Below are 57113 nucleotides of genomic sequence, written 5' to 3'. Positions count from 1 at the left end.
AGCGATGAAAAGCGAAGTAACGGCACCGGGTCCGGCACCAAATGACTCTTGCGTGATTCTGTTGCGCCGCGTTTAACGATAGGGCGCGTCGGCTTCAAGGTTTGCGGCAATCGCGCGCTCCCACTTGTCACCATTTTCCAGCAGCTTGTATTTGTCGTAAATCAGTTCCTCGCGGGTCTCGGTCGCATATTCGAAATTCGGGCCCTCGACGATGGCATCGACCGGACAGGCTTCCTGGCAGAAACCGCAGTAAATGCACTTGGTCATGTCGATGTCATAGCGGGTGGTGCGGCGTGAGCCATCCTCGCGCGGCTCGGCCTCAATAGTGATCGCCTGGGCCGGGCAAACCGCCTCACACAACTTGCAGGCAATGCAGCGTTCCTCGCCATTGGGATAACGCCGCAGCGCATGCTCGCCCCGGAACCGCGGCGAGATCGGGTTCTTCTCATAGGGGTAATTCACCGTCTTCTTCGGCTTGAAGAAGTAGCGCAGCGTCTTGGCGTGCGCGATGATGAATTCATACAGGGTGAAAGACTTGATGAGCTGGGTAGCACTCATGAATCAATCTCCGAAACAGGCTCAAACTGGGTGTTGCAGACACCAACAGCATAATAGCGATAAGGCTCTTGACCCCATTCGGGATCGCGGTGGGTTACATGGGCAATGGACATGCCTTCACTACGCAGATTCAGTGTTACGGCATAGGTGACCGAGTCGACGCGACGCATAATCTGATATTCGCGGAACCATTGTGAGGCATGCAGGCTGTTCACCATGGCACGCCCGTTGAGAAACGCTTTGCTCTTGCTGTTCAGCGCCATGGCCAGGCTTTTATTGGCAGGATGCTGATCGGGAAAAGCGGGCACGACACCGGTCAGATCAATCTGCTGATCAATTTTGCCATCTTCAGACTTGCGTATAAGGACACAGGCAAACTGGGTCTCCCCGATAGCAGGCTGCGGTCGCTCATCGAGCATCTGAGCCGTCGCCTGGGGCGCAAGTAAAGCTATGGCCAGAAAGACACTCACAGCCCCACCCTCTGATACATCACCCAACCACTGACCAGCACTACGAACAGCAGCGACAGCGGCAGGAAGACCTTCCACCCCAGGCGCATCAGCTGATCATAGCGGTAACGCGGCACCGTCGCCCAGATCCATGAGAACAGGAAGAACATGACGAACATCTTGAGCAACAACCAGATGATGCCCGGCACCATGTAGAGCGGCTCCCAGTCGAACGGCGGCAGCCAGCCACCCCAGAACAGGATGGCGTTCAGGGCGCACATCAGCAGGATATTGGCATATTCGCCGAGCCAGAACAGCGCGAAGCTCATCGAGCTATATTCGGTCTGATAGCCGGCCACGAGCTCGGATTCCGCCTCGGTCAGGTCAAACGGCGCGCGCGCGGTTTCCGCCAGTGACGAGATGAAGAACACCACCCACATCGGGAACAGCAGCACGTTAAAGGCATAGGCGTTGACAACGCCAAGCCCATGGCCGCGTTGGGCCTCGATAATCTCGTTGAGGTTGAAAGTGCCGGCAAACAGCACGACGCAGACCAGCACGAAACCGATCGAGACCTCATAGGAAATCATCTGCGCAGCGGCGCGCATGGCCGAGAAGAACGGATATTTCGAGTTGGAGGACCAACCGGCAATCACCACGCCGTAAACGCCGAGCGAGCTGATTGCGAGGACATAGAGCAGGCCGACATTGATATTGGCCAGCACCGCCTGGGCGCTGAACGGGATCACCGCCCAGGCCATCAATGCCACGGTGAAGGTGATGATCGGCGCCAGCAGGAACAGGCCTTTATTGGCACCCGAGGGGATGATGGTTTCCTGCAGGAACACCTTGAGCGCATCGGCAAAGCTCTGCAGCAGGCCGAACGGGCCAACGACATTGGGGCCGCGGCGCAGTGATATGGCGGCGATTACCTTGCGGTCGACATAGATGATCATTGCCACCGCCAGCATCACCGGCAGCGCGATCAGCAATATGCCGCAAATGGTGGCGATCAGCCATGCCGTCTCGAAACCGAGACCGAAAGTGGACTGAAAAAACTCGGTCATGATGGATCACCGCTGAAGAGCGCCGAGCGCTGCAACCAGAATGTTTGAAACCAGAGGAAAAGAATGCCCATGCCAAGTGGCCAAGTCGCCGAAAACAAGGCACTAAATATTGCACGCTGCAAGACGGCATCTTCAATGTTTATAGGCCCAATATCTTCGACAGACGTTATGGCCCTTGTTTCCTGATACATGCCGTAACCAATATAGATTTCCAGTATGAATGTCAGAAGCGCGAGAAGGAACATGATCACATGCGACTTACGCAATAGCCAAGGCAATTGTGTCATTCTGCTGCCTCCAGCATATCATCGGCATGAAGCAGTTCGGCCGAGCAGCGCTGCATCGTCTGGCTGGCGCGGGCAATGGCGTTGGTGAGGTAGAAGTCACTGATCGGATAGCGCACTACGCCCTCCGGCTTGTCGTCCAGCTTTGGCGGCGCCCATGCGAAATCGATCACGCCCTCTTCGGCGAGCTCGGGAACAGCCACGACCATCGCGGCGCGGCATTCGGCAAAGCTGTCGAACGACAGCCTGTGGCCCAGCACATCGGAAAGCGCGCGCAGGATCGACCAGTCTTCGCGGGCATCACCCGGCGCAAATACTGCCTTGTCGGAGAACTGCACCCGGCCTTCCAGATTGACATAGGTGCCGTTCTTTTCGGGGTAGGCTGCTGCCGGCAGGATGACATCGGCGGCATGCGCACCCTTGTCACCATGATGGCCGATAAACACCTTGAAGCTATCCGCAAAAGCGGTGAAATCGACTTCATCGGCGCCGAGGAAGAAGGTCAGTTTCGGCTTGGCCGCGACAATGTCCGCCATGCCGCCCGGCTGGGCATAGCCGAGCATCAGCCCGCCCATACGCGCGGCGGAGAAATGCAGCACGTTAAAGCCGTTCCAGTCGTCACGGACCATGTTGAACTTGTCCGCCAGCTTGAGTGCCGCGCCATGTGCGCCGTCAATCGCCAACGCTGCACCGCCGACAATCACCGCCGGACGCTCCGCAGCCTTGAGCGCATCACTGAGCTTTTTCGGTAGGCGTTTCAGTATCTTGAGATCATCGCCGAGCCACTCGACCTTATAGGTAAGGTCAACCTCGGGGCCGATGGCAAAGACCTTGGCACCGCGCTTGATCGCCTTGCGGATGCGGGTATTGGCCAGCGGCGCTTCCCAGCGGATATTGGTGCCGATCAGCAGGATCGCATCGGCGGTTTCGATGCCGTTGAGGCCGGAATTGAAATTGACCGCCGCCATATTGGAAACATCATAGGCCATGCCGGTCTGACGGCCTTCGAGCAGGCTGGAGCCCATCGCCCCGACCAGCTCACGCGCGGCAAACATGGTTTCGCAATCGACCAGATCACCGGCAATGGCAGCCACCGAGGAACCGGCATCCTTCGCAACCTTGGCAATCGCCTTGAACGCTTCGTCCCAACTGGCCTCGACCAGCTTGCCGCGCTTGCGGATATAGGGCTTGTCGAGCCGGCGACGCATCAGGCCATCCACGGCATAGCGCGTCTTGTCGGTGGCCCATTCCTCATTCACATCGTCATTGACCCGCGGCAAAATCCGCAGAACCTCGCGGCCGCGGCTGTCGAAACGCACATTGGTGCCGACCGCGTCCATCACATCGATGCCGAGCGTTTTTTTCAGCTCCCAGGGCCGCGCCTCAAAGGCATAGGGCTTGCTGGTCAGCGCCCCGACCGGGCATAGATCGACCACATTGCCCGAAAGCTCTGACTGGACCGCATGTTCGAGATAGCTGGTGATCTGCATATTCTCGCCGCGGCCAATCGCGCCGATATCTTCAACGCCAGCCACTTCCTCGGCAAAGCGCACGCACCGGGTGCAGTGGATACAGCGGGTCATGATCGTCTTGACGATCGGGCCCATATATTTCTCGGTAACGGCGCGCTTATTCTCTTCATAGCGCGTCGAGCCGCGGCCATAGGCCATGGCCTGGTCCTGCAAATCGCACTCGCCGCCCTGATCGCAAATCGGACAATCGAGCGGATGGTTAATCAGCAGAAACTCCATCACGCCTTCGCGCGCTTTCTTGACCATCTCGCTGTCGGTGCGGATTTCCTGTCCCTCGGCGGCGGGCAGCGCACAGCTTGCCTGCGGCTTGGGCGGTCCGGGCTTCACCTCGACCAGACACATGCGGCAATTGCCGGCAATAGAAAGGCGCTCATGATAGCAGAAACGCGGAATCTCCTTGCCCGCAAGCTCACAAGCCTGAAGCACAGTCGCGCCCTGCGGGACTTCCAGTTCTACGCCATCTACGGTGAGTTTAGGCATGGTTACTCCGCAGCCTCCATCATTTCATCGGAACCGCCGCCCTGACGCTCGCGGATGCGGCGTTCCATTTCGGGGCGGAAGTGGCGGATCAGGCCCTGGATCGGCCAGGCCGCGGCATCACCTAGGGCGCAGATGGTGTGACCTTCGACCTGCTTGGTGACCTCAAACAGCGTATCGATATCGGCGATATCGGCGTCACCGGTACGCATTTTTTCCATCACGCGCCACATCCAGCCTGTGCCTTCGCGGCAGGGCGTGCACTGGCCGCAGCTTTCATGCTTGTAGAAATAGCTGATCCGGCTGATCGCCTGGATAATGTCGGTCGACTTGTCCATCACGATAACGGCTGCAGTACCGAGGCCCGAGCCGAGTTCCTTCAACCCGTCAAAATCCATCGGCGCGTCCATGATCTGCTCCGCCGGGACCAGAGGAACCGAGGAGCCGCCGGGAATCACCGCGAGCAGATTGTCCCAGCCGCCGCTAATGCCGCCGCAATGCTTCTCGATCAGGTCCTTGAACGGGATGCTCATCGCCTCTTCGACAACACAGGGCTTTTCGACATGGCCGGAAATCTGGAACAGCTTGGTGCCATGGTTATTCTCGCGACCGAAGCTGTTGAACCAGCTCGCACCACGCCGCAGGATCGTCGGCACCACCGCAATGCTCTCGACATTATTGACCGTGGTCGGGCAGCCATAAAGCCCTGCCCCTGCCGGAAAAGGCGGCTTCAGGCGCGGCTGGCCCTTTTTGCCCTCGAGACTCTCGATCATCGCGGTTTCTTCACCGCAAATATAGGCCCCTGCCCCGCGATGGACGAAGACGTCGAAATCATAGCCGGATTTGGCGGCATTTTTGCCGAGCAGCCCAGCGGCATAAGCCTCTTCCACCGCAGCGAACAACGTCTCCGCCTCGCGGATATATTCACCGCGAATATAGATATAGGCCGCGCGTGCGCGCATGGCGAAACCGGCCACCAGCGCGCCCTCGATCAGCTTGTGTGGATCATGGCGGATAATCTCGCGGTCTTTGCAGCTGCCCGGCTCGGATTCATCGGCATTGATTACAAGGAAGCTGGGGCGCGGATTGCCAAACTGGTCTTTGGGCGCTTCCTTGGGCATGAACGACCATTTGAGACCTGTGGGAAAGCCCGCACCGCCACGACCGCGCAGTCCGGATTCCTTGACCTCGGCGATAATCTTGTCCTGGCCCAGCGCTATCAGGTCTTTGGTCTTGTCCCAGTCACCACGCGCATGTGCCGCCTTCAGGCCCCAATCCTGAAAGCCATAGACATTGGTGAAGATACGGTCCTTGTCGGAGAGGAAATCAAAGGTCATGGGTCAGCTCTTCTTCGATTCCATTGCAAGATAGACGACGACTACGATGCCCGCGAGCACGGCCAGGCCGAGCACAGCGTAGAGAAATTGCAACACATAGCCGGCTATGACCAGCACACCGAGCACCGCGAGAATGGTAAAAAGAGTCCGCCCCTCCATCACCACTCTCCCCGATAGTCATGATTGGCATCAACCATTTCTTTCAAAGTGGTCGGCCCGCCTTCGGGCTCGCTCGATTTGCGACCCTCTATCTGGGTGCCGGTTTTCGGACTTTCGCCATTGGCCAGCGCTTCGAGGATGGCGGTGGCGCTGTCATAGTCCAGATCTTCATAATTATCGTCATTGATCTGGAACATTGGTGCAGAGGAACAATTGCCCATGCATTCCACCTCGGTCAGGGTGAACATACCATCGGGTGTCGTCTTGCCCTTGACCATACCCTTGTTCTTGCACGCCGCCATGACGTCATCCGATCCGCGCAACATGCACGGCGTGGTGCCGCACACCTGCACATGATAGCGACCGACCGGCGCGAGATTGTACATGGTGTAGAAGGTCGCGACCTCATAGGCGCGCATAAACGGCATATCGAGATAGTCGGCGACATATTCGATTACCGGGACAGGCAGCCAGCCCTGTGTTTCTGTTTCGGCGCCCACCTGACGCTGCGCCAGATCGAGCAGCGGCATCACCGCCGAACGCTGGCGCCCTTCAGGATAGCGCGCGATGACGGCTTTGGCCTGCTTGTCATTGGCGGGCGTAAAGGCAAAGCCGCCCCAGCGAGCGCGGACTTCGGCTTCATCGGGGGCATTAGCGACATCACTCATCGGCGGACTCTTTCACGGACTTGTCGTAATCTTTTTGCATCTTCTCGATCCGGGGATAGAGAAAGCCCCACCAGATCACATTATACGCACCGGCAAAATACACAGCCAGTTCATCGGTGATGAAGGGAATATCGGGCAGTACGATCCAGCGCGCGTAAATAGCTGCTGTAATGCAGGCCCAGATGATACCGAACGTCGAAAAATACGACTTATAGCGCGATGCGAAATCCGCCCACTGCGCAAAAAGCCGAACTTCTGTTTTCGCAGGCTTATCCAGAATATTGTCTGGCTTGCTCACCGATCACACTCCCCGAACACAACGTCAATGGCGCCGAGAATAGCGGTGGCGTCGGGCAGCATATGGCCCTTGCACATGAAATCCATCGCCTGCAGGTGCGAGAACGCCGTCGGGCGGATCTTGCAGCGATAGGGTTTGTTGCTGCCATCGGCGACCAGAAAGACGCCGAATTCACCCTTGGGGCTTTCGGTGGCGACATAGACTTCGCCGGCGGGCACATGGAAGCCCTCGGTATAGAGCTTGAAGTGATGGATCAGCGCTTCCATTGATTGCTTCATCTCGCCACGCTTGGGTGGCACGACCTTGCGGTCGGTCGAGGCAATTGGACCTTCGGGCATTTGCTGCAGGCATTGCCGCATGATGCGTGCCGACTGGCGCACTTCCTCGACGCGGACCATGAAGCGGTCATAGCAATCGCCATTGGTACCTACCGGCACGTCAAACTCCATCCGGTCGTAAACATCATAGGGCTGCGACTTGCGCAGATCCCAGGCGATGCCCGAACCGCGGATCATCGGGCCGGAAAAGCCCCATTTGATCGCATCATCCTTGCTGACCGTGGCAATATCGACATTGCGCTGCTTGAAGATCCGGTTGTCGCTGACCAGGCTCATCGCGTCTTCGAACAGCTTGGGAAATTCATCGAGCCAGTCGGCAATATCGGTGAGCAGTTTGAGCGGCACATCCTGATGGACACCGCCGGGGCGAAAATACGCGCTGTGCATGCGTGCGCCCGATGCCCGTTCGAAAAACTCGAGACACTGTTCGCGGATTTCAAAAATCCAGATATTCGGCGTCATCGCGCCGACATCCATCACATGCGCACCGATATTGAGCATATGGTTGCAGATACGGGTTAGCTCGGCGAACAATACGCGCAGATATTGCGCCCGCTCGGGCACTTCCAGATCGAGCAGCTTCTCGATCGCCAGCACATAGCTATATTCCTGCGCCAGCGGCGAGCAATAATCGAGCCGGTCAAAATAGGGTAAAGCCTGCAAATAGGTTTTATATTCGATCAGCTTTTCGGTGCCGCGATGCAGCAAACCGACATGCGGGTCGACACGCTCGATAATCTCGCCATCGAGCTCCATCACCATACGCAGCACGCCGTGCGCCGCCGGATGCTGCGGGCCGAAATTGATGGTGTAGTTCTGGATCTCCAGATCACCGGTCTCCGGATCACGAGCGTCTGTTTCGCCCAGCATTTCCTCGACATGGCCCGCCATTATTTCGCGTCCTTATTTTTTGTGTCACCGTCCTCGTCTTCCGCCTTTTCGTCGCCAGGAAGCACATAGTCCGCGCCTTCCCAGGGCGAGGTGAAATCGAAGCTGCGGAAATCCTGCGCCAGCTCGACCGGTTCATAAATGACGCGCTTCGCTTCTTCGGAATAGCGCATCTCGACATAGCCGGTGAGCGGGAAATCCTTGCGAAACGGATGTCCACGAAAGCCATAATCGGTGAGAATGCGGCGCAGATCCGGATTGCCGGAGAAAATCACGCCATACATGTCGAACACTTCACGCTCGAGCCAGCCGGCAACCGGCCAAATATGGGTAACGCTGGGCACCGGATGGTTTTCATCGGTACTGAGCTTGATCCGAATTCGGTGGTTGAGCGTCAGGCTGAGCAGATGATAGCAGACCTCGAACCGTTCGGCGCGGTCGGGATAGTCGACACCCGCGATTTCCATCAGCTGCTGATAATCATGGTCGTCACGCAGCGCCTGCAGCACATTGGCTATGGCATCGCGATCGACGATCAGCGACAATTCACCATTGGCCTCGACCACATGGAGCAGGCTGGAGCCGAGACTGGCCTTCAACGCATCGACAATACCGTCGCGCGGCGCGATATGGGGAGCGGAGTGTGCCATCGGATCAACGCTCCAGCGTGCCGATACGGCGGATCTTGCGCTGCAGCTGCATCACGCCGTAAAGCAAGGCTTCCGCAGTTGGCGGGCATCCGGGGACATAGATGTCCACCGGCACAATCCGGTCGCAACCCCGCACCACCGAATAGCTATAATGATAATAGCCGCCACCATTTGCGCACGACCCCATGGAAATCACATATTTCGGATCGGACATCTGATCATAAACGCGCCGCATTGCCGGTGCCATTTTGTTGCACAATGTGCCGGCGACGATCATTACATCCGACTGGCGCGGCGAAGCGCGCGGCGCGGCACCAAAGCGCTCCATGTCATAGCGCGGCATGTTGACGTGGATCATTTCCACCGCGCAGCAGGCGAGACCAAAGGTCATCCACCACAAGGACCCGGTGCGCGCCCATTGGAACAGCTCTTCGGTAGAAGTGACCAGAAAACCCTTGTCATTCACTTCGGCATTGAGGTCCTTGAAAAAAGCCTCATCCGGCGGTGTGTTTTCAGCGACTGGAGCCTTTGGGGAAATATCGTTCATCGCTTAAATCCTTACTCCCATTCCAGCGCGCCGATTTTCCAGGCATAGGCAAAGCCGACGATCAACTCGAACAAAAACACCATCATCGTCAGCCATCCGGCCCAGCCGATTTCCTCAAGTGAAACCGCCCAGGGAAAGAGGTAAGCCGCCTCAAGGTCGAAGATGATGAACAGGATGGCTACCAGATAGAAGCGCACATCGAACTGGCTGCGTGAGTCTTCAAAGGCGGGAAAACCGCACTCATATTCGGTTAGCTTGTCGACCGTGGGATTATGCACTCCGGTCAGGCGCGAAACCCCCATGGGCAGGAACACAAAGAGTAGCGACAGAGCCAACGCTATTCCGCCAAAAATCATGATCGGCAAATATTCAATCAGGTCGACCACATAACCACCTTAATCTTGCGACTTCAGCCAAGTTCGATTGGCCTAGTGCGAAACTGACGCGCTTCTAGGCGACAGTCGGGGCCATCGCAAGCCATAGACTCGGTTTTTTTGACCTGCTTTCAGCATAGCAAAACTCTATCGCTTTGGCGGTTTTACGCCAATTTCGGGGAGGGCATCAACTTATCGACGCTGGTGCAGCCATTTAGCCGCATTAAAGGCAGCTCAGGCGTTGCGCAAAGCGCCCGCGACGATCTTGTGCAAACGGCTGTGCAGCTGGTCATTGGCGGCGAGAATCTGGCCCCGGCTCATGGCATCGGGCGTACCGCGATAATCGGTGACAAAACCCCGTGCCTCGCGCACCAGCAAAATGCCTGCCGCGACATCCCAGCTGTTGAGCCCGCTTTCCCAGAAACCGTCATAACGACCAGCAGCCAGCCAGGCGAGATCGAGCGCGGCCGAGCCATAGCGGCGAATGCCTGCAACTTCGGGACCGATGGCGCCGAATATCCGCGACCATTCGGTAAAGTCGCCATGCCCCATAAACGGGATGCCGGTCGCAATCAGCGCTTCATCGAGACGCTTGCGCGCCGAAACCTGAAGCCGGCGATCGCCGAGCCAGGCGCCGCGGTTCTTTTCCGCCCAATAGCTTTCATCGGTCAGCGGCTGATAGACCAGTCCGGCAATGATATCGCCCCACCCCGAGCCATCGGGCTTCGGTTCCTGCGCCGCGATCGATATCGCGAAGTGCGGGATGCCGTGAAGAAAATTGCTGGTGCCGTCGAGCGGATCGATGATCCAGCGCGGACGCGTCGGGTCGCCTTCAATGGTGCCGCCCTCTTCGAGCACGAAACCCCAATCGGGCCGCGCCGAGAGCAGTTCGTCATAAATTGTCCGTTCGGCGCGCTGATCGGCCTTGGAAACGAAGTCCGCGGGCCCCTTTTTCGAGACCTGCAGATGCTCCACCTCACCGAAATCGCGTCGCAGCCGCGTCCCCGCCTTGCGCGCCGCGCGTTCCATGACGCGCATCAGACCCGATAATGCTGGCATCGTCTAACGTCCCTGCCCAGTCTGCCCCAAGCTACCCTCAGGCCTTGCCAACATAAGTGCGTTCATAGACATCGACGATGATGCGCGTGCCGCTCTCAATATGCGGCGGCACCATCACGCGCACGCCATTGTCGAGCATAGCGGGCTTGTAGCTGGAGGATGCCGTCTGGCCCTTGACCACGGCATCGGCCTCGACAATCTCGGCCTCGACCTGATCGGGCAGCTGCACCGAGATCGGCTTTTCCTCATAGAGTTCGAGCATCACATCCATGCCGTCCTGCAGAAATGCTGCGGCATCGCCAAGAAGATCAGTAGCCAGCATGATCTGCTCGTAATTTTCCTTGTCCATAAAGGTAAGCATGTCGCCATCGGCAAACAGGAATTGAAAATCCTTGGTGTCGAGCCGCACCTTTTCGACCGTATCGGCGGAACGGAAACGCACATTGGTCTTGCGCCCGTCGACCAGATTTTTCATCTCCACCTGCATATAGGCGCCGCCCTTGCCCGGCTGGGTATGCTGGATTTTGGCGACTTTCCACAACCCGTTCTCATATTCGAGGATATTGCCGGGACGAATATCGACACCACTGATTTTCATGACATTCCGCCTGTCTGCTTGCTGCTCTTTATGTGACCCGGGCGTCTATAGCGCTGCTGCAGCAATGGCAAGCATTGTCACCGGCGTGAACGGTGTTCGAAAGATTATTACGGCAATGCAAGAATGTGTCGTTTTCATGCAATCCGTCACAGCGCGCTTCTGATAAAAGATTTTACAAGACATCGAAGGATGGAATGATGAAACACAGATCAGAGACATCACGCAAGCGCATCAAAGCAGCCGGGCTGTTCGGCAAGATCACGCCACTACCTGCTGCCCTGCCCAATATGCAGCGGGATGAGGACAGTGTTCCGGAATGCGCCGCATTTGAAGACGATTTTGCCAGCTATCTCGCGCGGCTGCAGCAGGCCCGTGAAACAGGCAAGTCGCCATTGGCTGCCTGACGCTGCCGCCGTCAGTCTTCTGGTGTTGGCGGCGGATTGGCGGCAATCGTCTCGTCAAAGCGCATAACCGCCTGCCCTGGCCCTTCCACCGCGTTCCACACCGCACCACTCACCGCCAGAAAATCCGCCCCTGCGGCAACTATTGGGCCGGCATTATCCGGCGTTAGTCCACCTATCGCGACACAGGGCAACTCGACCATCAACGACCACCATTGGACCAGCTCGGCTGTCGCGCGATGCCGGGTTTCCTTCGTCTGACTGTCGAAAAAGGCTCCAAAAGCGACATAATCGGCGCCAGCCTCACCGGCATCGAGCGCAAGATCACGGCTGGCGTGGCAGGTAACGCCGATTTGTACCTCTTTGCCCAGTGCTGCCCGCGCCTCGGCAACGCTGCCATCGGACTGCCCCAGATGTACGCCATCGGCGCCCAGCCTTTTGGCCAGCGCTATGTCATCATTGACGATAAAGGCACAATCATGATCGGCGCATAGCTGTTGCAGCGGTTCGGCGAGCCGTGCTGCCTCATGCTGATCCAGCTCTTTCACCCGGAACTGGAACGCTGCCACCGGACCAGCTTTCAGTGCCTCTTCCAGACGCCGCGGGAAATCACCACCGACGTCGAGCGGCGAGATCAGATAAAGCTGGCATGGCGGAATGGCGGTCATGGGTTAATCTGTCTGTTCCACAATTGCGAGCAGGAAACCATCCCAGCCCTTTTCACCCACGGTCTGGATAGCGGTGGCCTCGACATCATTTCTGTTGCCGATCATCTCATAGAGCTGGCGCGTACCGGGAACCTTGGGATCGCTGCTTTCGGGATTCACCACCTCGCCCTCGCGTACGACATTGTCGAAGATCAGCATGCCGCCGGGCCTGACCAGCCGGCAGCACCAGTCGAGATAGAGTGGATAATTCTCCTTGTCGGCATCGATAAAGGCGAAATCGAAGGAAGCATCCTCTGCAGCCAAATGCGCCAGCGACGCCGCGGCATCGCCGACGCGGATATCGACCTTGTCGCCAAGACCGGCAGCAGCCGCATTGCGGCGCGCAACTTCAGCATAATCCGGATCAAGCTCCAGGCTGATTATACGGCCATCATCGGGCAGACCGCGCGTCAGCCAGATAGTGGAAAAGCCTCCCAAAGTGCCGATTTCGAGCACATTGCGTGCCGATACCGCCCTGACCATCAGCTCCAGCATCCGCCCCTGTGCTGCCGAGACATCGATGGCAGGAAGGCCCGATGCGCGATTGCTCTCCAGCGTCTGCCGCTGCGCCGGATCATCGCCGATCAGATGATCGGTGATATAGGCATCGACTTCGGACCAGTTAATATCACTCATGCCGCAACGCCAGATCAGGCCATGGACGCGCGATAAATCTCGTCAATCGCGCTGCCCAGCGCCTTGTCGAAGCCGCTATCATCCATGTCCTGCCGCAGATCCTGTAACAGTGCGCGCGAGAAGCTGGCGATCATGCCGGGGTTGCGCGCCAGCGCACTACAGGCTTCGTCACGTGAAAACCCGCCGGACAGTGCCACCACACGCATCACCCGCGGATGCGCAACAAGATCGCCATAGAGATTGGGCGTCGCCGGAATGGACAGCTTAAGCATCACCTGCTGGCTGTCCGGCATAGCATCGAGATGCCGCTTCACCGCATCGTGCAGGATCGCATCGCATTCGGTGCGTGTCTCACTCTTGATATTCACCTCGGGTTCGATGATCGGCATCAGGCCGTGCCCCGCAATCTGCGCCGCGACGGCAAATTGCTGGTCGACAATCGCATTGGTGCCGGTTTCCGAAGCTTCATGGATAACCGAGCGCATCTTGGTGCCGAATATACCCTTGGCGACGGCGCGCTCGCACAGCGCATCAAGTTCAGGCATTGGCTTCATCAGCTGCACACCGTCATCCTGGTCGGCCAGACCCTTGTCTACCTTGAGGAACGGTACCACGCCGCGCTGCCACAGCTTTTGCGGCACCGGCATAGCATCGGCCTCACCATCCATAGTGCGTTCAAACAATATCGCGCCAATGACCTTTTCCCCATTGAAGCATGGCGCCGTGACGATACGGCTGCGCATGGCATGGATCAGCGCGAACATTTCCTCGTCATTGCTATAGGCATCTTCGGAAACGCCATAACCGCGCAGCGCCTTGGGCGTAGATCCGCCACTCTGGTCGAGCGCCGCGATAAAGCCGGGGCTTTCGGCCATCTGTTTCGACATTTCGGGATTATGTGTCGTCTGGTTGGTCATGACTATGCGGTCCTTCGGGATTGAGTCGTGTGTTCGATAAGTGTGGTGACATCGGGCCAGCTGATACGGTAATGCGCCACCGGAATATTGTGTAAATCCTTATTCTCTTCTGCACTCACCGCCCCGCCCATGGCAAGATACAGCGCCTTGGCCCGGTCATTGCCGATAACCACATGCAGGTCGATAGCCGTGCGACCATTGTCGCGGGCGCGGATCGCGGTTTCCCCCATCAAGCATCGTCCGACCCCATGCGAGCGATAGGCTTCGACAACGTGCAGATTATCGAGATAAACCGGATCGCCGTCCCATGCCGCGACAAAACCGATAATCTTGTCATTATCCTCTGCGACCAGCACAATGTCCTGTTCACGGATAATCTTGTTATTCCAGTGTTGCTGCATGATTGACGGCAATTCCTCATCGAGAAATGCCGGAGGCATCTGCTCGCGATAGCTTTGCTGCCAGCTCAGGCTGTGAATCGCGGCAATGGCGGCGCGATCGCCGTCAGCGAACCGGCGGACGATCATGACGTCAAGGCGGCAATACCAGGCAATTCGCGCCCCTCCATCCATTCAAGAAACGCACCCCCGGCGGTCGAGACAAAGGTGAACTGGTCGGCCACGCCGGCATGATTGAGCGCCGCGACCGTGTCGCCGCCGCCAGCGATACTGACCAGCTGCTCTTCCTGGGTCAGCGCCGCCGCAGTCTTGGCCAGCGACACGGTGGCGGTATCAAAGGGTTCAGTCTCGAAAGCGCCCAGCGGGCCATTCCACACCAGCGTTCGGCAGGTTTTGAGCACATCGGCCAGCGCTTCTACCGCTGATGCCCCGATATCGAGTATCATCTCGTCAGCACCAACCTCATGCACATTGACCGTGCGATTGGGGGCGTGGGCGGCAAATTCCTTCGCTACCACCACATCATAGGGAAGGTGCACGGTGCAACCGGCGCTGTCTGCGGCCGCCATGATCGCCTGTACAGTATCGGCGAGGTCATGCTCGCACAACGAATTGCCGACATCGACACCCTGCGCCGCCAAAAAGGTATTGGCCATGCCGCCGCCGATAACCAGATTATCGACCTTGGCCACAAGATTGCGCAGCACGTCAAGCTTGGTCGACACCTTGGCACCACCGACAATCGCCGCTACCGGGTGCTCAGGATTGCCCAGTGCCTGATCCAGTGCTTTCAGCTCGGCCTCGAGCGCGCGCCCCGCAAAAGCCGGCAGCAGATGCGCCAGCCCCTCGGTGGTGACATGCGCCCTGTGCGCTGCGGAAAAGGCGTCATTGACGTAAAAATCGCCAAAGCTGGCCATTTGATGCGCCAGTTCGGCATCATTCTTCTCTTCACCCGGATAATAGCGGCTGTTTTCCAGTACGATGATATGCCCGCCCTCGACAATATCGATGGCATGACGCTCGGGCGAAGCGAGAAAGCCGACCGGCCGGCCAAGCACAGCGCTGAGTGGTTCAACCACAGGGCGCAGCGAAAAAGCCGGGTTGGCAACTCCCTTGGGACGGCCGAAATGCGACAGCAACAATACTTTGGCGCCCTTGTCGGCCAGTTCGCTGACCGTCGGTACCAGCGCACGCAGTCGGGTATCATCGGTGACCTTGCCGTCAGCCATCGGCACATTGAGGTCGACACGTACCAGTACCGGGTGACCAGCGACTGTCCCGATATCATCAAGCGTTCGGAATCTCCCCATATCGCCCTCCCCCGGCGCCATGACGGATGGTCAGAGAAGGCCGGCCATCACGCCTGCAGTATCGACCATGCGGTTGGAAAAGCCCCATTCATTGTCATACCAGCTGACGACGCGCACCAGCTTGCCCTCCATGACAGCGGTTTCCAGACTGTCAATGGTCGAGCTATGCGAATCGCCATTATAATCAATTGAAACAAGAGGCTCTTCACTATAGTTTAGAACGCCTTTTAGCTGGCCTTCGGCTGCCGCCTTGAGCGCACCATTAATCTCTTCGATGCTGGTGTCGCGTGACGGCATGAAGCTGAGATCGACGAGGCTGACATTGGGTGTCGGCACCCGCACCGAGGAACCGTCGAGCTTGCCGTTAAGCTCGGGCAGCACCAGACCGACGGCACGCGCCGCGCCGGTGGTGGTCGGAATCATCGACATTGCCGCAGCCCGGGCGCGGCGCATATCGCCATGGATCTGGTCGAGAATGCGCTGGTCATTGGTATAGCTGTGGATGGTGGTCATGAAGCCGCGTTCGATGCCGACGGTGTCGTGACACACCTTGGCCACCGGTGCCAGACAGTTGGTGGTGCAACTGGCATTGGAGACGACCACATCATCTGACGTCAAGACGTCGTGATTGACACCATAAACCACGGTTTTATCGACATTCTTGGCCGGCGCCGAGATGAGAACGCGCTTCGCTCCGGCGCTGATATGCGGCAGCGAGGCTTCTTTGGACTGGAAGAAACCGGTGCATTCGAGCACGATATCGACGCTCATTTCGCCATGCGGCAGCTTGCCCGGATCGCGCTCGGCGGTGACGCGAATGACTTTGCCATCCACGATCATATTGTCACCATCTGCACTCACCTCGCCAGCAAAACTGCCATGTACGCTGTCGCGCTTGAACAGCAGCGCATTGGCCTTGGCGTCGGCAAGGTCGTTGATCGACACCAGTTCGAGCCCGCTTTCGGGCCGCGCAAGAATGGCGCGGGCGACAAGCCGCCCGATACGCCCGAAACCGTTGATCGAAACCTTGACCGTCATTTTATGCTCCCTGATCCGATATCTGCCGCATGATCATCATGTTGGCGGCGTGATGGTTCTGATACCCGCGCTCAGTCGGGTAAATTCTCCGAAACTTTTGTGGCGATCGCCTCGGCGTCAAAGCCGAAATGCCTGAACAGGTCCGCGCCCGGCGCCGAGGCACCAAAGCGGTCGAGCCCGATGGAAAGACCATTGCGACCGATATAGCGTTCCCACCCCAGCGTGACCCCGGCTTCGACCGACACAATAAATGCATCCTGAGGCAGGATATCGTCACAATAGCTTTGCGGCTGCTCGTCAAAATGACGCCAGCTCGGCATCGACACCACGTCGCAGCCTATAGACTGTTTTTCCAGCTTTTCTGCGGCTTCCAGTGCCAGCGACACTTCCGAACCTGTAGCAACCAGCACCGCGCGACGCGCATGGCCCGCACTCTTGATACGATAGGCTCCCCTGGCGCAGCGATTGGTCTCCGCAGGCTCCATGCGGAATTGCGGCAGCCCCTGGCGGGTCAGCGCCAATATTGTCGGCCGGTCCTTGTTGCGCAGCGCAATCTCCCAACATTCCGCCGTTTCCACCGCATCGGCCGGACGCAGCACATCGACATTGGGCATCATCCGCAGGCTCATAATATGTTCGACCGGCTGGTGCGTCGGGCCGTCCTCGCCAAGGCCGATGCTGTCATGCGTCATGACATAGATGACACGCTGGCGCTGGATCGCCGACAACCGGATCGCAGAGCGGCAATAATCGGTAAATACCAGAAATGTACCGCCATAGGGAATGACGCCGCCATGCAGCGCCATACCGTTCATCGCCGCCGCCATACCGAATTCCCTGATGCCGTAATAAATATAGCGGCCTGCAGGGTTCTCGGCGGAAAAGATCGTCATATCGCCGGTCTTGGTGTTGTTGGAACCGGTGAGGTCGGCCGAGCCGCCTATGGTTTCCGGCACGCTGGCGTTGATAGCCGACAGCGCGAGTTCGGATGCCTTGCGCGTGGCGACCTTTTGCGGCTGTTTGAGCAAGCTGGCAATGTGGCTGTTCAGTCCTGTGCGCTCGGGCAGATCACCAGCCAAGCGTCGTTGAAATTCTTCCTTATTATCGCTGGATGCGAGTCGTTCCTGCCATGCTTTATGCGTTTCTTGATGGCGTGTTCCGGCGGTCCGCCAGCGCTCCAGTACTTCATCCGGCACGGTGAACGGCGAATGGACCCAGCGCAATTCGCGGCGGGCTGCAGAAACCTCGTCCTCGCCCAGCGGCGCACCATGGGTCGCCGCAGTGCCCTGCTTATTGGGGGAACCCTTGCCGATAATGGTGCGGCAGGCAATCAGTGACGGTCGCGCATCGGCAATGGCGGCGTCCATTGCGGTGCGGATGGACTCAGGGTCATGGCCGTCGCATTCAACCACGTGCCAGCCCGATTCCCGGTAGCGACCGGGAACATCTTCGCTGGTCGACAGGTCGGTTGCGCCATCAATGGTGATACGGTTGTCGTCCCACAATATATTGAGCCGACCCAGTCCCAAATGACCGGCCAAACCCACGGCCTCATGGTTAATGCCTTCCATCAGGCAGCCATCGCCGGCGATCACCCAGGTTTTGTGGTCGACCAGATCATCGCCAAATTCCGCATTCAAGTGTCGCTCGGCTATGGCCATGCCCACAGCCATGGCCAACCCCTGCCCCAGCGGACCGGTGGTAGACTCAACACCGGGTAACTCGAAATTCTCCGGGTGGCCAGCACACGGGCTGCCCAGCTGCCGGAAATTGCGGATATCGTCCATGGTCGGTCGCGCATAGCCCGTCAGATGCAGCAGCGCATAGATCAACATCGAGCCATGCCCAGCGGACAGCACGAAACGGTCACGATCAGCCCATTCGGGATCGGCCGGATCATATTTCAGATAATCCTGAAACAGCACTGTCGCCACATCGGCCATACCCATCGGCATGCCGGGATGGCCGCTTTTGGCGCGCTCGACAGCGTCCATGGCCAAAGCGCGAATGGCGTTGGCGCAATCCTCGAAACCGGTCCCGGAAGCTGCTGGTGAATCTGCGTCTGTCTTTGCGGTCATAAAGCGTATCGGCTTTCCTTGCATCGGTCCGGCCTGTCCGATCCGTGGTATTCCGCCCGGCGTCGATTCGTAACGGACGCCGCTCCTTTGCGACTCCTGATCGTGCCCGTCAAGACGGTGGCAGTGGCCATACCGCCTATATCTGCATTCACCGCACTGGAAGCGTTGGACTTTCCGCGTGTGAATGCTATTCCCATGGCATGAGTGGAGACCATCTTATACTTGCCATTGGACGGCTCGAACGCGCTGTCAGCCGTCTTGAACAACAGGCTCAGGCCCAGACTGCAGCCATGGACACGGATGACCTTGTTTCGCGCGCCGAGCATGATCGGCTGCGTCAAGCCGCCGAAGATGCGGTCAAGCGTATCGACCGCATCATCGGCACGGAGGGCAGCTAATGGCGGATCTGACGCTGGACATAGGGGGGCGCTCCTATCCTGTGACCTGCCGCGATGGTGAGCAGGAACACATCCAGTCGCTCGCGGCGATGATCGATGACCAGCTGCGCAAGGCATCAGCGGGTGGGCCAGCAATGACAGAGGTACGCGGGCTGCTCTTCGCTTCGTTGTTCCTCGCCGATGCATTGAAGGAAAAAGAGGCGCAATTGGCGCAGGCAACCAGCGAAAACCCCATGCAGGTCAGCGCTAAAGCCAGTGATGCGCCAACCCCGGCGGTTCCGGCAGGCGCGATCAGGGCACTCGAAAGCCTGGCCGAGAGAGTCGAGGCACTGGCCGAGGCCCTTGAGAAGCCGACAGCGAAAGCCTAGATAAGCCATGGCGGGACTGCAGCGCACGCGCTGACGAGAACATCCCTGAGGCGATACATCTTCCTAAGGGAGCCGTCCCTGTCTGGACTTTGGTCCAATGCATATGGCGCCCACCTGACGTTTTGGCGTCAGAGGATATTCCAGCAACCGACGCACGCGGTTCCGCCACCCATCCCCAGCGGCTTGCGCCGCAACGACAGGACCCATCCGGTTGACCGATATAGCCACTGATAAATCGGCGCTACGCAGCCTGCTGCGCCAGCGACGCAACGCCTTTGTGGCGCAAATGGCACCATTGGAAAAACGGCTTTGCTTCTCGGTTATCCCAAGGCCATTGCGCACGCTGTTCGACAAAGCCACCATTATCGGCAGCTATCACCCCACAAGTTCAGAAGTGACGACAGAGAATTATCACAAGTTATTCTGCGATATAGATAAAATTATTTCATTGCCATGGTTTTCCGACCGACAGACAAGCATGACTTTTCGACAATGGTCAACGTCCAATGCGCTTGAGCAAGGCCCTTTTGACGTCATGCAGCCAAGCCGTCATGCGCCAGAGCTAAGCCCTGACCTGCTGATCGTGCCAATGCTCGGCTTCGATGATCAGGGGCAGCGTCTGGGTCAGGGGGGCGGGCATTATGACCGCTATTTTGCCGCTAATCCCGAAGCGATGCGCATCGGGCTGGCCTGGTCTGTGCAGCAGCATGATTCAATACCGGTTGAAAAGCACGACATGCCACTCGATCTTGTGATCACGCAAGAGGGTGTCATCACCCCTGCCACATCCCGGCTGTCAGGCGATACAGTCACCGCGATATGAGAACGTTGATATGAAACCGACATTGCGCAAACCCATGGGCATCATCGCGATTCTGCTGATCATCGCGGTCTGGGCGGTGATCGTGATCAACATCGCCGATGGCATTGTCGGCTGGCCGGTATTGCTGCAAATGCTGTTCTATCTTGTCGCCGGGATCATCTGGGTGTTTCCGGTGCGGCCAATCCTGACCTGGATGGAAACCGGGCGCTTCAGCTAAACGCGTACACTATTGCCGCGAGCAGCATGCGGGTTTGTATCACATTATTTTATAACGATTATCGGCAAGAAAAAGCGCACACTTTATGATTAAGTGGCGCGAGTGACGGGACTTGAACCCGCGACCTCCGGCGTGACAGGCCGGCGCTCTAACCAACTGAGCTACACCCGCATATGTCCGTGACATCTGCACTGGAAGCGCGGCAGTTAAAGGAGGCGGTCCGGCCTGTCAACTCTCCTGCACGACTTTTCCCGATGGCGTGGCATTTTCCTTGCGGGCGACATTGCCGGGCGGTGCGCCGGGTGGACTTGGCGGTGACTGCCCCCGTGTCAAAGTACCGGATTCGAACAGGAAACCGGCAATATCGGGCTTGCCGGCAGCAGCGATGATGGTCTGGATGATAATCAGCAGTGGCACTGCCAGCAAGGCCCCCAAAGTGCCCCAGATCCAGCTCCAGAAGCTCAGAGAAATCAGAATCAGCAGCGGATTCATTGTCAGTCGCCGACCCAGAATCATCGGCGTCACCAGATTGGCCTCGACGGTGTGAAAGGTGATCTGGATAAGCGCCGGCAGGAGCGCAAAGGTCAGGTCGTTAAAGGTCATCAACCCGCCCAGCGCCAGCATGACTGCAGCCAGAACCGGCCCGAGATAGGGGATGAAATTGAGCAAAGCGACGATACCGCCCCACATTGCCGGCGATTCCATGCCGATGAGATAGAGTACGAAGCCAACCGATATCCCAAGCAATATGTTGATGAAGGTGATTGTCATCAGATAGGCTGAAGTGGCCGACACCACATTCTGGATCACCCGCGCCGTCGCCATCGCCCCGGTAAAGCTGCCTCGGCTGTTGATCGCACCGGTGCGCAATCGGGTCCATCCAGACAGGAAAAAGAAGATCACCAGCAATGCAAATACCATCTGGATGCCAACCGCCGGGGCTGAGCTGATGAAAACATCGATCAGTGAGGTCGGAGAATCGGTGGTCACCTTCTGCACCTCTGCCACCGCTTCGGTACGCACCAGGCGCAAGGTCTCGTCGAGATAACGCTGCGCATCGGAATAAAAGTCGATCAATGGTCGCAAATTGCTGGTTATCTGCGGGATACGCTCGGGCAGGTTGACGAACCAGGCAGTCGCCGGAACGATGATCAGCGCCAGCGCGCCATTGGCCATCACCAGAAAGGCGATGACGCACATAAACGCTGCCAGCGGCGACGGTACACGCCGCCGTTCCAGCCATTCGAGCAACGGCACCAGCGCGATAGACAGCACGATAGCGACGGTCAGCGGCAGGAAGAACTCTGCCCCCGCCATCAGCGCAAAGGGCGCGCCGAGCAATAGCGCGGTGCCGCCAATCATGGCAACCGAGGCGAGCAGCCGATTGCGCTCGTCCGATGATGGCGAAGAAGAGTTGTCGTCCATAGCCAATATCTAACCTAACTGGCGGGCATTGCCAATTTGCCAGTGTTTTACCGCCGGCCCTCAAATGTTAAGTATGTTTACATTTGTATCTTCTGAATATCTATATTTTTCAGTGCTATAGCGATTTCCCCCTTAAGCCAGATTGGTGCGGTGCAGTTAACCGTTTTTTGTAGTTTTTTTGTCATAAGGCCCACGAACGCATCCAGAATTGGGGCTTATGATGCATGTGAAGACCATTATTTGTGCGCCAAAAGCACGTCTTTTCGCGGCCATGCTGGCCAGCGGACTGGCGATCGCCACGGCGACGCCGGCGCTGGCCCAGGCCACCGCACCGCAGGCGGGAACGCTGGCCGGCACGCCGATCGAAAACACCGCAACCGCCAGCTATGACGGTCCGGGCGGTCGCATCGAGGAAGACTCGAACACCGTGACCATCATCGTCGACGAGATTCTCGACGTCGATGTTGAATCTGCCGATCCCGGCGACGTAGCGACCCAACCCGAGGCGGAGAACCAGGTTCTCAGCTACACTGTGACCAATAACGGCAACGGTAACGAGGCTTTCACCCTCACCGCCGACACCGCGCGTCCCGGTGATGATTTCGACACCACGCTGGTTCAGATCGTTCTCGATACCGATGGAAACGGCACCTATGACCCTGGCGTCGACGAAATTTACGCGCCAGGCACCAATGATCCGCTGCTGGCACCCGATGAAAACATCACCGTCTTCATCATCAGCAACATTCCCGCCGATCCAGTCGACGGCAACCGGGCCGAAGTCACACTGACCGCCGAGGCGGTTACCGGTACCGGCGCACCGGGTACATCTTTTGACGGCGCGGGCGATGGCGGCGGCGATGCCGTTGTCGGCACCACCGGCGCCGATGACGACGATGCCGGCTTCTTCATCATCCAGGCTGCAACTGTAGCATTGCAGAAATCGGCGGTGGTTGCCGATCCGTTCGGCGGCGCAACCGTCGTTCCCGGCTCGATCATCACCTATTCGCTGGTGGCAACGACGACAGGCAGCGGCACCGTCGCCAATCTGGTGGTTGCCGACCCGATTCCCGCCAGCACCAGCTATCAGCCGGAAAGCATCACCCTGGAAGGCGCTTCGCTGACCGACACCGATACCGATGGTGATGGTGGCGAATTCGATGGCACGGCGATCATCGTCAATCTCGGTGATGTTCCCGGTGACCAGACCCGGACAATCACATTTCAGGTGGAGGTCGAGTAATGCCAAATCCTGTCAAGAATCTGATAAAGAGCGCTTTTCTTGGCTTTGCTACACTGCTCGGCACGATTGCCGCGCCAGCGTCGGCAAACAGTGCGATTGAACTGGAAAGCCAAGTCTTTGTCGAGCGCATCATTGACCAGGGGGACAGCAAGGCCGTCAGGCTGGAAGAACCGGATCAGGTTCTGCCCGGCGACCAGCTGATCTTCATCCTGCGCTATCGCAATATCAGCGATGCGCCGGTCACCGATTTCGTCATCACCAACCCGCTGCCACAGGCGGTTGCTTTCCGCGAGACGCTGGATGGCACCGAACAGGTATCGGTCGATGGCGGCAACAGCTGGGGGCGTTTGCAAAACTTGCGAATAGCCACAGCGGACGGGGGGTACAGGCCCGCTACGGTGGACGATGTTACCCATGTCCGATGGAGTATTTTACGAGAAATAACAAAAGGTAGTGAAGGGAAGTTAACCTTCCGTGGCATAGTAAGATAGCCGCGGAATTTCGCTCCTTGGGGAAGGGGTGAAATAAAAACAGGAGACCAGAATGAACAGGAAATTGCGCTTTACTGCGGCCGTTTCCGCCATAGCTATGGCGGGGGGTATCAGTATGCCGGCCTTTGCACAGGATACGGCTGCCGGTACCGATATTACCAACAATGTGACTGTGTCCTATCAGGTCGGCGGTGTCGACCAGAGCGACGAGACAGCATCCGACACCTTTGTCGTCGACCGCAAAATCGATCTTACGGTTGCGGCATCGGACTCGGTCACCACCACGGTTGCGCCGGGCCAGGTCAATGATGACCTGACAAACAACCCGCCGCTGCTGACCTATGTCGTCACCAATGACTCCAACGCCACGCTCGACTTTCAGTTGGGCGCAGCCAACCGCGGCAACGGTGCCGCACCCAATGGCGGCACGGACAATACCGACGTCACCGACCTGCAGATCTTCGTCGATACCGACGGCAACAATATCTTCGATCCCGCAGTCGACACTGCAACATTCATCGAAGATCTGGCCCAGGATGCCAGCGTTACCGTATTCGTGGTTGCGGATATCGGTAGTGGTGAAGTGACCGGCAATGTGGCTTCGGTCACGCTGACGGCGACTGCGCGTGAAACTGCCGCCGGAACCGGCAGCATTGGCGCCGCACTGACCGAGGATCTTGGGTCCGCCGACGATCCGACTGCAGTCGACACAGTCTTTGCCGACAGTGCCGGCGATACCGATGGCAATCGTGACGCTGCGTTCAGCGCCGCCGATGACTTCACTGTCGCTGCCGCCGATATCACGGTTCGCAAGATCAGCACGGTCATTGAAGATCCGTTCAACGGCACCAGCAACCCGAAAGCCATTCCGGGTGCAACGGTGGAATATTGCATCGTTGTCGGCAACGCTGCGGGAGCAGGTGCTGCTCCGGCGACCGGCGTGACCATTGTCGACGAGGTTCCGGCCAACACCACCTTTGTAGCAGGCTCAATCCTGCTCAATGGCACGGTTGCAGGCACCTTCCCGGGCACCAATCCGGGCGATTTCACCTGTAATGGTGACGGATCGGCCGGTGGCAGCTTCGATGGTACCGATGTGACCGGCACCATCGCCAGCGTTGCAGCCGGTGATGAACGTACCCTCGTCTTCCGTGTCACCGTGGACTGAGGATTAAGGTAACAGGGATGGTCAGAGGAGCTTTTGCCTACTGACCATCCCCTCCTGTTCAGATGAAACTGCTAACCACCCTTGTTAAGCCCTTCGCTCTCGCGATTGCTGGCTTGGGCCTCGCTTTGCCATCAACGCAGGCAACGGCCCAGACCATCAGCAATGTCGCGTCGGTAGAATGGGATGGACCGAATGGCCGCATCAGGCAGCCTTCGAACAGGGTGGATTTCGACATCAGTGCACCACCGGGCAATGGCGGCCCGGTAACCATTACCGTTTTCCAGTTTGACGACCCGCCGGGTGGCGGAACACAGGCAAATCTGCCGCAGACCCAGTGCCGGACCGCCAATGGTAGCATCCCTATAGCGCTTCGCGGCCCATTTGCCGATATGGACACCAGCCCGGCATCGCTCGGCTCGCGCACCGGCATCACGCCGAATGAACCGATGGTCATCGCCATCAGTTCGCCGGATCACAATGTCGATCCCGATGCCGTGGATGTGTTCGATATTGCGCTGGTGACGCCCGAAGGCGACCGCGAGATCATCTCCGCAACGGAAACCGCCCCGGATAGCGGCGAATTCCTGTCGGTAATCAACACCATCGCTATTCCTCCCGCGCTGATCCGTGAAAATTGCGTGCTCTCGCTTGCACCCGGTACTCAGCTTGGCATCGAGATTTTCGACGATGGTATCGACACATTGCTTGGCACCGCCGATGTCGAGGTGCTGATCGATCCCTTCGGTATCGTCTTCGACAGTGCCGACGGCACTCCGGTCTCCGGTGCGCGCGTGACGCTGGTCGATGCCGATAGCGGGCAACCGGCGGAAGTCTTCGGCAATGACGGGGTTTCGGCCTTCCCCTCGACAATCATTACCGGATCGACCGTTACCGACAGCGGCGGCACCGTCTATGATTTCGGCCCGGGTTTCTATCGCTTCCCGCTGGCGAGGCCTGGCAATTACAGGGTCATTGTCGACCCACCTGATCCGTTCAGCTGGACCTCGGAGCGAACGCCTGAGCAGATTGCCCCGCTGCGGCGCCCGGACGGAGACCCTTTCACCATTGTGGAAGGGTCTTATGGCGGTATCATAACGCTGTCCGATCCCGACCCGGTGCGGATCGACATTCCGGTCGACCAGCCCGCGGTGCCGATCAGCCTGACCAAGACAGTGTCGGCGGCTTTGGCAGTGCCCGGCGATGTGCTGCAATATCGCATCACCGTCAGAAACAGCGATGCCCAGCGATCTACCGGTGTTGTTACCATCAGCGATGAGCTGCCCAATGCGCTGCGGCTGCGCGCCGATACCATCCGCTATAATGGCGAACGTGTGAGCGCCGATATCGCTGCTGATGGTCGCCGCTTCGCGGTCACCGTACCAGCGCTTGGCCCAAGGGAAAGCGGGCTGCTGACCTATCTGACCGAGGTCCGGCCCGATGCCCTGCCCGGCGATATCGTCAACCAGGCAACCGCCACCGACAATCTCGGCGCGGTCAGCGGCATTGCCGAGGCCTTTACCCGCATCGCGCGCGATACCATTGGCGACCGTTTCACCATTACCGGGCGTATTACCGATGGCGCCTGTACCATTGATCCACGCGGCGCCAACGGCATTGCGGGCGTCCGGGTGATGATGGAGGATGGCCGTTTCGCCATTACCGATCAGGATGGCCGCTATCATTTTGAAGGCGTATTGCCAGGACTCCATGTCGTGCAGGTCGATCCGTCGACCTTCCCGCTCGACATGGCGCCTGTCGATTGCGCCCGGAACACCCGCAGCGCGGGCAGCGCCATTTCGCGCTTTGTCGAAGGCCGGGGCGGCAGCCTGAAACGCGCCGACTTCCGTGCCCGCCAAACGGCGCCACGCGAGGCACCACAGGCTGTCACACCAGCAACCGCGCGCCCCAAAGTGCTTACCGATCAGCAGGCCGCTGGCACCGATCGTGACTGGTTTGCCGGTCAGGAAGCCGGCATTGGCTGGCTGTTCCCCGCGATTGACCACAATCCGCGCTCCAAGGGCCTGCGCGTTGCGATCAAGCATATGGCGGGCCAGACCGTCGAGCTCAGCATCAACGGCAAGGTGGTCGACCTGCTGTCGTTCGATGGCACACGCAAAAGCCCCGATGGCCGCTGGGGCGTGAGCCTGTGGCGCGGCATCGAACTGGATGACCGTACCAATGTGCTGCGCGCAAGGGTGCTCAATGCCGGTGGCAAGGTTGTCGAGGAACTGACCCGCGAAGTGCATTATTCCGCCAGCCCGCTCAATGTCGAGTTTCTCAAGGACCGGTCGGTACTGGTTGCCGACGGTATCACACGTCCGGTCATCGCTGTGCGGCTGACCGACCGCGACGGCAAGCCGGTACGTCATGGCGTAGTCGGCGATTTTGCGGTTCCAGCCCCCTATCAGCCTGCCATCGAGGTCGATGCACAACAAGCACAGCAGCTTTCGGGGCTCGAACGCGCACGCCCGGTATGGCGGGTCGAGGGCGATGACGGCATCGCCTATATCGAACTGGCACCGACCACAGCATCGGGTACGGTATCGGTCGATTTCAATTTTCAGGATGGTGAAGTCTCGCGGCCGCAGCGTATCGAGACCTGGCTTGATCCGGGCGAACGCCCATGGACCGTCGTCGGTTTTGCCGCAGGTACCGTCGGGTTCAATACGCTGGACAGCCGCCTCGAGGCATTGGCCGATGATGAGGACAGCATCAATCTCGACGGTCGGGTCGCGCTTTACGCCAAAGGCCGGATATTGGGTAAATGGTTGCTCACTCTTGCCTATGACAGCGACAAGGAACGCGATGAGACCGAGTTTGGCGGTGTTATCGATCCACGCAGCTATTACACCATCTATGCCGACCGGTCGGAACAGCGCTTCGACGCTGCTAGCCTGCGCCGGCTGTATATCCGGCTGGAGCGACCGCAATTCTATGCTCTGTTCGGCGATTATGAAACCGGTCTCGGAGAATCGCAGCTTTCCCGCTATCAGCGCTCGTTCAACGGGGTGAAGGCGGAATATCGCTCGGATCAGGTCTCGGCGACTGTTTTCGGTGCCGACACGCCATTCCGCTTCCGCCGCGAGGAAATTCAGGGCAATGGCCTGACCGGTCCCTATGCCCTGTCGGCACGTGATATCATCATCAATTCCGAACGCGTCACACTGCAGATCCGCGACCGTTTCCGTTCCGACCGCATCGTCGATGAGCGCCAGCTGACGCGGCATATCGATTACGATATTGACTATATCGCCGGTACACTGCGCTTCCGCGAGCCGATATTGAGCCGGATCAACCTCGATCCGCAGTTCATCATCGCCGAATATGAGGTTGATGGTGTTGGTCAGCGCGCGATGAATGCCGGTGGCCGGGTCAGCTGGCGCAGCAAGGACCAGAAACTGCAGGTCGCCGCCACCGCCATCCATGACGAAACGGCGGACAGTAATACCGATCTTGGCGGTGTTGACCTGCGCTATCGCCCGAACCTCAAGACCGAACTGCGCGCCGAATTTGCCGTGACCGACGGCACCAGCGATGTCGCCAGTGGCCGCCCCGATGCCGGTACCGCGACGGCCTGGCTGGTCGAAGCCGAGCATCACGGCAAGGATTTCGATATTCTCGCCTATGTCCGCCGCCAGTCGAACAATTTTGGCCTGGGTCAGCAAAATGCCGTCGAAAGCGGCACCCGCAAATTCGGACTGGACAGCCGTTATCGCTTCACCAAGGAAATCAGCCTGGCCGTTACCGCTTATCAGGAAGACTTTCTGGTTTCCGGCGCCCGTCGCCGTGCTGGCAGCGCCGAGCTGGAATATCGCGCCAACAGGACCTCTCTGCGCGCCGGTATCACCCATGCCGAGGATCGTTTTACCGATGGCCGCATCAACCGTTCGACCATCGCCACGCTGGGCGGGTCGCAGCGGCTGTTCGACAACAAGCTCGAGCTCGACGCGCAAACGTCCTTCGCCATTGGCGGTCAGGATGAAAGTGTCGACTTCCCGGCGCGGCACAGCTTTGGCGCGCGCTATGCCATCACCAAGGATGTCCGCATTCTCGGCAGCTATGAGATTACCGACGGTGCCACTTTCGACGCCCAGACCGCACGGGTCGGCTTCGAGATCACGCCCTGGGCAGGTGGCCGCATCCTCGCCACCGCCAATCAGCAGGATATTGCCGAATTCGGGCCGCGCAGCTTTGCCGCCTACGGTTTTGCCCAGTCATTGAAGCTGAGCGAGAAATGGACTGTCGATTTCTCGCTCGACGGCAACCAGACCTTCAATGGCGATATCGACCCCGCCAATGTCATCAACCCGCTGCAACCAGTGGCCAATGGCGGCTTCCTGGCAGCCAATGGCGCGCTGACCGAAGATTTCATCGCGGTGACAGCCGGAGCGACCTATCGCAACAAGGACTGGAGCTGGGCCAGCCGCGCCGAATATCGCGCCGGCGATCTGGGTGACCGTTATGGTGTCACCAGCGCGGTGCTCAAACAGACCGGCAATGGCAGCAATATTGGCGGCCTGTTCAGCTATTTCCGGGCCGAAGCCGATGGTGGCCCGCAAACCGATACTATCGAGGGTGAGCTGAGCTGGGCCCATCGGCCGGACAACAGCCGCTGGTCATTCCTCGAAAAGATCGAATTCCGCGAGGACAGCGTGCGCGATGCTGTTGCCGGACAGGCCGGACCGGTTGGCGGCGCACTGTTGATGGTCAATGGCGATGTTACCTCGCGCCGTGTGATCAACAGCCTGAGCATCAACTATACCCCGATCGACAATAATCGCGGCGCCTTTATCGAGCGCGGAGAATACGGCTTCTTCTGGGGCACGCGCTATGTCTTTGATCGCTTCGGACCGGATGATGTCGAAGGCTGGAGCAATGTCGTCGGTGCCGATTTCCGCTTTGACCTCAGCGACACCATCGATGCCGGTGCTGCCGGCACCGTGCGTATCGGCACCGATGCCGACAGCATCGCCTGGGCCGGCGGCCCGACGGTCGGCATCACGCCCTTTGAAAACGGTTATATTTCGGTTGGTTACAATTTTGTCGGCTTTGAGGATCGCGACTTTGAAGACAGTCGTTATACCCGGAGCGGTCCGTTCATTACCTTCCGCCTGAAATTTGACCAACAGAGTCTGGGTGGACTTTTGGGCCGCTAATCAATCGGCAAAGATAAACACCGGCGTTTCAATCCGGCGCTTCAGATCCTGAACGAAGCTGGCCGCATCATAGCCATCGACCACACGATGGTCGCAAGAGATGGAGAGATTCATCATCTTGCGGATGGTGATCTCGCTATCGATTACAACAGGACGTTCAACGATCTTGTTCGGCCCGATAATCGCGACTTCCGGGCGATTGATAACCGGCGTCGTGCTGATACCGCCCAACGGCCCCAGCGAGGTCAAGGTTAGCGTCCCTCCGGACAATTCATCACTACGCGCTTTACCGGTGCGCGCGGCTTCAGCGAGACGGGCAATTTCGCTCGCCATATCCCATATGGTCATGCTCTCGGCACCACGCAACACCGGCACCATCAGGCCGGCATCGGTCTGCGTTGCGATGCCAAGATGCACCGCGCCGGAACGGGTAACGACATTGGCCTCGTCATCATAACGCGCATTGAGCATCGGATAGTCGCGCAGGGTGCGGCAGATCGCTGTAATCAGCAGCGGCAGTGCGGTTAGCTTGGGCCTGTCGCCACGATTGCCGTTCATGTCGGCGCGCATCGCTTCCATCCCGGTCACGTCAATCTCTTCGACATAGGTGAAATGCGGGATATTGCGCTTCGATTCCGCCATGTTCTGGGCAATCCGCTTGCGCATACCGATGACTTTCAGTGCCTCATCGGGCTTACGACCACCATGCGCGGCGCCGCCGCCATAGCTCAGAAACGCATCGAGATCGGCATGACGGATACGGCCATCGGCCTGGGGTTTGACCCGTGCAAGATTGACACCCAGTTCACGCGCCCGCTTGCGCACTGCGGGCGATGCCTGAACCCTGGCCTCTTCCGGCACGGTTTCGACCTGTGCTGGGGCTGGGACTGGGGCTGGTGCAGGAGCCGGTGCGGCGGGTGCAGGTGCCGGGACTGACGCAGGTGCTGGTACATCCTCTGCCTCGGGTGCAACCGGCGGTGCTTCCGCCACGGCCTCTTCGGCCTTTTGCGCCGCATCATCCGGGAGATCGCCCTCGACCTCGATTTCCACCAGCATGCCGCCAATGGCGATCACATCACCAACCTCTCCGGCTACCGCGACCACCTTGCCGCTCACCGGGGACTCGATCTCGACCGTTGCCTTGTCGGTCATCATATCGGCGATCTGGTCGTCCTCGGACACCGTATCGCCAATCTTCACATGCCAGCCGACAATCTCGGCTTCGGCAATGCCCTCGCCGATATCGGGAAGGTTATAGATGAATTTCGCCATGATGGTCAGTCCTTCAGGATAGTCTCGATCGCTTCGCCAATACGGATCGGGCCCGGGAAATAAGCCCATTCTAGCGAATGCGGATAGGGCGTGTCGAAGCCGGTGACGCGTTCGATCGGGGCTTCGAGGTGGTAGAAGCAGCGCTCCTGCACCAGCGCCGACAGTTCCGCCCCAAAGCCGCTGGTGCGGGTGGCTTCATGGATGATCATGCAACGACCCGTCTTTTTGATCGATTGCTCGATGGCCTCGATATCCAGCGGCACCAGCGTGCGCAGGTCGATAATCTCGGCATCCACGCCCTGATGCTCGACAACGGCCCGAGCGACATGCACCATGGTGCCATAGGCCAGAATGGTGAAATCCTGACCCTCGCGCACGATCTTCGCCTTGCCGAGATCGATACGATAATAATCCTCAGGCACCAGCGAGTCCGGATGCTTCGACCAGGGCTGGACCGGGCGGTCGTAAAAGCCGTCAAACGGTCCGTTATAAATGCGCTTGGGCTCGAAAAAGATCACCGGATCATTGTCTTCGATCGCAGCAATCAACAGACCCTTGGCGTCATAAGGGCTGGATGGAATGACCGTTTTCAAACCCGCAACATGGGTGAACAGGCTTTCCGGTGACTGGCTGTGCGTCTGGCCACCAAAGATGCCGCCGCCAAAGGGAGAGCGCACCGTCATCGGCGAGATAAATTCACCCGCCGAGCGATAGCGCAGCCGCGCCGCCTCGGAGATCAGCTGGTCGATACCGGGATAGATATAATCGGCAAACTGGATTTCCGGCACCGGACGCAGGCCATAGGCGCCCATCCCCACGGCGGCACCGATAATGCCGCATTCACTGATCGGTGTGTCGAATACCCGGGTCAGGCCATGCTTTTCCTGCAAACCGGCGGTGCAGCGGAACACGCCGCCAAAATAGCCGATATCCTCGCCCATCAGGATCACATTAGGGTCACGCTCGAGCATGATATCGAGAGCGTTGTTGATCGCCTCAATCATGTTCATGCGCTTTTCCGCTGGCTGGGTGCTGTCGCCTGCCTGTTCGGGCTCTGCGGTTTTTGCTGCGCTGTCCTGTGCATCCATATCGCTTACTCCGGCCACTTTTTGGCCCGTTCGCGGTTGGCCTGTTCGCTCTGCTCTTTGAGGTGCCAGGGAAGATCCTCGAACACATCCTGGAACATCGTCTCGAACGGCTGGTGCAGACCATGGCCCAATATGCCGTTCTTCTCGGCTTCCTTGGTCGCGGCCTTCACCTCATTGGCGAGGCGTTCATCCATTGCCGCATGGCGCTGTTCATCCCACTCGCCAAGCCCGATGAGATGTTGTTTCAGCCGGTTAATCGGGTCACCGAGCGGCCATTCCTTGCTCTCGTCAGCGCTGCGATAAGCGGAAGGATCGTCCGAGGTGCTGTGGCCTTCAGCGCGATAGGTGAAATATTCGATCAGCGTCGGCCCCTGATTGGTACGCGCGCGCTCGGCAGCCCATTGCGTAGCGGCATAGACCGCCAGAGCATCATTGCCGTCGACGCGCAGTCCGGCAATGCCATAGCCGACAGCGCGCGCGGCAAAGGTCGTGCGTTCTGCCCCCGCAAAGCCGGAAAAGCTGGAAATCGCCCATTGGTTATTGACGACCTTGAGGATCACCGGCGCGTTATAGACCGAGGCGAAGGTGACCGCGCTGTGGAAATCACCCTCTGCTGTAGACCCCTCTCCGCACCAGGTCGCGGCGATACGGTTGTCGCTCTTGATCGCACTTGCCATTGCCCAACCCACGGCCTGCGGATATTGCGTCGCAAGATTGCCCGAAATAGTGAAAAAACTGTGCTCGCGCGAGCAGTACATGATCGGCAGCTGACGGCCCTTCAGCTTATCGCCCTTGTTCGAGTAGATCTGGTTGATCATCTCGACCAGCGAATAATCGCGCGCGATCAGCACGCCCTGCTGGCGGTAGCTGGGGAACACCATGTCATCAAAGGCCAGCGCAAAGGCGGCGCAAACAGACGTCGCCTCCTCACCGCGGCATTTCATGTAGAAGCTGGTCTTGCCCTGGCGCTGAGCCCGGAACAGCCGCTCGTCAAAGGCACGGACCAGCGCCATTTTCTCGAGCATCGCGATCAGTATATCGGGCTTCAGCTTCGGGTCCCATGGCCCGACCGCCTTGCCCTTATCATCAAGCACCCGCACCAGATCATAGACCATGTCGCGCATATCGGCGGGATCGGCGGCGGTGTCGGGTCGCGGCTGCTTGCCAGCTGCGGGAATGGCGAGGTTGCTGTAATCCACCGCATCACCGGGGCGAAATTTCGGCTCGGGAACATGCAGCGACAGAGGCGGCAGGTTCGGCTTTGCGCCCGCCGGTGCATTATGATCGTGGTCAGCCATGCCCTCTCCTGCAAAAAGATGCCCGGCGTCTGGCGCGCCTGGTGCAATGCCGTGGGAATATGATGTCGCGCAATATATTGCGCATTGCTGTCATAATATTAGGTTTCGCTTTTTAGGGCAATAGTTCTGCCCCAAAAACGCTACACCGCAACAGGTGCAGCAATATGTGCCTGTGGCGTGTAATCATGCACCACAAAATCCTCGATCCGGTAACCGAATATGTCCGATGCACGGCGGGCAATCTCAAGCCTGGGATAGCCCGATGGAGTGCGTGACAGTTGCTCGGTGACCAGCGATTCGTGATTCTCGTAGAGATGGACATCGCCGCCATTCCAGATCAACTCGCCCGGCGCCAGACCGCATTGCTGTGCCAACATATGGGTCAGCAGCGCGGCCGAGAAGATATTGAACGGAACCCCGAGCGCAACATCACAGGAGCGCTGATAGAGCAGGCATGTCAGCTGCCCCTCGGCGACAAAGAACTGATAGGTTTTGTGGCAAGGCGGTAGCGCCATCCGGTCGAGTTCGGCGACATTCCAGCCCTCAAAGATATGGCGGCGCGACCCCGGATTGTCGCGCAGGCTGGTGACAAGATCGGCAATCTGGTTGATGCCGTGCTGGCGGCGGCGATACAGCCCCTCACCTGCCTCGGGTGCCGGGTCATAAACCGGCCAGTCGACCCACTGCTTACCATAGACCGGACCCAGATCACCCCATTGTGTGGCAAAACCGGCATCGGCGATGATCCGCGCCTCGAAAGCATCGCGGTCGATATCCTCGCCGGTCGCCGCGCGATATTTGGCCAGCGGCCAGTCGGTCCAGATATGCACCTTCTGCTCGACCAGCGGTCGGATATTGGTGTCACCGGAGAGAAACCACAGCATCTCACGCGCCGCCGTCTTCCAGTAAACCCGCTTGGTCGTAAGCAACGGCACCGCGCCATCGGCGAGCGAAAAGCGCATATTGGCACCGAATAGCGCGCGCGTGCCGGTGCCGGTGCGATCCCCCCGGTGCACACCATCGCGCCAGATGGTCCGCATCAGCGCCAGATACTGGTCTTCATAATGCGCAACAGACGGCATTTCGGGCTCGGTGAGAATCGCTGACATGGCATTTGACTAAGCCAAAACCGCGCATCTTGCCAGAGTGGCAGACCGGTTATCCCGCTGGCCCGATGGCGACGCTACAGAGGCAAATTGCAGACTTGCATCGCCTCAGCGGCTTGCCTATAGGCGCATGCCTGCCTTCCATCGCCATGGCGATGTCATCGAACCGTCGGGGAGTAGCTCAGCCTGGTAGAGCACTGTCTTCGGGAGGCAGGGGCCGGAGGTTCGAATCCTCTCTCCCCGACCAAAACACATGAAATTCTTCCCAGGTGGTTTGCGCCGTAAACACATCGCGGATGGCGAAATTCCCCCTCTCTGACCTATTTTTTCAGTCAGCTCATGGGCAAAGTCCGCCAAATTTTTATAGGCTCCGCGATAGTCTGCTTCCATCACCCTTTTGGTATCTTCTATATTGCTGTTGAAATGCACGAGCAATTTGTCAGTTTGTCGCTCCCTCATCAGGGATCATCACCTGCATGGGCAGTGACGTATAACATACGGCTCAGTTGGCCGGATCATCAGTCGGAGCGATAAAAGTGGCTGGCCTGTAAAGCGATTATGAGCGCAGCATCTCTCGGTAAACTTTATCCCGATAATATGCAGGCCAAACCTTGTTGCTATATGCTCTTCTAAATCTGCATTTGATGATTCTAGCTTCGACCAATCTTCTGTACAATGGATGCCGAGAGTGACAAAAAAGCTACTGTGCGAAAAATACTGACCGCCAATGTCCCTTGAGAAGATACAGCAGTATCCTGCAACCATGGGCCTCCTACACCCACAAATATAAGTACCAAAACATCCAATCCAACAGAAATTGGGACATCAGAAGAATCATTGAAAAACCATTTGGTCCAATCGTTGCGTCCAACAGTTACCATAACAGAAGCCAATAAACCTATAGTTAGTATTGAAATCACTTGATTAAAGAGCCTGACGCCATAGCCATATAAATATCCAAATAATATCAGAGGAACTATTTTCTGATATCTACCTTGCTTAATTGACCACTTGTGCAACTGGATCATTTTACGGTATTTTGCCGTGTCAGCTTTAGATGTTTCGTTTTCACTATTATAGTAATTTTCCAGTATTGATCCAAGTGCAACATCATAAGTTGTCCTTGACTTTTTTTCAAAGAATTCAGCACTGTCACTGTCAAAACGAACCTGCGCGGGCTCAAGCCGCTTTAAACTTAGGCAAGCTGGAAATTCCGTTTCATCCACTTGCCGTTCATCTTTATGTCCGGAGAGATATTTGGGTGAGTAAAAAGCAAATCGCCCGCATTCCCTGACATCGTTAATTTCAAACTTTGATTGTAATGACCATGTTAGGCGTCGGAATCTTACGATCTGCGAAAAAGAACTCCGGGTAATTGCCAACTTTTTAATTTGACGAAGATGTTCAACAAAAACATTTTCTGCCGATACATTGTCAACTTTTATATTCGAGTAATTCGTTGTAGCGCTTCTCGGAGAAATTCGAATCGTCTGAATATTCGTATCCTGAATAGATATTGCAGAGCATGACCCTAATGCTATCTTGCTTAAACCCAGTAGATCGGTATCTTTAATATCAACTCTAGAATTTGTACCGCTGTTTATGTGCAAGCGACCGTGTATAACGGAACCGCCTGCCAAAGTGAGAACATCACTTGCTTCAGACTGATCCATAACAAATTCACGGATAGCACAACCCTCAATCACAAAAGAACGACAAGTGACTGACGTAAGCCGGACTGTTCCATCGATAACAGAGTCTTGCAAAGAGATTTTCGTTCCATCACTCGAGCCATCCAGGTGATGAATAATCAGATCTCCCTTAATATTGCAGTTTGTGAAAGAAAGCCCTTCAATGCCTTTAGCACTGTGAATTCTTATGCCTTCGGCAAAGTCACAATTCACAAACTGAATATGCTTTTTTGGTGCCCCTATCAGTTGTTTTATGGCCAGATATTTGAACTCACAGCTATTGACTGTTACAATTTTAGTATCCAAGCGCAGCACATTGATCTGCAACGCTGGAACAGATCGATTAGTCAATTCTTGGCCTGACCAAAGAATTTTGTCTATTTCGCCCGCGCGTTCAGGAAAGTCTGTCGATACTCCATTCATCTGGCTCACCTACTCTTTTAATGAGCTGTTTTCTAATTTAATGAGCTGTTTTCTAAGCCAATCGGATTTTTGCTTGCGATCCTTAGGAAACAGGGTTTTACGCGCATTTTCAATTCGACTCAGAGCCTCTTGCCGATCTGCCGCAGCCCAAAGCTCGGGAGCGATTAGGAGTACAGAACTTATGAATGCATTGAATCCCAAGTTAGCAGCACGACGCAAACAACGATCGGAAGCCCATATTTGATTTGATGCACAAATTCCCAGTTCGACAACTTCATCCGGCTCCAGGTGGCAAAGCTTATTGCAAGCCGGCAGCTGTGGAGCGAGCTGTTTCAGAACCGAACGTTCAGATTGACCGATAAAGGTAGAATGAACGTAAGCAATCTCATTGCCAGACAGCAGACTTGGCGATTTCAAATCTTGAATAACTGGCAGATATATAAATTTGCCATCAATACTATATTGGCATTTTTTGTCATGCCTGCAAACAAAAAACCGCGCTTCATTTGCTTTTTCAGCCAAATCTATTGCTATACTTAATTGCTGTGAAATATTTTTTTTTGCAAAACCAAAACTGTTACCAAAAATTATAAAGCAAGATAAGTCAAAATTTTGATAATGTCGGACAAGCCTTTCCAAGAACTCGCTATCTATCTCTGCCAAAGGCGAGCGAGCAACTGGCAAGGGAAGTATTGGGGTCAATTATTCACCAGATGTGCTATAATAGCTTCATTTAGAGCATGCGCGGCTTTTACTGGATCATTACCATTATTATCGAATATAATATCAAAATACGACAGATTATGGGCAGTCTCTTGCAATTCCTCCCGAGCTGCTTCAAATCGAGTCGCCTGCTCTTCTAAATCACCCGCATGGCGTTCAGCGAGTCTTTGATGAATTGTTTGGGGAGTACAAGCCAACAATATCGAGAGAGAATTATGAACCTTACCTTTGATATTTAATAGATTCTCCAATTTTCCTGTATGAACGATAGGCCATTGCCTGTTATCAAGAGCGGTATTTATAGTTTTACGAGAAAGACCATAGCGCCTGCCATAACGACTATGCCACTGCAGTAATTCTTCCTGCTCAATCATCAAGTCAAATTCTGCAGGTGATATTATGATGTGGTTACTACTGCCAGATGTCGAATCCTTGAACTTGTTAGCCATGACATAACAAGGGTCCAAATCATGCAAACACTGCGTCAATGTGTCCTTGCCGCTTGTTGGCGGCCCACTGAGTAAAATGACATGTGGTTCAAAAGTGCTCAACATCATTTATAATTTTCTCACATATGTTATGGATGCTCTGTTCAGGCCGATTATCGTAAATAAGGACGGGAGGCTTGGGAACTTCAATGCCTTGAGCAAACGCCTCATATTCCTCCCAGATTGCCATTTTGATTTGGTCTCTGACAGCATTGCGCTGCATCAATCGACGCTTTGTGATCGCAAGATCGCAATCCAGCCAAACCATCGTTAGTTTGAAATCATAATCATCTACTTGCTCTGCAATCTTCTTAATCCATAAAGAATTATTCATTTCCGATATAAAAGGAGCTGTCGCGATAGTAGGTATACCTAAGCTTACATTTTCCATGACTGTATTCATGAAGCATTGGTATTCTGCAGGCCGTGCCCTTTCCACGTAGATGACAGAATCTCTATCCCCGGGCCCGAAATCACTGCCAGCTTCTGCGACAAGGGCATCAACCAATTCACGTGTCAGAGTATCTTTGTCCAGATAAGCATATTTTACCCGCCGAGTTAGATATTTACCAACGGTAGACTTCCCAGATCCTGTGAGACCGCCGACCAGCACCAAATGTGACATTTTCCCTCCAGCGTCGTTATGGCCATAGATCACGGCGCGTCATTTTCAGCTCTGGTTTGCCCTCGGCGATGGCTTGTTGGCTACATTTGGTTACATAGCGCTTGCCAATCGCATAAGCCATTACCGCTTTGAATGCGACCATTTCAAAGGCAATGGTTGAGCCGCTGACAAGATGCGGAAACACCCATTGCCGTTCTCACGTCTCCATTTTGAGTAACGAGCTACTATCTCGCCGCTCTCGTCGCCGAGCTTTCTCCCTCCAAACGCTTCCATATCTGCGATCTGCAGCCAACGCGGCCGAGCAGGCAGCCCTTGATCTTGATTCGGTTGCGGTCGAGCACTTCGGCGCTGCCTGACACTTCGCGATCCTTGTCGGCGACATAGGCTCTGCCGCGCCAGATGCCTTTGCGGTCCTGTGTGAAATTGCGTAATATGACCATGCCGATCAGTGGCTCATCACTGCCCTTCTTTGCATCCTTCTGGGCTTTTTCGCTAGCCCAGACGACACGCCCGCAGCGAAATTCACCACAGGTATAGAGCTCGATATGGACGCTGCCCGAAGGGTTTTGCCATATGCCGAAGGTCTCGGCAGGCGCTTGGCCCGTCGCAACACCAACTGGCAGTGCCGCAATAACCAGCAAAACCAGACGGATGAAAGCAAGGCCCGGCCATCGCGCCCCGGCTCTGTGCCGGGCGGGCTTATTGTGCGCTGCCATCTTTGGCAAAAACAAGGCTTGCAGTTACCGGTACGGCTGGGCTGATCGACGGCAGGCCGGCAATTTCGCGCAGCTGATCAAGCCCTTCGCCGAGTGCGAACTGCGTGGCATCGACGATTACCGGCTTGACCGTTTCCACAAGAACCCGATCATCGGCGATCCGGGTTACCGCCAGATCGGCATCGAATTCACCGCCAACGCCATGCAGCTCGAGCGACAAGGGCGTGGTAAGGGTTTTCTGTTCGCCCAGTTTGAGCGTCTCCAACAGTTTCGGATCGATCTGCGCGCCGACTTTTGCATCGGGAAACTGTTCGACCTGGAACAGGATATCACGCATGCGCTCGTCGCGAATATCCACAGCGGTATCGACACTGCTGAGGTCGATTGTGACCTCAGCCTTGCCACTGGCATCAACCGCACCGCTTTCGGTGAGGAAACGGTGCGCTTCACCGACGCTGTCAGCCTTTATCGAGACAAAGGCAATCTGGGAATTATCGGGGACCAGACTCCACGCCCCGTCCAGCGGCGCAGGCGCTTCCTCCGGGGCGCTGCACGCCATCACTGCGGCCAGCAACAGCATGATAATCCAGTGTTTCTGCATATCGACTACCTTTTCGATTCCCTGTAGCACAATATAGCATGAAAGCGGCGCGATGCCACGACCGCTCAGCCCCTGCGCCAGATTGCAACTCTACATGCGGCAAGCTGGCGCTGGCCAAGAAGATAGTCCGCATCATCCGCTGGTCCGCCGATGCCGGTGCAGTCGATGGTGGCATCGGAATAGTTGAACGCACAGACCAGATCGCCATGGCGGCGCAGCCGGACTCCGCCCGGTAGTTCCTGTGTCGCCACACCGGCGGCGTTGAGGATAGTGGCCATCACTGTAGCCATCAGATCGGCACCGGGCCAGCAGGCGAGATAATGAACATGCCCCCGCGCAAACCATGCGCCTGTGCCATCACCAAAGCCCGCCAGCGGCTCGGTATCGCTGACAATCTGCTCGCGCCAGCATTTGGCGGTGAACCGGCTGTCACCAATATGCACCGGAATAGCGACCGATGCGGCGAGAGATTCGACCTGCTCGACCCGAAGCGGGATCAGTTCGGCCAGCGGCCCCGGCGGCAAGCTGGCGGGGATGGTCAGCGTTTCGGTCTTGCTGCCACAACGCGGTAACAGGCACAGCACACCATCAAAAGCCTTGAGCCGATCGGTCAGGTCATCGGCCATATAGGGCAGGCTCGGCACAAACAGCGCCTTATAGCCATTCAGCGCCGCTGCTGGCCCGACAATATCGACCGAAACGCCCCACCGCCGCAGCGCGGCGTAAAGCTCGAAGGCCTGTTGCGCATAGTCAAAATCCGCGCCCTGGGGCTGGGTTTCGATCATCCATTGCGCAGCATAGTCGAATAGGATCGCCACCTCGGCCTGTGTCGGCTGTACTGGCCCAATGCGCGCCAGATCCTCGGCAATGGTTTCCAGCTCGGTCCAGACCGGTGCGGGCCGGTCATCGGGCAACCGCAGCCCGGCATGCATCTGCTCCTGCGCGAACGGCACCTGGCGCCAGCGGAACCAGCTCAACAGAGATGCGCCATGGGCAAAGGCCTCCCAGCTCCATAGCCGCACCATGCCGGTGTCGGGCATAGCATTATGCTGGGCCCAGTTTACCGGCCCTGGCTGCTGTTCCATGATACCCCATGCCGGTGCGCAACCGCGATAAAGATCATGATGAAAGGCGGCAAAATCGGGATGGCCGCGGCAGCGGTAGCGCGCCTTGTCATCGTCACTATAGCCCGGGTTCTGCTGCAGAAAGCCGAGCGGATAGCTGTCCCAGGTTGCCATATCGAGATCGTCACCGACGGCATGATGATCGAAATCGGTAAAATGCCCCATGAAATTATGGCTCACCGGGATGTCAGGGGCATATTTGCGCAATATCACGCATTGTTCGGCGTTGAAGCTGCGCAACTGGTCGGAGGAGAAGCGCCGGAAATCGAGGACATGCGACGGATTGGGTTCGGTCACCGTAGCATTGGGCAGGTCGACCTCATCGAAGCTGCGATATTCCATGCTCCAGAAGACATTGCCCCAGGCGCTGTTAAGTGCCTCAACTGTGCCATAGCGGGTGGCCAGCCAGCCACGGAACGCTTTTGCGGCCATCGGCGAATAGCTCAGCACCGTGTCATGGCAGCCATATTCATTATCGGTCTGCCACATCACCAGTTCGTGATGCTGGCCATAGCGTTTGGCAAGTGCTTCGGTAATGCGTCGGGATTCGGCACGATAATTCTCTGAGGAGAAGCAATAATGCCGTCGCGAACCAAAGCATCGCGGACGTCCATGACGATCATGCGCCAATATATCGGGCACCGCATCGATCAGCCATTTGGGCGGTGTCGCCGTCGGGGTGCACAGCACGATCTGCATGGCATAGGCGTCGGCCAGTTCCATGATCCGGTCGAGCCAGCTCCAGTCATAACGCCCCGGTTCGGGCTCGATCCGGCTCCAGGCAAATTCACCAATGCGGATGCGCGATATGCCCATTTCGCGCATCCGCGCGAAATCAGTGGTCCACATCGTCTCGGGCCAGTGCTCGGGATAATAGCAGACACCAAGCGCCATGGAGACGGGCTTTTGTGTGACGGGCATCGGCAAACCTCAACTGCATGGTGATTACCGCTTGCCAGCCTGAACCTGATCGGCTTTGCATGCAAGCCATGTCGGACAAGGCACATATCATTGAAGGGCCCGGCGCCGCAGGACCGGTCTATCGCCGCGATCACCGCAAGGCCGATGGCCGCAGCCTCTATCTCTATGGCCATAAGCCACATGCTCTGCCGCCTATGGCGGAGACAGCGGCTACCATCGCACCGGGTGGTGAATTGCGACGGGATCCGCTTCGCGGCGACTGGGCTGTCTATGCCGGGCATCGGCAAAACCGCACCCATTTGCCCAATCCGGCAGACAATCCGCTTGCCCCGATGCGGCCCGATGGCGGCGAAACCGAAATCCCTTTTGCCGATTTCGAACTGGCGGTGTTCGACAATCGCTTCCCCAGCCTGCACCCCGATGCTGCGCAACCGGCAGCAGACCATTTAGACGCAGAAGAGCGGACTGCAGCCAGCGGCACATGCGAGGTGATTGTCTACAGCGCCGACGCCGATACCCGTCTTGCCGATCTGGTACAGGATCAACGCATCCTTCTGGTCGAAGCGTGGATCGACCGCTATCGCATGCTGCGAGCTGCAGGACTGGCCTATATCCTGCCATTCGAAAACCGTGGCACCGAGATCGGCGCAACTCTGCACCATCCGCATGGACAGATTTACGGCTTCCCGATTGTTCCCGAACCACAGGCCAACGCCGCCCGCGGTTTTGCCAAGGGCTATGACCTTGCGACAGCAATCGATAGCTGGGGCGAAGCGCATCATGTCGCCGCCAATGCCACCATGCAGGCAGTGGTGCCGCCTTTTGCCCGCTTCCCCTATGAATGCTGGATCGTGCCCAAGACCGCACATCACGGCCCATGGACCTTCTCAGCCGCAGAAGTGCGCGATTATGCCGCCATGCTGGGCCGGATGCAGGCTGCCTATGACGCACTGTTTGACCGTCCCATGCCCTATATGATGAGCCTGCACGCGGCACCGACCGGGCATGATGCCCCCTATCATTTCACCAGCCAGTTCTATCCGATGCTGCGCGATGCCAAACGGGTGAAATTTCTCGCTTCGGTTGAACAGGCAACGGGGGTGTTCACCGTCGATATCGCCCCTGAACAGGCGGCGGCAGCCCTGCGCACGGTGTTTGCATGACGACGGACACGGTCGCCGAGAGCTTTACCGCGCTTTTCGGCGAGGCCGCGAATGCAACCTGCTTTGCCCCGGGCCGGGTCAATCTGCTCGGTGAGCATATCGACAGCCATGGCGGTCATGTCCTGCCCATGGCGCTGCCTTTCGGCATTTCGCTGGCAGCAGCAGCGATTGACGGTGACCATGATCGCATCGCCTCGGCGCAGTTCGATGATATCGCCCAATATCGCTGTGGCGCACCCAAGACCGGTCACTGGAGCGATTATATTGCCGGTGCGCTGGAAACGGCGCGCAGCCAGGGCTGGCTCGCCGGTGCCGCTGCCATCTATTGCGACAGCGCCATCCCTGTCGGTGCCGGGCTTTCTTCTTCGGCCGCGACAATCATCGCGGTGCTCAAGGCATTCGCTCCCGACAACCTCGCGGCTACCGACCTTGCGACGCTGGCGCAATCGGTAGAGCATGATTTTATCGGAATGCCCTGCGGTATTATGGACCAGATGGCAATCGCAGTCCCCGCGCCGGGCGAAATATTGCTGCTTGACTGCCGTTCGCTAGAATATGAGCGGCTGCCGCTGCCGTCGGACTGGGACATCGCCGTCGTGCATTCGGGCCAGCACCGCGCGCTTGCCGATGGCCGCTATCGTCAGCGTATCGAGGAAGCAGGACGGGCAAGACAGCTTCTTGGCCTCACCTGGCTTACAGACCTCGCACGCGAGGACACCCTCCCCGCGCTGCAGGACCCGGTGTTATCACGCCGGGTGCGCCATATTGCCAGCGAGGAAGCACGGGTGATGCAAGCGGTCGAGGCGCTGCGCAATGGGAACGCCACGGCATTCGGCGCATTGATGCAAATAGGGCATCACTCCATGGTCAAAGACTTCGACGCATCAACCCCGGAAATCGATAGGCTGGTGGCTGATGCGGTTGAAGCCGGAGCCCATGGCGCCCGCATCACCGGTGCCGGCTTTGGCGGCTGTATCGTCGCGCTGCTGCCTCGCGGCGAAAAGGGCCAGTGGTGGAGGAAGGTCAGCACCATTCACGCAAAAGCGTCTTTGCTATTTTAGGCCGGAACAATAATGGGGTAAGAATAGCAAGGGGGAAATGTGAGCATGCACGATAACTGCGCAGCAGCAGGGAATGAGAGCCGATGATCGCCCAGCTCGCCCTTGGATCGCTGCTGATCTGTCTTACCATCGTCATCGAGGTGGTTTTTATCGGCATCGCCATCCGTTTTCTCGCGCATTACAAAAGCTGGCTGAATGATGGCAGCCGCTTGTCGCGCTTCATGCTGCGGCTGGTGGGAATCGTGTTCTGGCTGTTGCTGGCGCTGGTTATCGCTGTGTGGATATGGGCGATGGCCTTTCTGTGGCTCGACGTGTTCGATGATCTGGAAACCGCTCTATATTTTTCGATCGTCTCGTTCACCACGCTCGGCTTCGGCGACATCATCGTCGGCAAGGACTGGCGCCTGCTGTCAGGGTTTTCTGCAGCAAACGGGCTGATCATGTTCAGCCTCACCACGGCATTTCTGATCGAATCCATTTCCGATCTGCGCGACAGCAATGGCGGCAACAAAGGCAAAGATGACGATTGAGCGCAATCCCTGACCTGCGAGAGCCCGCCATCATGGGCAGCAGCCGATTCATAGAAGAGAAGACGATTAGGAGGAGAGCATGATGATACACAGAAAAACGGTCAGCCTGCTATGTGTAGCGGCGCTATTCGCCTGCAGCGAGCCGCAAACTGCCGAGGTTGAACAACCCGGGGCAAGCGCTGGCGAGAACGTGGAGGATATAGCCTCCGGACAGGACATAGCGGTAGAAGCCCAGAATCCAGCCCTGCAAAACTCTCCGATGATCGATGAAATGCCCGATGAAGAAGGCTTTACGGTCAATACAAGAAAAGAGATTTGCTACTGGAACGACAAGAAATATTCCGATGGCGCCACTGTCTGCGAAAACGGACGCAGCCATAAATGCTGGAACGGCCGCTGGGTCGGCGGCAATTTCTGCCGAAGCTAGAGTTTCACCCCCTGATCAAAGCGGCGCGAAATAGCGCTCAACCGTAGTGAAGCTCAGCAAGCGGCGGCCGCGGCAATTCATGGCGGGCCACGCGTGATGAAAATGCGAACTATTCCTTCGCTATAGCACTACAACAACGCTAGCCTTGAATGCGCGGCGGTTTATGGTTTTTCGAAGTGGCGCGCCAGCGCACTACGCCTGTGTGTTGATGGTGCGTATTCCAAGCGCGTGTCCCCTACGACGGCTTTGAGCCCCAGCTTGGCCCCTCGGTAAAGCGTCCTTGGTTCCACTGTTGGCTGATCGCCTTCTCCAATTCGCGATAGGACGATCCCGGCACCGAGCGCACGGCGCTTGCGGTATTCGGCAAGATTCAACATGGTCGACTCTCGGCAATGAGAACATCAAGCTGCACCCTGACGTTCATGGACCGACTTGGATCCGGAAGAACGAGGAGCTAACGGAGAAAGACTGTGACAAGGACCCTGCTGGACGAAGTGGCTTATGCGATGGAGGCGCCGGAGTGCCTGCTGCCGCATTTGCCATATCTGCTTCAGGACTTGCCGTCATTGAGTGGCGCGGAAAACGACGTTGTGGAGGTGCTGAGCCAAGTCGGCTTCCCAAGTGGCGGCACTGTTCTGGATCTCGGATGCGGACGAGGCGACATAGCGATCCGGGTGGCGCGGGATTTCGGGGCCGAGGTCACAGGCGTAGACGGTCATCCGCCGTTCATCGAGATTGCGCGGCAATCGGCGAAGCAAGCGAGGCTGCAACGGCGCTGTAGATTTGTCGCGGCCGATCTGCGCAAGTCGCTGGCCAAGCCTGCGCGCTTCGACGCCCTTCTGATGATCGCGGTCGGGCCGGTGCTTGGCGATTGTGTCAAGACCATGAGCATGCTTCGCGCCGTCGTGCGCGATGGTGGCTGGATCGTCATCGACGATGCATATCTGGAAGACGGCATGCCTGCGTCGGCGGACTATGAAGACTATCTCGAACGGGAAGCGATGGAGGCCGGGCTGACACATTTCGGCGATGCAATCGTCGCGCGGCGGGTACGAAGCCCTCGCGGAAGGTTGTTTAATGCGCTTGCGCTCGAGACCATTCCCAAGCGCGCCACGGCGCTCGTAGAACTGTATCCGGAGCTCAAAGAGGCGATCGACCAATATGTCGCCAGACAGATTGAGGAAGTTGCACTGATGGACGGCCCGGTGGTCCCGACACTGTGGGCGATCCAGAAGACTGCCGCTTGAGATCAAGAAGCGTGGGATTTTCTTGGCGGCATCTCGGAACGACAATTGAATGTAGTTCAACTGTCGACTTTGTCCGCGGACCGGTCATCAATCCGGCGCAGCGGAGCATCGCACAATCGGCGGCGAATGGCGGAGAGACAGGGATTCGAACCCTGGGTAGGCTTGCGCCCACAACGGTTTTCGAGACCGCCCCGTTCGACCACTCCGGCACCTCTCCGCAACGGCCATGCCGCAAAAAATGGTCGCGCGGGCATAGCGAAGCGGCGCATTAGCCGAAGAAACCTGGCTTGCCAAGAGGCGATGCTTGCAGTGCAATGCAAAAACCCTAAATTAGGGATATGACCGAAGAACGTGACATCCCGCTGAGCCGCGATGAAATTATCGCGATGCCGGCCATTCGCTCTGCCAAATTCTCCATTGGCGATGTTGTGCGCCACCGCATGTTCGATTTTCGCGGGCTTATTTATGATGTTGACCCGGTCTTCGCCAATAGCGAGGAATGGTATGCCGCCATTCCCGAAGATATCCGCCCGTCAAAGGACCAGCCCTTCTATCACCTGCTCGCCGAGAATCAGGAAGGCAGTTATATTGCCTATGTCAGCCAGCAAAATCTCGTTGCTGATCAGGACGACGAGCCGGTGCGCCATCCCGACATTGCCGGGCTGTTCTCGCGTTCGCCCGATGGCCGTTACCAGCTGCGCAGCCGCCACTAGGCGCTGGCACATAAGCCCGACTAGCTTTTGATTTTCCAACCTGCGCGCAGCAGGGCATAGCATGTCGTGCCGAGCACGACATTGACGCCGATCAGCAGGAGCACGCCAGTTGTCAGCGATGCATCACTGGCGCCGATAAAGCCGTAGCGAAAACCGGAAATGACATAGAAGAACGGATTGAGCTGGCTGATCGCGCGAAAGGCCGGAGCCAGATTGTCAATCACATAGAATGTGCCTGAGAGCAGCGACAGTGGCGCGACAACGAAATTGGTGATCGCCGCCGAATGGTCGAACTTCTCGGCCCAGATAGAGGTCATCACCCCCATAAAGGATAGCATCAGCGCGCCCATCAACGCGAAGAAGACCAGCGCCCATAGGTACTGAACCTGGACCGTGACGCCGGGCCATATGAACATCGCCAGCCACACGGCAAAACCGACCAGCACCGCGCGAGTCATCGCGCCGCCGACCAGTGCCGCCAAGACCTCGGCAACCGAAAGCGGCGGCATCAGATAATCGATAATAGTGCCCTGCAGCTTGCCACCGAGCAGCGAGAAGCTGGCATTGGCAAAGGCGTTTTGCATCATCGCCATGACGATAAGGCCGGGAGCAATGAAGCTGGCAAAAGGCACACCCAGCACCATGCGCCCTTCGCGCCCCAGCGCCACGGTAAAGATGATGAGAAACAGCAAGGTGGTGATCGACGGCGCCCAGATTGTCTGCAACTGCACCTTGAAGAAGCGCCTCACCTCCTTCATATATAAGGCTGACAATCCCTGCCAGTTAACCGAATGAATGCGCGCCTCACCGGGCGGCAGGATACGGATTTCGCTGGCACCGTGCGTCGGGGCAGATTGCCCGGGCGATAACGGGGTGGAAGAATCTTGTTGATGCGCCATAGCTGCATCGCCTATCGGCGACGCGGCAGTGGCGCAAGAGCTAAGAAAGCAAAGATATTTATGGCATGGACCGATGAACGCATCGATAAGCTCAAGGAGTTGTGGGAAAAGGGGAATACCGCGAGCCAGATCGCTGAAGAGCTGGGCGGTGTCAGCCGCAACGCGGTTATCGGCAAGGCCCATCGGCTCGGACTGAAATCGCGTCCCTCGCCGGTAAAATCGGGCAAGAAAAAGACCAAGGCAAAGACCAAGACGGCGGACAAGGCGCCGCCGCGCAAGACGAAAACGGTCAAGACCGGCACGGCCAAGCCAGCCAAAGCCGCGATCAAACCAGCCCAGCCGGCAGCAGCCCGTCCCGCAGCCAATGCGTCGACTACCCCGTCACAGCCTTTGCCGTCACACGGTGCCGGCACAACGCCGAAAATCGTTTCGGTTGGCCCGGGTGGTTTCCTTCGTCAGGGTCCGGGCGACCAGCAGGCACCAATCCCGCCGGCACCGCCACGGCGTCTGGTCCCGGCCAAACCGAGCCCGGAAATTGCCGACAAGACCAGTCTGCTCGACCTAAATGACAAGATTTGCCGCTGGCCAATTGGTCATCCCGGTGAACCGGATTTCCACTTCTGCGGCGCCAAGGTCAACCCTGGCTTCCCCTATTGTGTCGAGCATTGCGGTCGTGCCTATCAGGCACAGTTGCCGCGCGGCACCCGCCGCCCGCCGCCGCCGCTGCCTTTTGGCGGACCGCGCGTACGCTGACAGCCAATCGTCCCGATGCGGGCGTAACTTTCGCATAGCTTGCCCCGAATGACCGAAAGAGTGTCTCCGGTCATGAAAGGTCCTGCCGTGCGTTCTTCTCCCGTTTCCTCCACCCTGAGCCATCACCGCTGGATCGCGTCGCTGTTGTTGTTTTTTGGCATGGTCATTGCCGCTGCCGCGCCTGCATCGGCGCAACTGGGGCCGCCAAGCAAGGATTTATGGGCGCGCTGGACGAAATCTGCCAAGACCAAGACCGTCAATGTCGATCACAGCGCCTATGCCAGCTTCCTCAAGCGCAACCTGGTGCGCGGCAGCGATGGCATCATCCGGGTGCGCTACAGCAGGGTATCGTCCGCCGATAAGACGCTGCTCAATCGCTACATCCGGCAGATGGAAGGGGTGAATGTCGACAAGCTCACCAGACCGCAGCAAATGGCCTATTGGATCAACCTCTACAATGCCAAGACGGTCGATCTGGTGATCGAGGCCTATCCGGTCAAATCGATCCGCAATGTCCGCAGCGTGCTGACACTTGGCCCCTGGGACGACAAGGTTCTCAAGGTACGCGGCACTGCGATCTCGCTCAACGATATTGAACACCGCATATTGCGGCCGATCTGGAAGGATGTGCGAATCCATTATGCGGTCAACTGCGCCTCGCTCGGCTGCCCCAATCTCGCGACCCGTCCCTATACTGCGGCGCGGCTTAACCTGATGCTCGAAGCGGCAGCGCGCGACTTCATCAACTCACCGCGCGCCTTCAGCATCCGCGGCGGGAAGCTGCACGCCTCATCGATTTTCAACTGGTACCAGTCCGACTGGGGCAGCAATGCCAACGCCGTGCTGCGCCATGCCCGGCGCTATGGCAATGCGGTAACCAGGGCCAAGCTGAAAGGCCGCACCACAATTGATGATTATGATTATGACTGGTCGCTGAATCTGGCACGCTAAGCGCCCGCACACTGAAAGGGCTATTCGGCCGGGTCGACAATGGTATTGGCGATCCGGTCACAGCGCCGCCGGACGATATGCTCGCGCCATGCCGCCACGCCGATGGTCCTCAGGATATAATAGCCCGCCAGAACCACGCCGCGCACCGTGCCTGAAATCTTCGAATGACCAATACGGCGGCGATAATCCACCGGCACTTCGCCAACCCGAAAACCGCATTGCAGGGCCCGGAGTTGCATCTCGACGGTCCAGCCAAAAGTCTCCTCGCGCATCCGCAATTGCCTCAGCGCATCATTGCCAATGGCCCGGAATGGACCGAGATCGCTATAGCCATGACCCCAGAAAAGGCGGATCAGGCTGCAGGCAAGGCGGTTACCGAAATATTGCTGCAGCGTCAGGGCCCCTGCCTCGCATTCCCCCAATGTGCGCGAGCCAATCACCATGTCGCGTTCATCATCGGCAATCGGTGCCACCAGACGTGCCATCTGCTCCGGAACATCGCTGCGGTCGCCATCCATGAAGATGATGATATCGGGTGCCAGCGCCTGCGCCGCAGCGATACCGGCAAGGCAGGCACGACCATATCCCGGTTCGGGAACGCTGATCACCAAAGCCCCAGCCCCGGCGGCCACCTCGGCCGTGGCATCAGAAGAACCATTATCAACGACGATGACCTGATCGACCCACAGCGGCACTTCGGGCAGCAGCTGGCGCAGCGCCGGCGCTTCATCGCGCGCCGGGATAATGACAACACAACGATGCTCGGCGTTACGGGTGTGCCATGTCATGGACAGGCTCCTCGACAATATGGGGTGAGACAAAATGCAGGATCAGCAAAACCAGTGCCGGTGCGGCGGACAGCAGAGCCGGGATCATCGCCCAGCGCTGATCGATCACCCCTGCCTGAACCAGAAAATCGCTATAATAGAAACCGGCAAAGGCGGGCAGCGCAATGAGCAGCCAGGTTGGCCGCAGCACCGCAAAGGGCAAGAGCCATACAGCGTACCAAGGATAGCCTGTTGGCGACAGCAGGCATAACAGCAGAACCAGCAATGCTGCGCGCATGACCGGATCTTTGGGGATAGGAACGCGCCACGGCCCTGGCCGGCCGGACTGGCCATCGCCTGCACCATTCCAGAACAGAAAGGCCATGCATGCCAGAACTGCAATGACCAGCAATCGTGCCAAGGTTGCAGCCGCATCACCGGCCCATATCAGCGCGCTCTGCAACAGGGGGAAGACCAGCGCATTGCGCTGCCAGTCGGCACCATAGCGCACCAGCCCCGCTTCTCGATCGAGCGCGAGTAATTGCGGCGCGGTCAGCGTCAGAGCGATCGCACCACCGATCAGTGCCAGCAGCCAGAAGCGCTGTGAACGCCGGAACAGCGCGGCCACCAGCATCGCCGGCCAGAATTTGATCGCTGCCGCCATACCCACAGCCGCAGCGGCCAGCCTCTCCTTGCGACCGACAATCAACCACAGGATGAGTGCCAATGCCGGTATGAGCAGTGCATCCATATGCGCGCTATTGGCAAATTCTTTCAGTACCAGCGGGTTCCACCAGTAGAGGCTGAGCGCAAATGGCCCCTGTCCCAGCCCGCGCAGCGCCAGCCACAGGAAAAGGAATCCGAGTATTTCAGCACCGAGAAACACCAGTTTCAGCGCTGTCAGTGAAAAGGGTGCCAGCCTGTATGCCAGCGCGAAAACCGCCTGCACCGGCGGTGGATAGATGGTGGCGATATGCGGGTTATTGACCCGCAATAATGTTTCCCTGCCGTTATCGGCCAGCTTCGCATAACCCGGCGGCGGCGGATCAGGCCGCACTCCGAGCGCCTGCGACAAGCGCTCGACATCGGGCGCGGTGGCAAAGCGTGCCGGCGGATGGGCATAGGGGTTGAGCCCCTCGGCGCTGACCGCGCCGTCCCACAAATAGCGATAATGATCGTCTTCCAGTATCGGCGGCCCGGGCAACAGGATCAATCGTCCTGCGACGCCCACCGCAAAGACCAACAATAGGAGATGCCTGCTCTTCCAACCGGCATGGCCAGTGGCAAAACCAGATTTCGCCCAGAAGAACCAGACCGTAAAAACCAGGCAAGACGATACCAGCACTATTGTGAAAAACGCAATCGGCCGGTCACGCAGCACAATGTCCCAGGCAAATTGCGGCGCCAAAAAGGCGATCAGCCCGGCAAAACCGAGACTGATCGCAGCGCCAACGGACAGGCTGAGAAGTGGCTGACGCGGCATCTGCGGCTGTCGGCAGAGCTGCGATCAGGAGCCGCCGCCGAAACGGTCACCGCCGCCAATCGCTCCGTTGCCACCAAAACCGCCGCCTTCAAAGCCACCCCCGCGGCGACCCGCAGCGCCAGAGGCCAGGCTGCGCTCGCGCAACGCGTTCAACTTCCAGTCGAACCGGCTCTGCACGCTGGCCATATCGGCCCATTTGCTCGCCAGCTTGGGTTGCGCCAGCGCGCGAATATGTGCGACCATTGCTGTTTCGCCACCAAAATGATCCTGATGCCAGACCAGAAACTCGGACAGCGTCACCTTGCCCTTCTTTGCCTTCACCACGTCCTTGCGGTTGATATAATCGCGGCCCGCCTGTTCCAGCTGCTGGTGCACCTCAGCCCCGGTAAAAGCGCTGGTCGGGAAGTCGGGGCTGCCTGCTGCCGGTACGATCAGGCCGAACACCAGGTTCGGTTCATCCTTCCAATGGGTCAGCAGAATATTGTCGACATCTTTGATCGAGAGATCCTGGCCTGAAATGGTGATCAGCTGCGTGTTGAGAAAGCCGCTATTGCTGGCCAGCAGCGATTTGGGATTGGCCGAGGGATAGGCCGAGCTGGTGGCGTGGATGACCATCAGCGTGCGTAGATTGAGCCAATAGGCAAGCTGTTCATCGCGGTTCAGTTTGCTCACCGGCAGTTTTTCAAAGCCAGCGACAAGGCTCTCTATCACCCGCTGACCCTGACCCTTGATGACACCATAGCGCACCACATGGCGGTCGCGGTCTGCGACAACGAACGCCTCCAATATGGTGTCGACGCTGTCATAGGCGATACTGCTTTTGCTGGCCGCGTCATATTCGGCAAATTGCTCGATCGGGGCTGGTCCGAATTGTGCCACTGCCTGATGCGAAACCGTCACTATCGCCGCTGCTGCAATGGCCGTTAATGCCCACTTTCCGCTTTTCCGCATACCCTGCCTCCTGATGATAAGGTTGTTATCTTCCGGCAATTCGGCGCTACGTCGCGAAATGTTACAATTGCTGCGCAAATTGTGGAGACCGGGTCGCACATCGCTTGCATCCGGTGGACCACGGACGGTATGCAATGGGCATGAGCGATGATCTTTTCGGCGGTTCGACCGCACCACGCGACGGCCAGAAATCCGACAGCTATGATGCTTCTGCCATCGAGGTGCTCGAGGGTCTTGAGCCTGTGCGCAAGCGGCCTGGCATGTATGTCGGGGGCATTGATGAGCGCGCGCTGCACCATCTCGCCGCCGAAGTGATCGACAACAGCATGGACGAGGCAGTGGCTGGCCATGCGACGCGGATCGAGATCACCCTTGATGAGGGGAACAGCCTGACCATCGCCGACAATGGCCGTGGTATCCCGGTCGATCCGCATCCCAAATTTCCCGACAAATCGGCGCTGGAGGTCATTCTGACCACGCTGCATTCGGGCGGCAAGTTCAGCAACAAGGCTTACGCCACCAGCGGCGGTCTGCACGGTGTCGGTGTCTCGGTGGTCAATGCCCTGTCGTCGCAAATGCGGGTCGAGGTGGCGCGCGACAAGATGCTGCATGTACAGGATTATGCGCGCGGCAAGCCGCTCACAGCCCTGACCAGGGCAGGTGCTGCGCCCAATCGCCGTGGCACCACGATCAATTTTGTGCCCGATAGCGAGATTTTCGGTGAAAAGGCGAAGTTCAAACCGGCCAGGCTTTTCAAACTGGCCCGCTCAAAGGCCTATCTCTTCGCTGGAGTAGAGATACGCTGGCGCTGCGCCGCTGACCTCGCCAGTGAGGATGTCCCCGAAGAAGCGACATTCCGTTTCCCCGGTGGCCTGGCCGATCATCTGCGCGAGCAGCTTGGCACCCGCGAATGCGCAACAACCGAGTTCTTCCATGGCCGCCAGGATTTTCCCGATAGCGAAGGGCGGGTCGAATGGGCGGTTGGGTGGCCGCTATGGAGCGAGGGCAGCCATAGCTGGTATTGCAACACCATCCCTACGCCGGATGGCGGAACCCATGAAAATGGCCTGCGCGCGGCTTTGCTCAAGGGCATGCGCAGTTTTGGCGAGCTGGTCGGGGTCAAAAAGGCCAGCGGCCTTGTTGCCGATGACATGATGTCAGGTGCAGAGTTGATGCTCTCGGTGTTCATCCGCGACCCGCAATTCCAGAGCCAGACCAAGGACCGGCTGACTTCGGCTAATGCCGCCAGGCTGGTCGAAAATGCCGTGCGCGACCATTTTGATCATTTCCTCTCGGACAATATGGATCGCGGCAAAGCATTGCTCGGACTGGTGATGGAACGGATGGAAGAGCGTCTCAAGCGCAAGGCCGAACGTGACATCAAGCGCAAAACCGCAACCTCGGCGCGCAAGCTGCGCCTGCCGGGCAAGCTCATCGACTGTACCGGCAAGGGCGATGAACCGACCGAATTGTTCATCGTCGAGGGAGACAGCGCCAGCGGATCGGGCAAGCAGGCACGTAATCGCGATACCCAGGCAATCCTGCCGATCCGTGGAAAAATCCTCAATGTCGCTTCGGCAACACGGGCGAAGATCCTCGCCAATCAGGAAATTGCCGATCTGGTGCAGGCGCTGGGATGCGGCACCGGCAAGGACTGCAACGCCGTCGATCTGCGCTATGACCGCATCATCATCATGACCGATGCGGATGTCGATGGCGCGCATATCGCCACGCTGTTGATGACGTTCTTCTTCCAGGAAATGACCGATGTGGTGAAGAACGGCCATGTGTTCCTGGCCCAGCCACCGCTCTTCCGCCTCTCCGCCGGCGGCACCAGCGCCTATGCCAAGGATGAGGCCCAGCGTGAGGAAATGGAAGCAACACTGTTCAAGGGCAAAAAGGTCGAAGTCAGCCGCTTCAAGGGACTGGGCGAGATGAACCCGTCCCAGCTGCGCGAAACCACCATGGACCCGGCAACACGCACCTTGCTCGAAATCAAGCTGCCGCGTGACTATCAGGATCTGGGGCCAACCCGCGAGCTTATTGATCAGCTGATGGGACGCAATCCGGAGCACCGTTTCCGCTTCATTCAGGATCATGCTGCTCAGGTGGACCGTGAAGCGATCGACGCCTGATCGCTTCCGGGCAGCGTTCTGTGCGCTCTTCGCCGCCATATTCTGCCTATCGACGCTGACCGCCCCGGCTACGGCGCAAAGCGCCGGTCAGGACGCGGCACTGTCCAGCGCGCTGCAACGGCGCGCTACCGATGTCCTGCGGCTGCTCAATGGTGAGCAAATAGAGGCACAGGTATTTAACGCCAACTTTCTCAACGCGGTACCGCCCGACGAATTTCGCGCCTTTACCCGCCAGATTATCAGCCAGCATGGCCGACCGCAGCAGATATTGTCCTTCACTCCGGTCGGCAGCACAGGTGCGGTGATGAAAATCGCCTTTACCCGCTCCATCGCCACAGCGCGGTTGGAGATCGAGCCTGGCTATCCCTATCGCATCACCGGCTTGCGTATCACCGATTTTGAGAGCAGCGGCGAGACCATTGCCGCCGTGGTGGCGGCGATTGATGCTCTGCCCGGGCAGCAGGGACTGATTGTTCAGCGCCTCGATGATGACAGCGCCGTCCCCCTGGCCGCGATCGACCCTGATGGCCTCTACGCCATTGCCTCGACGATGAAGCTCTACATTCTTGCCGAACTCGACCGTTCCATCCGCGCCGGAGAACGCCGCTGGAGCGATGTCGTGACACTCGGCCCCAAATCGCACCCTTCGGGCATCAGCCAGGATTGGCCCGATGCCAGCCCGGTAACGCTGCATACCTTGGCAACATTGATGATATCGGTCAGCGACAACAGCGCTACCGATACGCTGATCCGGGTTATCGGCCAGGACAGGCTGGCCGCGATGGTTCGCCGCAGCGGCCATCACAACCCCGATGCGTTGCGGCCATTTCTGATGACGCGCGAGATGACCGCGTTGAAAAGCCCGGCCAATAATGATCTGCGGCGGCAATATCTGCGCGCCGACCGTGACCGGCGCTCACGGATATTGCGGCGCAATGGCGATGCATTGGCGCTCGAACGGATCGACTTTGCCGCGGTCACCGCACGACCGCGCCATATCGACAGTATCGAATGGTTTGCCAGTGCTGCGGATATTGCACGTCTGCTCGACTATTTGCGGCGCGAGGCGAGCACCGAGACAAAGACCATCATGGCGCTGAACCCCGGCATCGGCACAGACAGCGCCGCGAACTGGCGCTATCTCGGCTATAAGGGCGGCTCGGAGACTGGGGTGATGTCGATGAATTTCCTGCTGCGCGCACGTTCCGGCGCCGATTATGCCGTTGCGGCGCACTGGAATGATCGCGACGACCCTGTTCGCGAAGGCGATTTCGTCGCGCTGATGACCCGGCTGCTCAATCTCCTGGCGGAACGCTAGCACGCTCCTGCCATTCACTTTCTAGCAAGCCCATCATCACCGAATCGCGGATGCCGATATGCGTTTGCCAATGGGCACGCAAAACACCTTCCTGCTTAAAGCCCAAAGCTTCGAGCAAACGCAACGACGGTCTGTTATCCGGATCAATATCCGCTGCAATCTTGCGGTAACCCTGTGATGCGAAGCCATAGTCGATTACTGTGGCCACAGCTTCCCGTGCATAGCCCTTGCCCCTGCAATCAGGCCGCAGAATGTAGCCAATCTCGCCAATGCCGTCGCGCTTTTCCCATAGCGAAACCCATCCTATGGCTGGCGCATCCGGACCTTTGGCGCGCTCGGCAATACCCAGAGCCGGATATTCCCCATCAGGCATATTTCCGGCAATATAGCTACGTGTCTGAGCCAGCGTGTCATGCGGGCCTGTCGACCAATAGCGCATGACAGCAGCATCACTCAGCGCGACATGCAGACTTTCGGCATCGTCGGGTCGCAGGAAACGCAGGATCAGCCGGTCGAGCACTATCTGCTTCGGCAGCTTTGGCACCTTCATTATGCAGTCAGCGCCTCAACCAGCGCCCGCAC

The 57113-nt window shown here is 57.9% G+C and carries 59 protein-coding genes, 3 tRNA genes, 1 other RNA gene and 1 pseudogene (1 of these 64 cut by a window edge); 21 read left to right on the top strand and 43 right to left on the bottom strand.

From position 1 onward, the window contains the following. Positions 1–72 precede the first annotated feature (72 nt). The 15 genes and pseudogenes from nuoI to efp all read right to left on the bottom strand — a co-directional run bounded on the left by nuoI (position 73) and on the right by efp (position 11283). Positions 73–558 (bottom strand): NADH-quinone oxidoreductase subunit NuoI, encoded by a 486-nt coding sequence (gene nuoI, locus AAFX04_05765; protein MEO1044926.1) that lies wholly within the window; start codon positions 556–558, stop codon positions 73–75. Further along, positions 555–1028: a hypothetical protein gene (locus tag AAFX04_05760; GenBank protein MEO1044925.1), complete on the bottom strand. Its 474-nt coding sequence runs from the start codon at positions 1026–1028 to the stop codon at positions 555–557. The genes nuoI and AAFX04_05760 overlap by 4 nt, the downstream gene beginning before the upstream one ends. Beyond that, positions 1025–2074 carry an NADH-quinone oxidoreductase subunit NuoH gene (gene nuoH, locus AAFX04_05755; GenBank protein MEO1044924.1) on the bottom strand — a complete coding sequence of 350 codons (1050 nt, stop codon included), beginning with the start codon at positions 2072–2074 and terminating at the stop codon, positions 1025–1027. Before nuoH ends, AAFX04_05760 begins: the two co-directional genes overlap by 4 nt. Then, a complete protein-coding gene (locus AAFX04_05750) occupies positions 2071–2361 on the bottom strand; it encodes a hypothetical protein (GenBank protein ID MEO1044923.1) in 291 nt (96 codons plus the stop codon). The genes nuoH and AAFX04_05750 overlap by 4 nt, the downstream gene beginning before the upstream one ends. Continuing rightward, positions 2358–4370, bottom strand: coding sequence for an NADH-quinone oxidoreductase subunit NuoG (gene nuoG, locus AAFX04_05745; GenBank protein MEO1044922.1), 2013 nt, complete (start codon positions 4368–4370; stop codon positions 2358–2360). The genes AAFX04_05750 and nuoG overlap by 4 nt, the downstream gene beginning before the upstream one ends. Positions 4371–4372: 2 nt before the next feature. Beyond that, positions 4373–5704, bottom strand: a complete 1332-nt coding sequence (nuoF, locus tag AAFX04_05740; protein ID MEO1044921.1) for an NADH-quinone oxidoreductase subunit NuoF — start codon at positions 5702–5704, stop codon at positions 4373–4375. Positions 5705–5707: 3 nt separating this feature from the next. Continuing rightward, entirely contained in the window at positions 5708–5863 is a 156-nt protein-coding gene (locus AAFX04_05735) for a hypothetical protein (GenBank protein ID MEO1044920.1), read from the bottom strand. Beyond that, positions 5863–6531, bottom strand: coding sequence for an NAD(P)H-dependent oxidoreductase subunit E (locus tag AAFX04_05730; GenBank protein ID MEO1044919.1), 669 nt, complete (start codon positions 6529–6531; stop codon positions 5863–5865). The genes AAFX04_05735 and AAFX04_05730 overlap by 1 nt, the downstream gene beginning before the upstream one ends. After that, the gene (locus AAFX04_05725; GenBank protein MEO1044918.1) at positions 6524–6829 is read right to left on the bottom strand and encodes a hypothetical protein; all 306 of its coding nucleotides are present in this window, start codon (positions 6827–6829) and stop codon (positions 6524–6526) included. The genes AAFX04_05730 and AAFX04_05725 overlap by 8 nt, the downstream gene beginning before the upstream one ends. After that, on the bottom strand, positions 6826–8058 hold the full coding sequence (locus tag AAFX04_05720) for an NADH-quinone oxidoreductase subunit D (protein ID MEO1044917.1): 1233 nt from the start codon (positions 8056–8058) through the stop codon (positions 6826–6828). Before AAFX04_05720 ends, AAFX04_05725 begins: the two co-directional genes overlap by 4 nt. A gap of 41 nt (positions 8059–8099) precedes the next feature. Then, positions 8100–8705: pseudogene (locus AAFX04_05715) on the bottom strand (NADH-quinone oxidoreductase subunit C). A 4-nt stretch (positions 8706–8709) separates the two neighbouring features. After that, positions 8710–9252, bottom strand: a complete 543-nt coding sequence (locus tag AAFX04_05710; GenBank protein ID MEO1044916.1) for an NADH-quinone oxidoreductase subunit B family protein — start codon at positions 9250–9252, stop codon at positions 8710–8712. 11 nt (positions 9253–9263) lie between these two features. After that, the gene (gene ndhC, locus AAFX04_05705) at positions 9264–9638 is read right to left on the bottom strand and encodes an NADH-quinone oxidoreductase subunit A (GenBank protein ID MEO1044915.1); all 375 of its coding nucleotides are present in this window, start codon (positions 9636–9638) and stop codon (positions 9264–9266) included. Between the two features lie 222 nt (positions 9639–9860). Continuing rightward, the gene (locus tag AAFX04_05700) at positions 9861–10685 is read right to left on the bottom strand and encodes an inositol monophosphatase family protein (protein MEO1044914.1); all 825 of its coding nucleotides are present in this window, start codon (positions 10683–10685) and stop codon (positions 9861–9863) included. A 37-nt stretch (positions 10686–10722) separates the two neighbouring features. Beyond that, positions 10723–11283, bottom strand: coding sequence for an elongation factor P (gene efp, locus AAFX04_05695; protein ID MEO1044913.1), 561 nt, complete (start codon positions 11281–11283; stop codon positions 10723–10725). A 194-nt stretch (positions 11284–11477) separates the two neighbouring features. On the opposite strand from efp, the gene AAFX04_05690 reads away from it, so the two are divergent. After that, positions 11478–11687, top strand: coding sequence for a hypothetical protein (locus AAFX04_05690; protein ID MEO1044912.1), 210 nt, complete (start codon positions 11478–11480; stop codon positions 11685–11687). A gap of 11 nt (positions 11688–11698) precedes the next feature. Here the strand turns inward: AAFX04_05690 and thiE are convergent, their stop codons facing one another. The 7 genes from thiE to tkt form a co-directional block, all read right to left on the bottom strand. Beyond that, entirely contained in the window at positions 11699–12352 is a 654-nt protein-coding gene (gene thiE / locus AAFX04_05685) for a thiamine phosphate synthase (protein ID MEO1044911.1), read from the bottom strand. A 3-nt stretch (positions 12353–12355) separates the two neighbouring features. Beyond that, positions 12356–13027, bottom strand: coding sequence for an O-methyltransferase (locus tag AAFX04_05680; protein MEO1044910.1), 672 nt, complete (start codon positions 13025–13027; stop codon positions 12356–12358). Between the two features lie 14 nt (positions 13028–13041). Next, positions 13042–13944 (bottom strand): fructose bisphosphate aldolase, encoded by a 903-nt coding sequence (locus AAFX04_05675; GenBank protein MEO1044909.1) that lies wholly within the window; start codon positions 13942–13944, stop codon positions 13042–13044. Between the two features lie 2 nt (positions 13945–13946). Beyond that, positions 13947–14471 (bottom strand): GNAT family N-acetyltransferase, encoded by a 525-nt coding sequence (locus AAFX04_05670; protein ID MEO1044908.1) that lies wholly within the window; start codon positions 14469–14471, stop codon positions 13947–13949. Beyond that, complete coding sequence (locus tag AAFX04_05665; protein MEO1044907.1) at positions 14468–15652, bottom strand: phosphoglycerate kinase; 1185 nt, start codon at positions 15650–15652, stop codon at positions 14468–14470. Before AAFX04_05665 ends, AAFX04_05670 begins: the two co-directional genes overlap by 4 nt. Before the next feature lie 30 nt (positions 15653–15682). Beyond that, the gene (gene gap / locus AAFX04_05660; GenBank protein MEO1044906.1) at positions 15683–16690 is read right to left on the bottom strand and encodes a type I glyceraldehyde-3-phosphate dehydrogenase; all 1008 of its coding nucleotides are present in this window, start codon (positions 16688–16690) and stop codon (positions 15683–15685) included. Positions 16691–16761: 71 nt separating this feature from the next. Continuing rightward, positions 16762–18768: a transketolase gene (gene tkt / locus AAFX04_05655; protein ID MEO1044905.1), complete on the bottom strand. Its 2007-nt coding sequence runs from the start codon at positions 18766–18768 to the stop codon at positions 16762–16764. A 200-nt stretch (positions 18769–18968) separates the two neighbouring features. Between tkt and AAFX04_05650 the strand changes: the two genes are divergently transcribed. From AAFX04_05650 to AAFX04_05630, 5 genes are all read left to right on the top strand, one after another. After that, a complete protein-coding gene (locus tag AAFX04_05650; protein MEO1044904.1) occupies positions 18969–19166 on the top strand; it encodes a hypothetical protein in 198 nt (65 codons plus the stop codon). After that, complete coding sequence (locus tag AAFX04_05645) at positions 19166–19534, top strand: cell division protein ZapA (GenBank protein ID MEO1044903.1); 369 nt, start codon at positions 19166–19168, stop codon at positions 19532–19534. Before AAFX04_05650 ends, AAFX04_05645 begins: the two co-directional genes overlap by 1 nt. A gap of 10 nt (positions 19535–19544) precedes the next feature. After that, positions 19545–19701: non-coding RNA, 6S RNA (gene ssrS / locus AAFX04_05640), on the top strand. A gap of 44 nt (positions 19702–19745) precedes the next feature. Then, positions 19746–20357: a 5-formyltetrahydrofolate cyclo-ligase gene (locus AAFX04_05635; GenBank protein ID MEO1044902.1), complete on the top strand. Its 612-nt coding sequence runs from the start codon at positions 19746–19748 to the stop codon at positions 20355–20357. 10 nt (positions 20358–20367) lie between these two features. After that, a complete protein-coding gene (locus AAFX04_05630; GenBank protein ID MEO1044901.1) occupies positions 20368–20574 on the top strand; it encodes a DUF2842 domain-containing protein in 207 nt (68 codons plus the stop codon). 94 nt (positions 20575–20668) lie between these two features. On the opposite strand, the gene AAFX04_05625 is transcribed toward AAFX04_05630, so the two are convergent. After that, positions 20669–20745 (bottom strand) — tRNA-Asp (locus AAFX04_05625). Between the two features lie 57 nt (positions 20746–20802). Next, positions 20803–21999: an AI-2E family transporter gene (locus AAFX04_05620; GenBank protein ID MEO1044900.1), complete on the bottom strand. Its 1197-nt coding sequence runs from the start codon at positions 21997–21999 to the stop codon at positions 20803–20805. 226 nt (positions 22000–22225) lie between these two features. On the opposite strand from AAFX04_05620, the gene AAFX04_05615 reads away from it, so the two are divergent. The 4 genes from AAFX04_05615 (at position 22226) to AAFX04_05600 (ending at position 30057) form a co-directional block, all read left to right on the top strand. After that, positions 22226–23242 (top strand): hypothetical protein, encoded by a 1017-nt coding sequence (locus AAFX04_05615; GenBank protein MEO1044899.1) that lies wholly within the window; start codon positions 22226–22228, stop codon positions 23240–23242. Then, positions 23242–23733 carry a hypothetical protein gene (locus AAFX04_05610; protein ID MEO1044898.1) on the top strand — a complete coding sequence of 164 codons (492 nt, stop codon included), beginning with the start codon at positions 23242–23244 and terminating at the stop codon, positions 23731–23733. The genes AAFX04_05615 and AAFX04_05610 overlap by 1 nt, the downstream gene beginning before the upstream one ends. 52 nt (positions 23734–23785) lie before the next feature. Beyond that, the gene (locus AAFX04_05605; GenBank protein MEO1044897.1) at positions 23786–24901 is read left to right on the top strand and encodes a hypothetical protein; all 1116 of its coding nucleotides are present in this window, start codon (positions 23786–23788) and stop codon (positions 24899–24901) included. 62 nt (positions 24902–24963) lie between these two features. Continuing rightward, positions 24964–30057, top strand: a complete 5094-nt coding sequence (locus AAFX04_05600) for a hypothetical protein (protein MEO1044896.1) — start codon at positions 24964–24966, stop codon at positions 30055–30057. On the opposite strand, the gene AAFX04_05595 is transcribed toward AAFX04_05600, so the two are convergent. From AAFX04_05595 to thyA, 4 genes are all read right to left on the bottom strand, one after another. Next, positions 30058–31329 (bottom strand): dihydrolipoamide acetyltransferase family protein, encoded by a 1272-nt coding sequence (locus tag AAFX04_05595; protein ID MEO1044895.1) that lies wholly within the window; start codon positions 31327–31329, stop codon positions 30058–30060. A gap of 5 nt (positions 31330–31334) precedes the next feature. Beyond that, a complete protein-coding gene (locus AAFX04_05590) occupies positions 31335–32339 on the bottom strand; it encodes an alpha-ketoacid dehydrogenase subunit beta (GenBank protein MEO1044894.1) in 1005 nt (334 codons plus the stop codon). Between the two features lie 83 nt (positions 32340–32422). Continuing rightward, positions 32423–33715, bottom strand: coding sequence for a 3-methyl-2-oxobutanoate dehydrogenase (2-methylpropanoyl-transferring) subunit alpha (locus AAFX04_05585; protein ID MEO1044893.1), 1293 nt, complete (start codon positions 33713–33715; stop codon positions 32423–32425). A 140-nt stretch (positions 33716–33855) separates the two neighbouring features. Next, positions 33856–34824 carry a thymidylate synthase gene (gene thyA / locus AAFX04_05580; GenBank protein MEO1044892.1) on the bottom strand — a complete coding sequence of 323 codons (969 nt, stop codon included), beginning with the start codon at positions 34822–34824 and terminating at the stop codon, positions 33856–33858. 167 nt (positions 34825–34991) lie between these two features. On the opposite strand from thyA, the gene AAFX04_05575 reads away from it, so the two are divergent. Continuing rightward, positions 34992–35068 (top strand) — tRNA-Pro (locus tag AAFX04_05575). Positions 35069–35471: 403 nt separating this feature from the next. Here AAFX04_05575 and AAFX04_05570 read toward each other — a convergent pair. From AAFX04_05570 to AAFX04_05540, 7 genes are all read right to left on the bottom strand, one after another. Then, a complete protein-coding gene (locus AAFX04_05570) occupies positions 35472–36935 on the bottom strand; it encodes a hypothetical protein (protein ID MEO1044891.1) in 1464 nt (487 codons plus the stop codon). Between the two features lie 9 nt (positions 36936–36944). Next, positions 36945–37598 (bottom strand): hypothetical protein, encoded by a 654-nt coding sequence (locus AAFX04_05565; protein ID MEO1044890.1) that lies wholly within the window; start codon positions 37596–37598, stop codon positions 36945–36947. A gap of 35 nt (positions 37599–37633) precedes the next feature. Next, on the bottom strand, positions 37634–38212 hold the full coding sequence (locus AAFX04_05560; protein MEO1044889.1) for a hypothetical protein: 579 nt from the start codon (positions 38210–38212) through the stop codon (positions 37634–37636). Next, a complete protein-coding gene (locus tag AAFX04_05555; GenBank protein MEO1044888.1) occupies positions 38196–38804 on the bottom strand; it encodes an AAA family ATPase in 609 nt (202 codons plus the stop codon). The genes AAFX04_05560 and AAFX04_05555 overlap by 17 nt, the downstream gene beginning before the upstream one ends. Positions 38805–38995: 191 nt before the next feature. Continuing rightward, a complete protein-coding gene (locus AAFX04_05550; GenBank protein MEO1044887.1) occupies positions 38996–39487 on the bottom strand; it encodes a DUF2147 domain-containing protein in 492 nt (163 codons plus the stop codon). Then, positions 39471–40118, bottom strand: a complete 648-nt coding sequence (locus tag AAFX04_05545) for a YceI family protein (protein ID MEO1044886.1) — start codon at positions 40116–40118, stop codon at positions 39471–39473. Before AAFX04_05545 ends, AAFX04_05550 begins: the two co-directional genes overlap by 17 nt. 35 nt (positions 40119–40153) lie before the next feature. Then, positions 40154–42133: a beta-galactosidase gene (locus tag AAFX04_05540; GenBank protein MEO1044885.1), complete on the bottom strand. Its 1980-nt coding sequence runs from the start codon at positions 42131–42133 to the stop codon at positions 40154–40156. Between the two features lie 59 nt (positions 42134–42192). Between AAFX04_05540 and AAFX04_05535 the strand changes: the two genes are divergently transcribed. The 4 genes from AAFX04_05535 to AAFX04_05520 all read left to right on the top strand — a co-directional run bounded on the left by AAFX04_05535 (position 42193) and on the right by AAFX04_05520 (position 45314). Further along, positions 42193–43296: a galactose-1-phosphate uridylyltransferase gene (locus tag AAFX04_05535; protein ID MEO1044884.1), complete on the top strand. Its 1104-nt coding sequence runs from the start codon at positions 42193–42195 to the stop codon at positions 43294–43296. Beyond that, positions 43293–44357, top strand: coding sequence for a galactokinase (gene galK, locus AAFX04_05530; protein ID MEO1044883.1), 1065 nt, complete (start codon positions 43293–43295; stop codon positions 44355–44357). Before AAFX04_05535 ends, galK begins: the two co-directional genes overlap by 4 nt. 83 nt (positions 44358–44440) lie before the next feature. Then, a complete protein-coding gene (locus AAFX04_05525; GenBank protein ID MEO1044882.1) occupies positions 44441–44887 on the top strand; it encodes a potassium channel family protein in 447 nt (148 codons plus the stop codon). Between the two features lie 79 nt (positions 44888–44966). Beyond that, positions 44967–45314 (top strand): DUF1496 domain-containing protein, encoded by a 348-nt coding sequence (locus AAFX04_05520; protein MEO1044881.1) that lies wholly within the window; start codon positions 44967–44969, stop codon positions 45312–45314. Between the two features lie 235 nt (positions 45315–45549). On the opposite strand, the gene AAFX04_05515 is transcribed toward AAFX04_05520, so the two are convergent. After that, positions 45550–45681: a hypothetical protein gene (locus AAFX04_05515; GenBank protein ID MEO1044880.1), complete on the bottom strand. Its 132-nt coding sequence runs from the start codon at positions 45679–45681 to the stop codon at positions 45550–45552. A gap of 103 nt (positions 45682–45784) precedes the next feature. Here AAFX04_05515 and AAFX04_05510 point away from each other — a divergent pair, with 103 nt between their 5' ends. Further along, positions 45785–46561 (top strand): class I SAM-dependent methyltransferase, encoded by a 777-nt coding sequence (locus AAFX04_05510; GenBank protein ID MEO1044879.1) that lies wholly within the window; start codon positions 45785–45787, stop codon positions 46559–46561. Positions 46562–46688: 127 nt separating this feature from the next. On the opposite strand, the gene AAFX04_05505 is transcribed toward AAFX04_05510, so the two are convergent. After that, a tRNA-Ser gene (locus AAFX04_05505) sits at positions 46689–46778 on the bottom strand. Positions 46779–46947: 169 nt separating this feature from the next. Here AAFX04_05505 and hspQ point away from each other — a divergent pair. Beyond that, positions 46948–47274: a heat shock protein HspQ gene (gene hspQ, locus AAFX04_05500; GenBank protein MEO1044878.1), complete on the top strand. Its 327-nt coding sequence runs from the start codon at positions 46948–46950 to the stop codon at positions 47272–47274. Between the two features lie 20 nt (positions 47275–47294). Here hspQ and AAFX04_05495 read toward each other — a convergent pair whose 3' ends face one another. After that, on the bottom strand, positions 47295–48173 hold the full coding sequence (locus AAFX04_05495; GenBank protein MEO1044877.1) for an ABC transporter permease: 879 nt from the start codon (positions 48171–48173) through the stop codon (positions 47295–47297). A 60-nt stretch (positions 48174–48233) separates the two neighbouring features. Here AAFX04_05495 and AAFX04_05490 point away from each other — a divergent pair, with 60 nt between their 5' ends. Together AAFX04_05490 and AAFX04_05485 are read left to right on the top strand one after the other, a co-directional pair. Beyond that, positions 48234–48926 (top strand): GcrA family cell cycle regulator, encoded by a 693-nt coding sequence (locus AAFX04_05490; GenBank protein ID MEO1044876.1) that lies wholly within the window; start codon positions 48234–48236, stop codon positions 48924–48926. 72 nt (positions 48927–48998) lie between these two features. After that, positions 48999–49877 (top strand): DUF547 domain-containing protein, encoded by an 879-nt coding sequence (locus AAFX04_05485; protein ID MEO1044875.1) that lies wholly within the window; start codon positions 48999–49001, stop codon positions 49875–49877. Positions 49878–49897: 20 nt separating this feature from the next. Here the strand turns inward: AAFX04_05485 and AAFX04_05480 are convergent, their stop codons facing one another. Genes AAFX04_05480 through AAFX04_05470 form a run of 3 tightly spaced genes read right to left on the bottom strand, consistent with a single transcriptional unit; the run spans position 49898 to position 53027 of the window. Further along, positions 49898–50665: a glycosyltransferase family 2 protein gene (locus AAFX04_05480; protein MEO1044874.1), complete on the bottom strand. Its 768-nt coding sequence runs from the start codon at positions 50663–50665 to the stop codon at positions 49898–49900. Further along, positions 50646–52127 (bottom strand): hypothetical protein, encoded by a 1482-nt coding sequence (locus AAFX04_05475; protein ID MEO1044873.1) that lies wholly within the window; start codon positions 52125–52127, stop codon positions 50646–50648. The genes AAFX04_05480 and AAFX04_05475 overlap by 20 nt, the downstream gene beginning before the upstream one ends. Positions 52128–52151: 24 nt before the next feature. Then, positions 52152–53027, bottom strand: a complete 876-nt coding sequence (locus tag AAFX04_05470; protein MEO1044872.1) for a DUF547 domain-containing protein — start codon at positions 53025–53027, stop codon at positions 52152–52154. Positions 53028–53218: 191 nt separating this feature from the next. On the opposite strand from AAFX04_05470, the gene parE reads away from it, so the two are divergent. Then, positions 53219–55213 (top strand): DNA topoisomerase IV subunit B, encoded by a 1995-nt coding sequence (gene parE / locus AAFX04_05465; GenBank protein MEO1044871.1) that lies wholly within the window; start codon positions 53219–53221, stop codon positions 55211–55213. Then, on the top strand, positions 55194–56531 hold the full coding sequence (locus AAFX04_05460; GenBank protein MEO1044870.1) for a serine hydrolase: 1338 nt from the start codon (positions 55194–55196) through the stop codon (positions 56529–56531). The genes parE and AAFX04_05460 overlap by 20 nt, the downstream gene beginning before the upstream one ends. On the opposite strand, the gene AAFX04_05455 is transcribed toward AAFX04_05460, so the two are convergent. Together AAFX04_05455 and AAFX04_05450 are read right to left on the bottom strand one after the other, a co-directional pair. Continuing rightward, complete coding sequence (locus tag AAFX04_05455; protein ID MEO1044869.1) at positions 56509–57081, bottom strand: GNAT family N-acetyltransferase; 573 nt, start codon at positions 57079–57081, stop codon at positions 56509–56511. The genes AAFX04_05460 and AAFX04_05455 overlap by 23 nt on opposite strands. Continuing rightward, positions 57081–57113, bottom strand: the end of a protein-coding gene (locus tag AAFX04_05450) for a LysR family transcriptional regulator (GenBank protein ID MEO1044868.1). It continues 798 nt past the right edge of the window; 33 of the gene's 831 nt are visible here — the last part of the coding sequence; its start codon lies beyond the right edge, outside the window; the stop codon is at positions 57081–57083. Before AAFX04_05450 ends, AAFX04_05455 begins: the two co-directional genes overlap by 1 nt.

The organism is Pseudomonadota bacterium (assembly GCA_039818985.1).
GTDB lineage: Bacteria > Pseudomonadota > Alphaproteobacteria > Sphingomonadales > Sphingomonadaceae > Alterisphingorhabdus.
This window is presented reverse-complemented; position numbering and strand designations above follow the sequence as displayed.

Coding starts and splice junctions, on each gene's coding strand:
- nuoI (MEO1044926.1), bottom strand. CDS start 558: ATGAGTGCTACCCAGCTCATCAAGTCTTTCACCCTGTATGAATTCATC.
- nuoH (MEO1044924.1), bottom strand. CDS start 2,074: ATGACCGAGTTTTTTCAGTCCACTTTCGGTCTCGGTTTCGAGACGGCA.
- AAFX04_05750 (MEO1044923.1), bottom strand. CDS start 2,361: ATGACACAATTGCCTTGGCTATTGCGTAAGTCGCATGTGATCATGTTC.
- nuoG (MEO1044922.1), bottom strand. CDS start 4,370: ATGCCTAAACTCACCGTAGATGGCGTAGAACTGGAAGTCCCGCAGGGC.
- nuoF (MEO1044921.1), bottom strand. CDS start 5,704: ATGACCTTTGATTTCCTCTCCGACAAGGACCGTATCTTCACCAATGTC.
- AAFX04_05735 (MEO1044920.1), bottom strand. CDS start 5,863: ATGGAGGGGCGGACTCTTTTTACCATTCTCGCGGTGCTCGGTGTGCTG.
- AAFX04_05730 (MEO1044919.1), bottom strand. CDS start 6,531: ATGAGTGATGTCGCTAATGCCCCCGATGAAGCCGAAGTCCGCGCTCGC.
- AAFX04_05720 (MEO1044917.1), bottom strand. CDS start 8,058: ATGGCGGGCCATGTCGAGGAAATGCTGGGCGAAACAGACGCTCGTGAT.
- AAFX04_05710 (MEO1044916.1), bottom strand. CDS start 9,252: ATGAACGATATTTCCCCAAAGGCTCCAGTCGCTGAAAACACACCGCCG.
- AAFX04_05700 (MEO1044914.1), bottom strand. CDS start 10,685: ATGCCAGCATTATCGGGTCTGATGCGCGTCATGGAACGCGCGGCGCGC.
- efp (MEO1044913.1), bottom strand. CDS start 11,283: ATGAAAATCAGTGGTGTCGATATTCGTCCCGGCAATATCCTCGAATAT.
- AAFX04_05690 (MEO1044912.1), top strand. CDS start 11,478: ATGATGAAACACAGATCAGAGACATCACGCAAGCGCATCAAAGCAGCC.
- thiE (MEO1044911.1), bottom strand. CDS start 12,352: ATGACCGCCATTCCGCCATGCCAGCTTTATCTGATCTCGCCGCTCGAC.
- AAFX04_05680 (MEO1044910.1), bottom strand. CDS start 13,027: ATGAGTGATATTAACTGGTCCGAAGTCGATGCCTATATCACCGATCAT.
- AAFX04_05675 (MEO1044909.1), bottom strand. CDS start 13,944: ATGACCAACCAGACGACACATAATCCCGAAATGTCGAAACAGATGGCC.
- AAFX04_05670 (MEO1044908.1), bottom strand. CDS start 14,471: ATGATCGTCCGCCGGTTCGCTGACGGCGATCGCGCCGCCATTGCCGCG.
- AAFX04_05665 (MEO1044907.1), bottom strand. CDS start 15,652: ATGGGGAGATTCCGAACGCTTGATGATATCGGGACAGTCGCTGGTCAC.
- gap (MEO1044906.1), bottom strand. CDS start 16,690: ATGACGGTCAAGGTTTCGATCAACGGTTTCGGGCGTATCGGGCGGCTT.
- tkt (MEO1044905.1), bottom strand. CDS start 18,768: ATGACCGCAAAGACAGACGCAGATTCACCAGCAGCTTCCGGGACCGGT.
- AAFX04_05650 (MEO1044904.1), top strand. CDS start 18,969: ATGAGTGGAGACCATCTTATACTTGCCATTGGACGGCTCGAACGCGCT.
- AAFX04_05645 (MEO1044903.1), top strand. CDS start 19,166: ATGGCGGATCTGACGCTGGACATAGGGGGGCGCTCCTATCCTGTGACC.
- AAFX04_05630 (MEO1044901.1), top strand. CDS start 20,368: ATGAAACCGACATTGCGCAAACCCATGGGCATCATCGCGATTCTGCTG.
- AAFX04_05620 (MEO1044900.1), bottom strand. CDS start 21,999: ATGGACGACAACTCTTCTTCGCCATCATCGGACGAGCGCAATCGGCTG.
- AAFX04_05610 (MEO1044898.1), top strand. CDS start 23,242: ATGCCAAATCCTGTCAAGAATCTGATAAAGAGCGCTTTTCTTGGCTTT.
- AAFX04_05605 (MEO1044897.1), top strand. CDS start 23,786: ATGAACAGGAAATTGCGCTTTACTGCGGCCGTTTCCGCCATAGCTATG.
- AAFX04_05600 (MEO1044896.1), top strand. CDS start 24,964: ATGAAACTGCTAACCACCCTTGTTAAGCCCTTCGCTCTCGCGATTGCT.
- AAFX04_05595 (MEO1044895.1), bottom strand. CDS start 31,329: ATGGCGAAATTCATCTATAACCTTCCCGATATCGGCGAGGGCATTGCC.
- AAFX04_05590 (MEO1044894.1), bottom strand. CDS start 32,339: ATGAACATGATTGAGGCGATCAACAACGCTCTCGATATCATGCTCGAG.
- AAFX04_05585 (MEO1044893.1), bottom strand. CDS start 33,715: ATGGCTGACCACGATCATAATGCACCGGCGGGCGCAAAGCCGAACCTG.
- thyA (MEO1044892.1), bottom strand. CDS start 34,824: ATGTCAGCGATTCTCACCGAGCCCGAAATGCCGTCTGTTGCGCATTAT.
- AAFX04_05570 (MEO1044891.1), bottom strand. CDS start 36,935: ATGAATGGAGTATCGACAGACTTTCCTGAACGCGCGGGCGAAATAGAC.
- AAFX04_05560 (MEO1044889.1), bottom strand. CDS start 38,212: ATGTTGAGCACTTTTGAACCACATGTCATTTTACTCAGTGGGCCGCCA.
- AAFX04_05550 (MEO1044887.1), bottom strand. CDS start 39,487: ATGGCAGCGCACAATAAGCCCGCCCGGCACAGAGCCGGGGCGCGATGG.
- AAFX04_05540 (MEO1044885.1), bottom strand. CDS start 42,133: ATGCCCGTCACACAAAAGCCCGTCTCCATGGCGCTTGGTGTCTGCTAT.
- AAFX04_05535 (MEO1044884.1), top strand. CDS start 42,193: ATGCAAGCCATGTCGGACAAGGCACATATCATTGAAGGGCCCGGCGCC.
- galK (MEO1044883.1), top strand. CDS start 43,293: ATGACGACGGACACGGTCGCCGAGAGCTTTACCGCGCTTTTCGGCGAG.
- AAFX04_05525 (MEO1044882.1), top strand. CDS start 44,441: ATGATCGCCCAGCTCGCCCTTGGATCGCTGCTGATCTGTCTTACCATC.
- AAFX04_05520 (MEO1044881.1), top strand. CDS start 44,967: ATGATGATACACAGAAAAACGGTCAGCCTGCTATGTGTAGCGGCGCTA.
- hspQ (MEO1044878.1), top strand. CDS start 46,948: ATGCCGGCCATTCGCTCTGCCAAATTCTCCATTGGCGATGTTGTGCGC.
- AAFX04_05495 (MEO1044877.1), bottom strand. CDS start 48,173: ATGGCGCATCAACAAGATTCTTCCACCCCGTTATCGCCCGGGCAATCT.
- AAFX04_05490 (MEO1044876.1), top strand. CDS start 48,234: ATGGCATGGACCGATGAACGCATCGATAAGCTCAAGGAGTTGTGGGAA.
- AAFX04_05485 (MEO1044875.1), top strand. CDS start 48,999: ATGAAAGGTCCTGCCGTGCGTTCTTCTCCCGTTTCCTCCACCCTGAGC.
- AAFX04_05480 (MEO1044874.1), bottom strand. CDS start 50,665: ATGACATGGCACACCCGTAACGCCGAGCATCGTTGTGTTGTCATTATC.
- AAFX04_05475 (MEO1044873.1), bottom strand. CDS start 52,127: ATGCCGCGTCAGCCACTTCTCAGCCTGTCCGTTGGCGCTGCGATCAGT.
- parE (MEO1044871.1), top strand. CDS start 53,219: ATGAGCGATGATCTTTTCGGCGGTTCGACCGCACCACGCGACGGCCAG.
- AAFX04_05455 (MEO1044869.1), bottom strand. CDS start 57,081: ATGAAGGTGCCAAAGCTGCCGAAGCAGATAGTGCTCGACCGGCTGATC.